The organism is Rhizobium sp. NZLR11 (assembly GCF_019685115.1).
Taxonomy (GTDB): Bacteria; Pseudomonadota; Alphaproteobacteria; order Rhizobiales; family Rhizobiaceae; genus Rhizobium.
In genome coordinates this window covers 165,044-219,375 of record NZ_JABDWD010000007.1, presented here as the reverse complement: position 1 = coordinate 219,375, position 54,332 = coordinate 165,044, and the positions used below count along the sequence as shown (strand labels likewise).

Annotated in this window: 61 protein-coding genes and 4 pseudogenes (1 of these 65 cut by a window edge); 28 read left to right on the top strand and 37 right to left on the bottom strand. The window is 59.9% G+C overall.

Features of this window, described 5'->3' with window-relative positions; all coding sequences use genetic code 11:
- Positions 1-796 precede the first annotated feature (796 nt).
- Positions 797-1,444 carry a S24 family peptidase gene (locus HJB83_RS14855; protein ID WP_017993243.1) on the bottom strand — a complete coding sequence of 216 codons (648 nt, stop codon included), beginning with the start codon at positions 1,442-1,444 and terminating at the stop codon, positions 797-799.
- 83 nt (positions 1,445-1,527) lie between these two features.
- On the opposite strand from HJB83_RS14855, the gene HJB83_RS14850 reads away from it, so the two are divergent.
- From HJB83_RS14850 to HJB83_RS14820, 7 genes are all read left to right on the top strand, one after another.
- Entirely contained in the window at positions 1,528-1,737 is a 210-nt protein-coding gene (locus HJB83_RS14850; protein ID WP_259671337.1) for a hypothetical protein, read from the top strand.
- 184 nt (positions 1,738-1,921) lie between these two features.
- A complete protein-coding gene (locus tag HJB83_RS14845; RefSeq protein ID WP_207583290.1) occupies positions 1,922-2,146 on the top strand; it encodes a sigma-70 family RNA polymerase sigma factor in 225 nt (74 codons plus the stop codon).
- Positions 2,147-2,192: 46 nt separating this feature from the next.
- Entirely contained in the window at positions 2,193-2,558 is a 366-nt protein-coding gene (locus HJB83_RS14840) for a hypothetical protein (RefSeq protein WP_207583291.1), read from the top strand.
- On the top strand, positions 2,524-2,922 hold the full coding sequence (locus HJB83_RS14835) for a hypothetical protein (RefSeq protein WP_207584270.1): 399 nt from the start codon (positions 2,524-2,526) through the stop codon (positions 2,920-2,922). Before HJB83_RS14840 ends, HJB83_RS14835 begins: the two co-directional genes overlap by 35 nt.
- The gene (locus tag HJB83_RS14830) at positions 2,919-3,230 is read left to right on the top strand and encodes a GcrA family cell cycle regulator (protein ID WP_207583292.1); all 312 of its coding nucleotides are present in this window, start codon (positions 2,919-2,921) and stop codon (positions 3,228-3,230) included. The genes HJB83_RS14835 and HJB83_RS14830 overlap by 4 nt, the downstream gene beginning before the upstream one ends.
- Positions 3,227-3,424: a response regulator transcription factor gene (locus HJB83_RS14825; protein ID WP_207583293.1), complete on the top strand. Its 198-nt coding sequence runs from the start codon at positions 3,227-3,229 to the stop codon at positions 3,422-3,424. Before HJB83_RS14830 ends, HJB83_RS14825 begins: the two co-directional genes overlap by 4 nt.
- Positions 3,425-3,438: 14 nt before the next feature.
- Complete coding sequence (locus tag HJB83_RS14820; protein WP_207583294.1) at positions 3,439-4,032, top strand: hypothetical protein; 594 nt, start codon at positions 3,439-3,441, stop codon at positions 4,030-4,032.
- Positions 4,033-4,436: 404 nt separating this feature from the next.
- On the opposite strand, the gene HJB83_RS34720 is transcribed toward HJB83_RS14820, so the two are convergent.
- The 5 genes from HJB83_RS34720 to HJB83_RS14795 form a co-directional block, all read right to left on the bottom strand.
- Positions 4,437-4,730 carry an HNH endonuclease gene (locus tag HJB83_RS34720; protein WP_207583295.1) on the bottom strand — a complete coding sequence of 98 codons (294 nt, stop codon included), beginning with the start codon at positions 4,728-4,730 and terminating at the stop codon, positions 4,437-4,439.
- 182 nt (positions 4,731-4,912) lie between these two features.
- Positions 4,913-5,896 (bottom strand): phosphotransferase enzyme family protein, encoded by a 984-nt coding sequence (locus HJB83_RS14810; protein ID WP_207583296.1) that lies wholly within the window; start codon positions 5,894-5,896, stop codon positions 4,913-4,915.
- 740 nt (positions 5,897-6,636) lie between these two features.
- Positions 6,637-7,209: a DUF308 domain-containing protein gene (locus tag HJB83_RS14805; protein ID WP_207583297.1), complete on the bottom strand. Its 573-nt coding sequence runs from the start codon at positions 7,207-7,209 to the stop codon at positions 6,637-6,639.
- Between the two features lie 75 nt (positions 7,210-7,284).
- Positions 7,285-7,914 carry a hypothetical protein gene (locus HJB83_RS14800; RefSeq protein ID WP_221132209.1) on the bottom strand — a complete coding sequence of 210 codons (630 nt, stop codon included), beginning with the start codon at positions 7,912-7,914 and terminating at the stop codon, positions 7,285-7,287.
- Between the two features lie 72 nt (positions 7,915-7,986).
- Positions 7,987-8,577, bottom strand: coding sequence for a TetR/AcrR family transcriptional regulator (locus HJB83_RS14795; RefSeq protein ID WP_221116960.1), 591 nt, complete (start codon positions 8,575-8,577; stop codon positions 7,987-7,989).
- Positions 8,578-8,648: 71 nt separating this feature from the next.
- Between HJB83_RS14795 and HJB83_RS14790 the strand changes: the two genes are divergently transcribed.
- Entirely contained in the window at positions 8,649-8,963 is a 315-nt protein-coding gene (locus HJB83_RS14790; RefSeq protein ID WP_221132208.1) for a hypothetical protein, read from the top strand.
- On the opposite strand, the gene HJB83_RS14785 is transcribed toward HJB83_RS14790, so the two are convergent.
- Positions 8,941-9,768: an oxidoreductase gene (locus HJB83_RS14785; protein ID WP_221132207.1), complete on the bottom strand. Its 828-nt coding sequence runs from the start codon at positions 9,766-9,768 to the stop codon at positions 8,941-8,943. The genes HJB83_RS14790 and HJB83_RS14785 overlap by 23 nt on opposite strands.
- Positions 9,769-9,830: 62 nt before the next feature.
- On the opposite strand from HJB83_RS14785, the gene HJB83_RS14780 reads away from it, so the two are divergent.
- Entirely contained in the window at positions 9,831-10,772 is a 942-nt protein-coding gene (locus HJB83_RS14780; protein WP_221132206.1) for an AraC family transcriptional regulator, read from the top strand.
- Positions 10,773-10,950: 178 nt separating this feature from the next.
- On the opposite strand, the gene HJB83_RS14775 is transcribed toward HJB83_RS14780, so the two are convergent.
- From HJB83_RS14775 to HJB83_RS14755, 5 genes are all read right to left on the bottom strand, one after another.
- Entirely contained in the window at positions 10,951-11,097 is a 147-nt protein-coding gene (locus HJB83_RS14775) for a hypothetical protein (protein ID WP_221116964.1), read from the bottom strand.
- Positions 11,098-11,125: 28 nt separating this feature from the next.
- Positions 11,126-12,037, bottom strand: a complete 912-nt coding sequence (locus HJB83_RS14770; protein WP_221116965.1) for a sigma-70 family RNA polymerase sigma factor — start codon at positions 12,035-12,037, stop codon at positions 11,126-11,128.
- Positions 12,034-12,777 carry an SDR family NAD(P)-dependent oxidoreductase gene (locus HJB83_RS14765; RefSeq protein WP_221116966.1) on the bottom strand — a complete coding sequence of 248 codons (744 nt, stop codon included), beginning with the start codon at positions 12,775-12,777 and terminating at the stop codon, positions 12,034-12,036. Before HJB83_RS14765 ends, HJB83_RS14770 begins: the two co-directional genes overlap by 4 nt.
- A gap of 189 nt (positions 12,778-12,966) precedes the next feature.
- On the bottom strand, positions 12,967-13,662 hold the full coding sequence (locus tag HJB83_RS14760) for a class I SAM-dependent methyltransferase (protein ID WP_221132205.1): 696 nt from the start codon (positions 13,660-13,662) through the stop codon (positions 12,967-12,969).
- Positions 13,663-14,107: 445 nt separating this feature from the next.
- Complete coding sequence (locus tag HJB83_RS14755) at positions 14,108-14,581, bottom strand: nucleoside deaminase (protein WP_221132204.1); 474 nt, start codon at positions 14,579-14,581, stop codon at positions 14,108-14,110.
- Positions 14,582-14,844: 263 nt separating this feature from the next.
- Between HJB83_RS14755 and HJB83_RS14750 the strand changes: the two genes are divergently transcribed.
- Both HJB83_RS14750 and HJB83_RS14745 read left to right on the top strand, forming a co-directional pair.
- Entirely contained in the window at positions 14,845-15,270 is a 426-nt protein-coding gene (locus tag HJB83_RS14750; RefSeq protein ID WP_221132203.1) for a DUF805 domain-containing protein, read from the top strand.
- 208 nt (positions 15,271-15,478) lie between these two features.
- Positions 15,479-16,327: a glycosyltransferase family 25 protein gene (locus HJB83_RS14745; RefSeq protein WP_221132202.1), complete on the top strand. Its 849-nt coding sequence runs from the start codon at positions 15,479-15,481 to the stop codon at positions 16,325-16,327.
- A 4-nt stretch (positions 16,328-16,331) separates the two neighbouring features.
- On the opposite strand, the gene HJB83_RS14740 is transcribed toward HJB83_RS14745, so the two are convergent.
- Both HJB83_RS14740 and HJB83_RS14735 read right to left on the bottom strand, forming a co-directional pair.
- Positions 16,332-17,729, bottom strand: a complete 1,398-nt coding sequence (locus HJB83_RS14740; RefSeq protein ID WP_221132201.1) for a HAMP domain-containing sensor histidine kinase — start codon at positions 17,727-17,729, stop codon at positions 16,332-16,334.
- Positions 17,730-17,732: 3 nt separating this feature from the next.
- Positions 17,733-18,410, bottom strand: coding sequence for a winged helix-turn-helix domain-containing protein (locus tag HJB83_RS14735; RefSeq protein WP_207583313.1), 678 nt, complete (start codon positions 18,408-18,410; stop codon positions 17,733-17,735).
- A gap of 240 nt (positions 18,411-18,650) precedes the next feature.
- On the opposite strand from HJB83_RS14735, the gene HJB83_RS14730 reads away from it, so the two are divergent.
- Positions 18,651-19,982 (top strand): alkyl/aryl-sulfatase, encoded by a 1,332-nt coding sequence (locus tag HJB83_RS14730; protein WP_221132200.1) that lies wholly within the window; start codon positions 18,651-18,653, stop codon positions 19,980-19,982.
- 787 nt (positions 19,983-20,769) lie between these two features.
- On the opposite strand, the gene HJB83_RS14725 is transcribed toward HJB83_RS14730, so the two are convergent.
- Positions 20,770-21,591: an MBL fold metallo-hydrolase gene (locus HJB83_RS14725; protein WP_221132198.1), complete on the bottom strand. Its 822-nt coding sequence runs from the start codon at positions 21,589-21,591 to the stop codon at positions 20,770-20,772.
- Between the two features lie 223 nt (positions 21,592-21,814).
- Positions 21,815-22,252, bottom strand: coding sequence for a GNAT family N-acetyltransferase (locus HJB83_RS14720; RefSeq protein ID WP_207583317.1), 438 nt, complete (start codon positions 22,250-22,252; stop codon positions 21,815-21,817).
- A 297-nt stretch (positions 22,253-22,549) separates the two neighbouring features.
- Between HJB83_RS14720 and HJB83_RS14715 the strand changes: the two genes are divergently transcribed.
- Positions 22,550-23,356 carry a sulfite exporter TauE/SafE family protein gene (locus HJB83_RS14715; protein ID WP_207583318.1) on the top strand — a complete coding sequence of 269 codons (807 nt, stop codon included), beginning with the start codon at positions 22,550-22,552 and terminating at the stop codon, positions 23,354-23,356.
- Positions 23,357-23,410: 54 nt separating this feature from the next.
- Here HJB83_RS14715 and HJB83_RS14710 read toward each other — a convergent pair.
- The 4 genes and pseudogenes from HJB83_RS14710 to HJB83_RS14695 form a co-directional block, all read right to left on the bottom strand.
- Positions 23,411-23,530, bottom strand: a pseudogene (locus HJB83_RS14710) (transposase domain-containing protein); the annotation flags it as partial.
- A 416-nt stretch (positions 23,531-23,946) separates the two neighbouring features.
- On the bottom strand, positions 23,947-24,477 hold the full coding sequence (locus HJB83_RS14705; protein ID WP_207583319.1) for a sugar O-acetyltransferase: 531 nt from the start codon (positions 24,475-24,477) through the stop codon (positions 23,947-23,949).
- A 156-nt stretch (positions 24,478-24,633) separates the two neighbouring features.
- Entirely contained in the window at positions 24,634-25,164 is a 531-nt protein-coding gene (locus HJB83_RS14700) for a DUF992 domain-containing protein (protein WP_221116975.1), read from the bottom strand.
- Positions 25,161-25,463, bottom strand: coding sequence for a hypothetical protein (locus tag HJB83_RS14695; protein ID WP_221116976.1), 303 nt, complete (start codon positions 25,461-25,463; stop codon positions 25,161-25,163). The genes HJB83_RS14700 and HJB83_RS14695 overlap by 4 nt, the downstream gene beginning before the upstream one ends.
- Between HJB83_RS14695 and HJB83_RS14690 the strand changes: the two genes are divergently transcribed.
- Both HJB83_RS14690 and HJB83_RS14685 read left to right on the top strand, forming a co-directional pair.
- Positions 25,462-25,752: a hypothetical protein gene (locus HJB83_RS14690; RefSeq protein WP_221132197.1), complete on the top strand. Its 291-nt coding sequence runs from the start codon at positions 25,462-25,464 to the stop codon at positions 25,750-25,752. The two genes, HJB83_RS14695 and HJB83_RS14690, sit on opposite strands and share 2 nt — an antisense overlap.
- Before the next feature lie 332 nt (positions 25,753-26,084).
- The gene (locus HJB83_RS14685) at positions 26,085-26,522 is read left to right on the top strand and encodes a VOC family protein (protein ID WP_207583322.1); all 438 of its coding nucleotides are present in this window, start codon (positions 26,085-26,087) and stop codon (positions 26,520-26,522) included.
- 106 nt (positions 26,523-26,628) lie between these two features.
- On the opposite strand, the gene HJB83_RS14680 is transcribed toward HJB83_RS14685, so the two are convergent.
- The 3 genes and pseudogenes from HJB83_RS14680 to HJB83_RS14670 form a co-directional block, all read right to left on the bottom strand.
- Entirely contained in the window at positions 26,629-26,829 is a 201-nt protein-coding gene (locus HJB83_RS14680; RefSeq protein ID WP_221116978.1) for a hypothetical protein, read from the bottom strand.
- Between the two features lie 217 nt (positions 26,830-27,046).
- A pseudogene (locus HJB83_RS14675) lies at positions 27,047-27,529 on the bottom strand (adenylate/guanylate cyclase domain-containing protein); the annotation flags it as partial.
- A 423-nt stretch (positions 27,530-27,952) separates the two neighbouring features.
- Positions 27,953-28,393, bottom strand: a pseudogene (locus HJB83_RS14670) (response regulator); the annotation flags it as partial.
- A gap of 200 nt (positions 28,394-28,593) precedes the next feature.
- Here HJB83_RS14670 and HJB83_RS14665 point away from each other — a divergent pair.
- From HJB83_RS14665 to HJB83_RS14645, 5 genes are all read left to right on the top strand, one after another.
- Positions 28,594-29,253, top strand: a complete 660-nt coding sequence (locus HJB83_RS14665) for a response regulator transcription factor (RefSeq protein ID WP_221132196.1) — start codon at positions 28,594-28,596, stop codon at positions 29,251-29,253.
- 1 nt (position 29,254) lies between these two features.
- Positions 29,255-30,559 (top strand): HAMP domain-containing sensor histidine kinase, encoded by a 1,305-nt coding sequence (locus tag HJB83_RS14660; protein ID WP_221132195.1) that lies wholly within the window; start codon positions 29,255-29,257, stop codon positions 30,557-30,559.
- A gap of 90 nt (positions 30,560-30,649) precedes the next feature.
- Positions 30,650-30,910, top strand: a complete 261-nt coding sequence (locus HJB83_RS14655; RefSeq protein ID WP_221132193.1) for a hypothetical protein — start codon at positions 30,650-30,652, stop codon at positions 30,908-30,910.
- Positions 30,911-30,940: 30 nt separating this feature from the next.
- Positions 30,941-31,705: a hypothetical protein gene (locus tag HJB83_RS14650; protein ID WP_221132191.1), complete on the top strand. Its 765-nt coding sequence runs from the start codon at positions 30,941-30,943 to the stop codon at positions 31,703-31,705.
- A 166-nt stretch (positions 31,706-31,871) separates the two neighbouring features.
- On the top strand, positions 31,872-32,324 hold the full coding sequence (locus tag HJB83_RS14645; RefSeq protein ID WP_221116982.1) for a hypothetical protein: 453 nt from the start codon (positions 31,872-31,874) through the stop codon (positions 32,322-32,324).
- Between the two features lie 106 nt (positions 32,325-32,430).
- Here the strand turns inward: HJB83_RS14645 and HJB83_RS14640 are convergent, their stop codons facing one another.
- Together HJB83_RS14640 and HJB83_RS14635 are read right to left on the bottom strand one after the other, a co-directional pair.
- On the bottom strand, positions 32,431-33,225 hold the full coding sequence (locus HJB83_RS14640; protein WP_221116983.1) for a transglutaminase domain-containing protein: 795 nt from the start codon (positions 33,223-33,225) through the stop codon (positions 32,431-32,433).
- Positions 33,226-33,565: 340 nt separating this feature from the next.
- A complete protein-coding gene (locus HJB83_RS14635; RefSeq protein WP_207583330.1) occupies positions 33,566-34,339 on the bottom strand; it encodes an NYN domain-containing protein in 774 nt (257 codons plus the stop codon).
- A gap of 343 nt (positions 34,340-34,682) precedes the next feature.
- Here HJB83_RS14635 and HJB83_RS14630 point away from each other — a divergent pair, with 343 nt between their 5' ends.
- The 3 genes from HJB83_RS14630 to HJB83_RS14620 all read left to right on the top strand — a co-directional run bounded on the left by HJB83_RS14630 (position 34,683) and on the right by HJB83_RS14620 (position 37,439).
- Positions 34,683-35,213 (top strand): dihydrofolate reductase family protein, encoded by a 531-nt coding sequence (locus HJB83_RS14630; RefSeq protein ID WP_207583331.1) that lies wholly within the window; start codon positions 34,683-34,685, stop codon positions 35,211-35,213.
- Positions 35,214-35,457: 244 nt separating this feature from the next.
- Positions 35,458-36,723: an NAD(P)/FAD-dependent oxidoreductase gene (locus HJB83_RS14625; RefSeq protein ID WP_221116984.1), complete on the top strand. Its 1,266-nt coding sequence runs from the start codon at positions 35,458-35,460 to the stop codon at positions 36,721-36,723.
- Between the two features lie 173 nt (positions 36,724-36,896).
- Positions 36,897-37,439, top strand: coding sequence for a hypothetical protein (locus HJB83_RS14620; protein WP_207583333.1), 543 nt, complete (start codon positions 36,897-36,899; stop codon positions 37,437-37,439).
- Positions 37,440-38,150: 711 nt separating this feature from the next.
- On the opposite strand, the gene HJB83_RS14615 is transcribed toward HJB83_RS14620, so the two are convergent.
- Positions 38,151-38,993 carry an acyl-CoA thioester hydrolase/BAAT C-terminal domain-containing protein gene (locus HJB83_RS14615; RefSeq protein ID WP_221116985.1) on the bottom strand — a complete coding sequence of 281 codons (843 nt, stop codon included), beginning with the start codon at positions 38,991-38,993 and terminating at the stop codon, positions 38,151-38,153.
- Between the two features lie 169 nt (positions 38,994-39,162).
- Positions 39,163-39,966 (bottom strand): helix-turn-helix domain-containing protein, encoded by an 804-nt coding sequence (locus HJB83_RS14610; protein WP_221116986.1) that lies wholly within the window; start codon positions 39,964-39,966, stop codon positions 39,163-39,165.
- Positions 39,967-40,040: 74 nt separating this feature from the next.
- On the opposite strand from HJB83_RS14610, the gene HJB83_RS14605 reads away from it, so the two are divergent.
- Entirely contained in the window at positions 40,041-40,982 is a 942-nt protein-coding gene (locus tag HJB83_RS14605) for an NmrA family NAD(P)-binding protein (protein ID WP_221116987.1), read from the top strand.
- A gap of 720 nt (positions 40,983-41,702) precedes the next feature.
- Here the strand turns inward: HJB83_RS14605 and HJB83_RS14600 are convergent.
- Positions 41,703-42,713 carry a DUF4105 domain-containing protein gene (locus HJB83_RS14600; protein ID WP_221159565.1) on the bottom strand — a complete coding sequence of 337 codons (1,011 nt, stop codon included), beginning with the start codon at positions 42,711-42,713 and terminating at the stop codon, positions 41,703-41,705.
- A gap of 207 nt (positions 42,714-42,920) precedes the next feature.
- Here HJB83_RS14600 and HJB83_RS14595 point away from each other — a divergent pair, with 207 nt between their 5' ends.
- Positions 42,921-43,262 (top strand): NIPSNAP family protein, encoded by a 342-nt coding sequence (locus HJB83_RS14595; RefSeq protein ID WP_207583338.1) that lies wholly within the window; start codon positions 42,921-42,923, stop codon positions 43,260-43,262.
- A gap of 417 nt (positions 43,263-43,679) precedes the next feature.
- Here the strand turns inward: HJB83_RS14595 and HJB83_RS34105 are convergent.
- Positions 43,680-43,810: pseudogene (locus HJB83_RS34105) on the bottom strand (ATP-binding/permease fusion ABC transporter); the annotation flags it as partial.
- Between HJB83_RS34105 and HJB83_RS34715 the strand changes: the two are divergent.
- On the top strand, positions 43,794-44,228 hold the full coding sequence (locus HJB83_RS34715) for a hypothetical protein (protein WP_405048991.1): 435 nt from the start codon (positions 43,794-43,796) through the stop codon (positions 44,226-44,228). The pseudogene HJB83_RS34105 and the gene HJB83_RS34715 overlap by 17 nt on opposite strands.
- Positions 44,229-44,267: 39 nt before the next feature.
- Here HJB83_RS34715 and HJB83_RS14585 read toward each other — a convergent pair whose 3' ends face one another.
- The 4 genes from HJB83_RS14585 to tnpA all read right to left on the bottom strand — a co-directional run bounded on the left by HJB83_RS14585 (position 44,268) and on the right by tnpA (position 47,051).
- The gene (locus HJB83_RS14585; protein WP_207583341.1) at positions 44,268-44,561 is read right to left on the bottom strand and encodes a hypothetical protein; all 294 of its coding nucleotides are present in this window, start codon (positions 44,559-44,561) and stop codon (positions 44,268-44,270) included.
- An 89-nt stretch (positions 44,562-44,650) separates the two neighbouring features.
- A complete protein-coding gene (gene tnpC / locus HJB83_RS14580) occupies positions 44,651-46,195 on the bottom strand; it encodes an IS66 family transposase (RefSeq protein WP_221117067.1) in 1,545 nt (514 codons plus the stop codon).
- Between the two features lie 71 nt (positions 46,196-46,266).
- On the bottom strand, positions 46,267-46,593 hold the full coding sequence (gene tnpB / locus HJB83_RS14575) for an IS66 family insertion sequence element accessory protein TnpB (RefSeq protein ID WP_259669655.1): 327 nt from the start codon (positions 46,591-46,593) through the stop codon (positions 46,267-46,269).
- Positions 46,594-46,619: 26 nt separating this feature from the next.
- Positions 46,620-47,051: an IS66-like element accessory protein TnpA gene (tnpA, locus tag HJB83_RS14570; protein ID WP_221117062.1), complete on the bottom strand. Its 432-nt coding sequence runs from the start codon at positions 47,049-47,051 to the stop codon at positions 46,620-46,622.
- Between the two features lie 397 nt (positions 47,052-47,448).
- On the opposite strand from tnpA, the gene HJB83_RS14565 reads away from it, so the two are divergent.
- A complete protein-coding gene (locus tag HJB83_RS14565; protein WP_221117061.1) occupies positions 47,449-47,973 on the top strand; it encodes a DUF2867 domain-containing protein in 525 nt (174 codons plus the stop codon).
- A gap of 213 nt (positions 47,974-48,186) precedes the next feature.
- On the opposite strand, the gene HJB83_RS14560 is transcribed toward HJB83_RS14565, so the two are convergent.
- Both HJB83_RS14560 and HJB83_RS14555 read right to left on the bottom strand, forming a co-directional pair.
- Positions 48,187-49,455, bottom strand: coding sequence for a multidrug effflux MFS transporter (locus HJB83_RS14560; protein WP_221132190.1), 1,269 nt, complete (start codon positions 49,453-49,455; stop codon positions 48,187-48,189).
- Between the two features lie 125 nt (positions 49,456-49,580).
- Positions 49,581-50,561, bottom strand: a complete 981-nt coding sequence (locus HJB83_RS14555) for an aldo/keto reductase (RefSeq protein ID WP_221132189.1) — start codon at positions 50,559-50,561, stop codon at positions 49,581-49,583.
- Between the two features lie 95 nt (positions 50,562-50,656).
- Here HJB83_RS14555 and HJB83_RS14550 point away from each other — a divergent pair, with 95 nt between their 5' ends.
- Positions 50,657-51,499 carry a LysR family transcriptional regulator gene (locus HJB83_RS14550; protein ID WP_405048992.1) on the top strand — a complete coding sequence of 281 codons (843 nt, stop codon included), beginning with the start codon at positions 50,657-50,659 and terminating at the stop codon, positions 51,497-51,499.
- 183 nt (positions 51,500-51,682) lie between these two features.
- Here HJB83_RS14550 and HJB83_RS14545 read toward each other — a convergent pair whose 3' ends face one another.
- Both HJB83_RS14545 and HJB83_RS14540 read right to left on the bottom strand, forming a co-directional pair.
- Positions 51,683-53,473 carry an ABC transporter ATP-binding protein gene (locus HJB83_RS14545; protein ID WP_221132187.1) on the bottom strand — a complete coding sequence of 597 codons (1,791 nt, stop codon included), beginning with the start codon at positions 53,471-53,473 and terminating at the stop codon, positions 51,683-51,685.
- A gap of 402 nt (positions 53,474-53,875) precedes the next feature.
- Positions 53,876-54,332, bottom strand: the 3' portion of a protein-coding gene (locus HJB83_RS14540; protein ID WP_207584272.1) for a DinB family protein. 41 nt of this gene lie beyond the right edge of the window; 457 of the gene's 498 nt are visible here — the last part of the coding sequence; the start codon falls outside the window, past its right edge; the stop codon is at positions 53,876-53,878.

Sequence of the window (54,332 nt, the reverse complement as noted above, 5' to 3'; positions counted from 1 at the left end):
GCCTCTGATCGGTTTGTGAGAAGAAGGTATATATCATACCCGATTGCGTCAATGGTATCAGGTATAAAAAATACCCTACAGATTGACGAGGTACGAATCATAGGCGTATGTCTGTCGCCAGTGATTGGGCGACCGGGTGCAACTCCCGAGCTGACGAAGCCCAGCGGCGCGGGAAGCGAAAGTCCTTAAGTGCGCTGTCAGAAAATCAGGACGAGGGCGAAGCGAATGGCCCCTCTGGCACGTGTCCCATCCCGGCTCCGGCCTTCAGGACTTGGCCAATGCTCTCCCGGCTTCATGGGCTTTGCTCATGGGGTAGGGGGAAGCTTTGGCCGGAACCCTCCCTCACCAGCCTTCAGGAGCTAAGACAGACAGAGATAGAAAACAAAGTTATCTTGGAGTCTGATGCTGCGAGAAAAACGGGAGGTGCAACGAGATCGAAAACGCCGACGCGGTGACCGCGGGCCTTGGGGTCACCGAATTTTGCGATCCGCGGGAGAGAGGCTGTCCTCGCAGCCATTCGTTCCATCCCGGCGGGCTGATGCGGACGGCGTCCGGAGCTTTTGCAGTTTTTGGTTTCAGAGGAGAGGATGTCTCTCACGATCCTGGTCGCCGGACTGGGAGGTCGGAGCGAGAGCCTACAGGCCGTACATCTCGCGCGCGGCGCTGAAGGCCAGGAGAAACACCGCTGATGTGACGATATAGAACCAAATTCGGCCGGCGCGCGAGGAAGGGCGGATCATCTTGGTTTCCTTGATGAATAGGGCTGATTTGCAGTATTGCTGCCGAGCATCGGTCCCTACATCTCGATGATCGACCGGCGGACGCGGCCGACGATGGTGACGGCGCCCTGGAATTCCGGCGGCGGCACGTCCTCATAAGACGCCGGCTGGAAGGGCGGGTCGTCGTTCGGGCGATAACGCTTGTAGGTAGCAGCACCGGTTTCGTCGGCGACGACATAGAGCGCGTTCGGCGCCAGGCGCTTGTCGCGAAGATTGACGAAGATGATCGAGCCCGGCGGCGAGATCTTATTCATCGAATTGCCTTCGACCTCGAGCGCGATCCATTCGCCATCGGGCAGATCGAGGGCGGCCACCGTCGGGAATTCCGAAAAGTCGGTGATCGGCGCCTGCTCGCTCAGCTGTCCGGCGCTGACCCAGGAGATCTTCGGCACGTCGGCGACGGAGACCGGCAGCTCATCCGGATCGAGCGCGTTGCCGGTTCCGAACTGCAGCCAGTTGAGATTGACCTTGAAGGCGCGGGCATATTTCTTCGCATCGGCAATGCCGAAGCCGTTGCGGCCGGACTCATGCGCCTTGTAGACATTCGCATTCCAGCCGAACCGATCGACGATCGCCTTCGGCCCGGCAAAGCCGGCGTTTTTCCTGGCCATGACCAGCCGCTTTGCGCGTTCTTCGCGTTCAAATTGTTCCTGATCTTTCAACATGATATGAAAAATACCCCAATTTAGGGTATATGTCATGCCCTATTGTGCTTGACATTCAGGGTATTAAATATACCCTAGCGCACATGACAAACAGCGAGACCATCAGCCCCTCCACCCTGGCGGCAATCGGCCTGATCCAGCGCGGAAGCCGCCGCTTCACCGGCTGCCCGATGTGCGGCAAGGCGCTGTCGATTGCCGAGGTGATCGAGCGCCACTGCGAAAATTGCGACCGGCAAACGAGCCCGAAAGAGATGCGGAAGATCACCGATCCCGATAGCCCCACCCCTCCCTGACGGCTGTCGGTGGCTGGCGTCGTCGCCTCCCTCGGCGACGCCGGCATCAATTCCCCGGGTAGTAGCCCGGCAGACGACCGGAGCCTTTGCTCCCCCAACAGAATTCGAAATCAAGCACCGGGGCAGCCCCCGCTTCGGCGGCAACGGTGCGCTGCGCTCGAAATGGACAACAAGGATCACTGGCATGAACGCGCTCGAGCTCTTCCGCACCGGCCGGGACTATATCGAAATCGCAGCCATCCTCGGCGTGTCGGTGCCTTCGGTCGAGACCGAGATCCACCGGCTTCGAAGCGCCGAGAAGGGCGACACCGCGGGGCTGGATCATGCCGGCGCTGAGATCCGCCGGTTTTCCCCGCGCCTCAAGCCGGGCACTTCAGTCAATTTTTTCGGCGGGCAACGGCGGATTTGAGGTCACGGCGGGGCCGTGGCTCGATCGGCGAGAGAAAGGAAACGGTATGGCGAAGGACGCAATGAGCAAGGACATCATGGACATCCTCAGCCCGGTGCTGGGGGAGGAGCTGGCGGCAGCCGTCATCGAGCATCGCAAGCGCACGCTGAGGAAGCCGCTGACGGCCTATGCCGCCCGGATGCAGGCCAGGGAATATCTGCTGACCGGCGATCCGGCCGGCGCCGCCGAGATGCAGATCTTCCGCGGCTGGCAGGCGATCAAATGCGACTGGTACCTCAAGGAGAAGGCGAGGGAAGCCGGGTCGATCAACAGCAGCACGAGAAGGACGACAGTCGATGCCGCAAGAGATTTCCTCTCCGGTGAAGATCATAGCGGGGATGCTTTCGGGCTTCCCGGCATCCGCCGGCACTGATCCCGATATGCAGATCCGCGCCTATCTCGTCGCCATCGACGGCATTTCGGCCGAGGCGGTCTGGCGCGCCGCCAGAGGCTTCATCTCCGGGAAGGTGAGGGATCATAACCGCGCCTTTGCCCCGAGCAGCGCCAGTTTTGCCGAGGAGTGCCGAAATCAGCAGGCGGCGATGGCAGCCCAAAGCCGCCCGCGCATCGAACGGGAAGCCGAGGCACCGAAGCCGAAGGTCGCCGCCTACAAGATGCAGCTGCTGCGCGATGCCGCCAATGGCAGCTGCAGCGCCAAGCGCGAGCTGGCGAAAATGTTTCCCGACAACCCGATCATCGCAAGAGCCGCGCGCGACGCGCAGGAGGCAGCAGGGTGAGAGACCTATTCTGGACGGAAGACAGGATCGTCAAGGCCGCGCAGCTTTGGCAGGAAGGGCGCTCGGCAAGAGCGATCGCCGAGCTGTTCGGCTCGAAGAAGAACACCGTCATCAACATGGCGCACCGCAACCGCGACAGGTTCCCCGCCAGGCAGGACGCCAGGCAGGACACAAGGCAGAAGCCGCCGGAGGCCGATGCCGCGCCGGCCGCGCCGATCCGCCATCCCGACCGCGTCCGGCGGGTGACGTTTTCCGGCGCCGAAGTGACGATGCCGCGCGTGCCGTTCATCGATGGGCCGGCGCCATGAGCAAGATCACCCCACGCGAGACCGAAATCATCGGCTGGATGGCGGCCGGAAAGACCGCCGCCGAGATCGGCACCATTCTCGGCATCTCCCACATCACGGTGAATACCCACATCGCCAACGCCAAGGCGAGACTCGGCATCTTCAAGGATACCGCCCTGGTCGCCGCCGCACTGCGCAACGGCATCATTCGATAGGAAGGACAATCAGCATGGGTGGCAAAGCAGCCAAGGCTAGGACACAACGGGCAAACAAGGGCGCCGGCCGGCCGCGCAAGGAGAATGTCGAGCGTTTTCCCTGCGGCAAGATCAAGCCTTTCGAGACCGAGAAGGACAATATCAGCGTCGCCATATCAGCCCGCCGCCGCATCCACGGCTTCGGCCGGACGGTCGATGACGAGACGGTCAAGAGCCCGTTTGCCGGTTATACCCTCGGCCGCATGTTCCTCGACGGCTTGATCAGCGCCGAGCAGCGCCAGGCCGGCGACGACTATGCCGAGGCCATGGCCCGCTACCACAAGACCACCGGCATCCCGGCCCCGAGCCCGCGCGCCCAATCGCTCTTCACTGTCAAAGGCCACGAAGGCGAAGTGACCGAAAGCCTCGCCGACCGCGCCCGCAAAGCCAGCAACCGCATGATGGCCCTGCAGGGCATCCTGCTGCGCTGCCAGGACGGCCCGCAGGTGAGGAGCACGGTCTATAACGTCACGGTGATGGACTACGAACACCTGCGCCAGATGCCGCCGCAGCAGCTGCTGTGGCTGCGGCGAGGGTTGATCGCGTTGCGCGGGGCGAGGGGTGGGTGATGGAGGGGGTGAGGCTTGTGGTTGAGCGTCGGATTGGCGGCATGACGATGACTGCGGACCGAAGCAAAATTGGCCCCTTCCTCCGTCCGCCGTCGCTGAGTTTGCCAGAGAGTTTACCCCACCTCCGTCCTCCTCGGGCTTGACGCGAGGATCCACGCCGGCCTCCATCAGCTGCGGCCATGGATCCCAGGCTCAAGGCCTGGGATGACGGAGGTTGGGGGCGCGTTTTCGACAAACGCCGTGGCGATCAAGCGCAACATTTGCGAGTGAGGTCAATCTTCCTCGCTCGGCCAGAACGGCCGCTTTAGCTCTTTGTGTTTATGCATGTCGTTATCCCGGAACCGCTGCACACTTCCGGGCGACATGCATTAGCACCAAACATGATGACGGGGCGGGCGACACTGCTATGAGAACCCGTGCCATTTGCCTATAGCGCGCCTCCTCTGGACGAACTTGCGGTATTTCTCGGGTGCTAGCACGTGCCTCTGCCTGTGGCGGATTTGGTTGCAAAACCAGCAGGCAGCCACCACGTTCCCAACGTTATCTTTGCCGCCGCATGATTGCGGCACCAAGTGCTCAGCTGTGCACCGGCGGATTGAAGCTGCAGTGCTATTGATCATCTTGCAATCACAATACCAGCAGCAACCGGCCTGACGGACGGACGCTTCGTTTCTCAATTTCTGTAACTGTTTTGACACGTAAACTCCTGAGATCTTTTCGTTGATCCAGAAGTTGCTTAGCTCGAAGAGCCCACCCGCACTCGGCCGCTGATAGCGTGCAACGGACTGAGTTATACCCTCAACCCTGATGTGTGCGCTCTTAATTTAGTTGAAGCCGAGGAACTTGGCAATATCGTTGCTGACCAGGCCGAGAACCTCTTTCAGAACAGACGATCGACAAATTGCTCTGTCTCCCAGGTCTTCAGAAAATCCGCTTCCCGCGCGATCCAGCCGACGGTCTCGCTTCCCCATTCCTGTGCCCGGCTGGCATATTCGCCCATCAGCCAGAAGTGGCGGACGATCACGAAGCGAAGGGCTGCCTCAAAATCGTCCGGCGTGATCGGCCGGACGGCGCGATAGCCGTCGATGAAGGCGTTCCACATGGCGGTCGAGCTCCGGCCGAAGGAGACTTGCGCCCACAAAAAGACTGAGAGGTCGTAGGCGAGGTACCCCGGGCCGCCGTCGTCGAAGTCGAAAAATACCGCTTCGCCAGCGTCGTTGATCCGCGAGTTGAAGCCGTGACAATCGCCATGACAATAGGTCCAGGTCAGATCTCCGAAGGCTTCGATCGCCTTTGCGGTCCGCGCCGCGATCTGTTCGAGATCGCTACGGACGTCGGCGTCTTCGACAATGCCGCTGTCGCGTATTCGCGCGAGCGGCCGAAACAGCAGGTGTTCGAGGTCAAGCCGATAGAGTGCTCCGTCCGGAGAAAATGTCTCGGCTGCATTGTGCATCAGAGCAAGGGTTTTGCCGTTGGCGGCGGCATCGCCGGCATCCGCCGCCTGCGGCTTGCGGCCCTCGATCTCCCGGAAGAGCACCCCCTCGCGCGCACCCTCCGGCGCATATCCCTGCAGGGACAGGGCGCCATCGCGTGTCGGGATCGGTGCTGCGACCGGAACGGCCGATTGCGTGAGATGTGTGAGGAAAGCCGTTTCGGTTCTGACGTCGGCCGGACCCCGCGCCCGCTGATGGGAAAGTCGGAAGACATAACGCTCGCCGTTGCTCCCAACGACAAGATAAACATCGTTCAGGCCGCGTTGCAGCATTCGGCAAGAGACCGGCCCGGCAAGCGAATAGTGCTGATCGATGAACTGTTTGACAGCCTCAACCCGCGGGGTCGAATACAGCGGATCAAAGTCGAGCATCGGCGCTGCTCCCGCGTTTTGCAGACAACTGAGAGGGGATGCTCGGGTGCGTGAGGTCGCGTGAGGGCTGCGGGATCTCGCTGCGTTTTGACGCTTCTGTCGCCGGTTTGCCCATTCCGTTCCACTTTCGAATCGAACTTTTCCGCTGATCGCTCTGGAACAACCAGATAGCATAAGACGCGAAAGCCTGTCGCTGACCGCGAGCTTGGCAAGGCAACTGGCAATTGTGGCTGCTGCCGGCCCAAGGCGGTCCGGTTGGCGCGGCGTGGCTCGACCCGTCCTTCGAACTCCCGAAAAATGGGGAGAGGGGACGTGCAGGGTAGAGCGGGCGGGGAACGGAGAGGGGCAAGGCTTATGATTACGGACTGGCGGCGTAAGCGCGGACGCCTTTGCATGACCCAAGCAAAATCCGCCGCTTCCTCTGTCCGCCATTCGCTGTGTTTTCCCGAGAGCCCACCCCACCCTCCGTCCTCCTCGGGCTCGACCCGAGGATCCACGCTGGCCTCCATCGGCTGCGGCATGGATCCCAGGCTCAAGGCCTGGGATGACGGAGGTTGGGGGCCTGTTTTCGACAAACGCGTTGCCGATCTGGCCGAACAACTGCGCTGAATTCTGCCGCAGCGATTGTTGTGGCGGGGGAGGTGATTGATGGCGTTGGGTCCACGTCCTGTTGACGCCGTGGCTCCGCGCCTGGTCTTTGTTTTAACCGCCGGCGCGAACCGGACAGCCGAGGCGTCCTGCTATCTCCGCCGCATCTGCGTCACAGCCAGCCATACCGCCGAGACCAGGAAATAGAAGGCGCCGAGGCCGGCGTAGCCGGCGATGTTGGCGATGGATGGTGGTTCCGGCATTTGCGCCTGGGCGATGAAGAAGGCGCCGGCCACCGCCGACTGGCCGCCGCTGAGGATCATCGACCATTGGCCGCCGTTGGTCTTCCAGCGGCGAACGGCTGTTCCGAGCTGCAGCAGACCGGAAAAGATCGCCCACAGGCCGAAGACGGCGAGGACTGAGTTCATGCTCATGGTCAGCGCGGCGATCACGGCGGCCGTTGTCACTGCGCTGACGGCGACGTTGATCGCCTGGCTGCGGTTATTTGCCAGGCCGCCATGTCGAGCAGCATCGACGAAATTGGCGGCGGCATCCCAGGCCGGGTAGAGGATCAGCAGCGCTGCCGCCACCGAGAAGGACTGGCGGCCGGCAGTCAGGGCGGCTGCGACCCAGAGGAGAGAAAACGCTGCGCGGGTGAAATAATACCGCGTCAGCCATTGTTCCCTGTCGCCAGCGGCGACGGTGGTTTGATCGTAGGTCATCATGAGTTCTTTCCTGAGTTTGGGATTGTTGGTCGCCAATCGACCCGGGGCGGCCGGGCCGACCGGCGACGGCGTGGCTCACATCGGCGGAACCACGCCATTCCTGCCGACAAGCACCTGATGGGCGATGGTGCCGGCGGCGGCCTTCTCGGCGGGCACGAAGACGACGGCGCCGGCAACAAGATCATCCTTGGTTGCCGGAGCGATGGTGACGACCGGCGTGCCGTCCGGAATGGAAATCTTCTTTTCCTTGCCGTGATAAGAGACGGTGACCGTCCGGCCGTCGACGCCCTTGACGGCGTCGGCGACGGTGGCATTGGTCATGCTGCTGTCCGGCTTGAGATCCCAGCCGTAGCTGCCTTCACCGGCGCCTTTCATGGCCGGCGGGAAGATCAGCACTTCGAGCGCGCCGTCACCGCCGCCCTCTTTCGGCAGGGAGGCGATGCCGACGAAGTCGCCCGGCTTGATGTCGCTGACCTCGGCCTTGGCGACGCCCGCAAGTTTAAAGTCGTCGGCGAGGGTGACATCGACGCTCGCCCCTTCGCGCGTCTTCACCGTGAGGGTCGAGCCGCTGTAATTGACGATGCTGCCTCTGACGTGAATCTGCTCGGCCTTCTGGTCCTCAGCGAAGACAGGCATGGCCGATAGAGCCACCGACGAGATCGCCGAGAGGCTGAGCATAAGGGCGGGGAGAAAGTTCGTTTTCATCTCGTTCTTCCTACTAGTTGGTAGTTTTGTAGGCCGGAATTGTCACTCCGGGCGGCCATTCCGCCCGGAACCTTATCGAGCGACGGTCGGAGACAGCCGCTGCAGGGTCGGGGCCAGAATGGTGGGAAACACCTCCGGCGTCCCGTAAGCCCGTGCGGAAAGCATGGCGCCATGGACGGATGCCATGAACACTTCGGCCTCGACGCGGGGTTCGCTGGACAGGCTCAAAGCCCCGGTCTTGGCGCCGCGTTCCATGACCGAAGTCAGCCAGGCGGAGAGAAAGCGGAAAAACCCCTTGACCTCCTCGGCGACCTCTGGCGGCAACGCCGGCAGTTCGCTGGCCAGCAGCGCGCAGACGCAAAACGGCCGGCTGGCATCGTCGATGCACTTGGCCCAATGGCCCGCATAGGTTTTGAGGAGCTCGAGCGGGTCCTGCACGTTCCGCTCCAGAGCCGCTACGCCCATCTCGGCATCGTCCCGATATCGCCGGATAAGCGTGCGGACCAGATCGGTCTTGCTGGGAAAATGGTGATGGATGCTGGCCTTGCGGATGCCGACGACCGTGGCAATATCGGCATAGCTGAAGCCGTTATAGCCGCCGGTGGTAATCAGCGCCCGCGCCGAGGCAAGGATCTCATCGGATGTCGTGAGAAGATTGATCATGGGTTGCTTCTACCTTCTAGTAGGTAGGCCGTCAAGCGGAAAACGACAGTTGTGGTTCCCTCCGGTTCGCGATGCCGGAGATCTCGCCGCCCTATGTCCGGACCGAGTTGACCGGCGCTGCCCAGGCGGCCGACCCGCGCGCCATGCCGCTGAGCGCTTATATCGCGGAAGTCATGGCGATGCTCGAACACGGCAACCACCCTCGCGGCGAGCTGGTGCTTGGAAGCGACCAGGCGCGCCGCTGGGCCGAACGCGATTGCACCAATGACAGCATTTTTGCCGCCATGAACCCTCTCTGGAGAGGCCATCGGCGTCGGGTGCGCTCCGAGTGCGCGCCGAGTGCGCTTGCCGCGTTCCTTCCTGTCACCCATCGGTCGAGAGGGTGACAGGCTTCCACGCCTCGATCTCTTGGCTAAGGCGGGCGATCCTGCCCGTCACATGCTTCAGCGCATCGCTGCCGAGCAGAAGCTGCGGCGGTGGCATGTCGGATTCCACCAGCGCCAGGACGGCGGCGGCCAGCTTGGCGGGATCGCCGAGCTGCTTGCCGCTGACCGCCTGGCGCGCCTGGCGGATCGGATCGAACAGCGCATCGTAATCGGCAATCGACCGCTCCGTGCGCACCATCGATCGCCCGGCCCAGTCGGTTCGGAACGAGCCGGGGCAGAGCGTCGTCACATGCACGTTGAACGACGCCATTTCCGCGCGCATCACCTCCGATATGCCTTGAAGCGCAAACTTGCTGCCGCAGTAATAGCCGATGCCGGGCATGGTGATCATCCCGCCCATCGAGGTGACGTTGACGATGAACCCGTTGCGTCGCGCGCGAAACCTCGGAAGAAACGCCTTGGCTACCGCGACGGCGCCGAAGACATTCACCTCGAACTGACGCCGCATCTCTTCGATCGGCGACTCCTCGAGCACGCCCTCATGGCCGTAGCCGGCATTGTTGATCAGCACGTCCACCGGGCCATGCTCGTCCTCCGCCTGGCCGACCACGTCAGCGACACGGTCGAACTCGGTGACATCGCAGAGGACCGGCCGTAGGGCAGGCAGTGCCTTGGCGAGCGCTGCGCGTGAGGCGTCCGAGCGAACGGTGCCAATCACCGTATGGCCGGCCTCGACCGCCGCCGTCGCAATGGCCAGCCCGAAGCCGGAATTGGCGCCGGTGATGAAGAAGGTCTTTTTCGACATGATCTGCAAACACTCCTTGATTGGGGGTGTTTGACAAATAATATGAGGCGATCAGTGCATCGATGGCGGATTGTCTGAATACGTTGCCAAATCCTATCAACGATCGAAACCCATCCAGGCGGCTGGAGATGGTCGAGCTGGCCGCAACGCTCGCGCCCCGCCACGGCTATAATCCGACGGCGCTTGGCTCCGTGCGCATATTGCGGACAGAAGCGGTGCTCGACGACGTGCCCGTGCTCTATAAGCCAGGCGCGGTGTTCGTCCTGCAGGGCAGCAAGCAGGGCATCCTCGAAGGGGAAGTCTTCACTTACGATGAAGACCACTATCTGGCGGTTTCGCTGCCCGTTCCCTTCCGGATGAAGTCGACCGCCAGTGCCGAGCGGCCATTGCTGGCCGTCTATGTCGAGTTCGATATGCAGATGGCGGCCGAGATCGCCCTGCAGATGGAAAAACACGCCGAACTTAGAAGCGACGAACCGAGAAGTCTGGTGTCGAGCCGGATGGCCGGCGATGTCGAGGATGTCCTGCTGCGCCTCTTAATGGCGCTTCGCGGCACCGCCGACATTGCCGTGCTCGGCGCCGGCCTGCTGCGTGAACTGCACTACCGGGTGCTGGTCGGGCCGCAAGGCGGCGCGATGATCGCGGCCCTTCAGCAGAAAGGCAGATCCGGAAAAATCATCCGGAGCCTGGCCTGGTTGCGGGAAAACTTTGGCCGCGAGATTGCGGTTTCCGATCTGGCCAGGGAGGTGGGCATGAGCATTCCTTCCTACCATGTCCACTTCAAGGATCTGACCGGCAGCAGCCCGATGCAATATGTGAAAGCGATCCGGCTGCACGAAGCACGGTTGATGATCGCCCGCCAGACGAGCACGATCGCCGAGGTCGCAGCCTCGGTCGGCTACGCCAGCCCGGCGCAATTCAGCCGCGACTTCAAACGCCATTTCGGCCGCACCGCATCGGAAGAGACAAAGTGGGTCCAACGCCACCTGGGCGAGGTGGGGTGAGGAATGCGGGGATGGGGCAGGAGTGGGCCGCACAGAGTATCGAAGTGCATGGCTGTGTTATGACGCACCTCCGCACGGCCCATCATACTTACGATCGGCGGAGCCTGTTGTTCCCGAGGTGAGGGAAAATTTTGTTGCGCCGACTATCCCGCTGCGTCGGGCTTCGGAGTTTGGCTGCTCAGCTCCAGCGTTCAAAGAACTTCGTCCTGATGCCGAGGTAAAGCGGTGCGGGCAATAGGCCAATCCCGACATAACGGTGGATGTAGACTGCTGCGATAAGGACGAGGGCGATGCCGCTGCCGCAAATGACGCCGATAGCGGACATCGAGAAAGCGCGTCTTAATCAAGGTCGGTCACCGCGATGCCGCCAACATTACGTCCGCCGCATCATCAATGACATAGGTCGCATAGCGATGGTCGCGGATCAGGCTTATCTTTTGCTCCCGCCATTCGAGCAGCATGAAATAGCGAGGACCATCAGACGGTTCGGCTGATACCAGCAATATTTCCCGGCCTTCCAGCCAGGCCGGTTCGAGCCTGACCGGCGGATATTCGGCATAATAGGTGAAAAATCGACCGACGTCGGCGGCACCCGAGATTTCCGGCCGTCGCGCCTGACGAAGCCGAACATCCTCGGCCAGCAGGCTGCGCAAAGCGTCCCAGTCCCGGGCGTTGAAGAGCGCTGCAAAGTTCAGGACCTCGGGACTAGGCGATGGCGCAACCTCGGACCGCACGTCGGAAATGGCTCGCAATCTCGCCCGACCGCGCGACAGATGGGCCTTGACTGCATCGACGCTCAGGTCCAGCAGCGCTGCGATGTCCGCGAGCGACTCTCCCAACACATCCTTGAGGATCACCGCGCTGCGTTGCGGCACCGGCAAGTCTGCAAAATGGCCCAGGGCGACCCGCACCGTGTCCTGCCGGATCAGCGCGTCCTCCGGGCCGACGGCGCTGATATCGGCCAGATCAAAGGCCATCTCAAGGGGCTCGGATCGGCGCGTACTGCGCTGGCGCAGGGCATCTATGGCTCCGTTGTGGACAATGCGAAAGAGCCAGGGTCGCAGCGGGGCGCCCGGCGGGATCGAGCCAGCCGTCGCAAATACCCTGGCAAACGCGTCCTGAATCACATCCTCGCCGTCGATCACCGACCCTACCAGACGAGCAGCATAGCGATGCAGCTCGGGGCGAAGCGCGTCCGCTTCGCTGGCAAGCGCCGCGAGCAGAATTTTCCTCGCTTCGGCTTCGAGAGCAGCGTTTTCCGTCATTCGATGACCGTCACACCCGTATCGCCGCGCACGGCATAGACCATAGCCTCGGCGAGAGCCGTCTTGCCGATCAGGTCGGCAACCGTATCACCGAAAGCCCGCGGCGTCATGTCCGGCCAGGTGGCGGCCTGTTCGGCAAATGTCCGACCCGCCGCCGCGGCGTAAGCCCCGATGCCGGTATCACCCACGCCGGTTCCGGCGAACATCTGCCGGGGAACGATGACCCGGAAGCGCAGACCCAGGCCGAGTTGCGCCGACAGGCCCTCGGCATATTTTGCAATGAACCACTGCGCGCGCTTGGCTCCCGCATAACCGCCCGATAGCGGCGACCCCTGCACGGCCGCTCCGCTGGAGACCAGGACGACAAGCCCGCCCGGCGTCATCGGCAGGGTCAGGGCAGCCTGTACCCAGTGGAGCGCGGCCTTGACGTCCACATTCCAGTTGGTCGTGAATGCCTCCCAGCCAATCCGGTCGATCCGTTCCATGAGCGGTTCCGCACCGGCATTCATGATGACGAGATCAGGTCGCGTCTGCTCCATGATCCGCCATGCGGCATCGACATCGGTTGCATCAGCCGATATGGCGGTGACGGTCGGTTGCTCGGCTGGCCCCTGCGCGGCCGCGGCGTTGCGGGCGACCACGGTGACTTCGGCCGCGCGAGCCACGAATGCCTCGGCAAGCCCCCTCCCCAAGCCGCGGCTCCCGCCGACGACCACAATTCGCTTTCCTTCCAGATCCATGTCTCAGTCCTCATTCGGGTCGGATTCGACCGCTCGACGACGGTCGCTACAACGACGTTCCAACGAGGTGAAAAGAGTCATGGTCATCTGCGATTTTCGCAGGCCAGTGTCTAAAAGTCTGACTCGACCGAAATTCGACGGTGGTGGCAACTGCTACCGTATAGCGAAAAATTCTCGTCATCCACATCGTCATGTTTTCACCACCGAGAAGAAGAGGAACCGCGGCGTGGTCGTCAGGTTTTGATAGGCCCGCGGAAACAGCGTGCGGGCGCGAGGATCGGGCTGCGGCTCGCTGACGATGTCGATCTGAAATCCAGCCGTTTTGAGTGCGTCGAACATGGCGTGCAGCGGCCGATGCCAGAAGCGCATGGCGATCTGCTTTTCGCCGCGCTGCCAGGTCTCGTCAAAACTGTAGGTCTCGAAATAATTGTCGCGGCCGCTCGACGGGTGATCCATGAAGGGATGGTGTGTCGAGAAAACCAGGCGGCCGCCTTGCGGCAGCAGCCGGTTGAATTCCATGAGCGGCCCCGACCAGTCCGGCAGATAATGCAGCACCAGCGAGGCGAGGATCAGATCGAAGGCTTGATCCTCGAACGGCAAAGCTTCGCTGAGATCAGCCGATAGCAGGCGCGCGCGCCCTTCCAGGCGGCGTTGCGCGATCTGCAGCATGCCGGCACTGGCATCGATCCCGGTCACCACAGCCCCACGCTCGACAAGCGCTGCCGCATGCGCCCCGCCGCCGCATCCCGCATCGAGCACGGAAAGCCCGGCGACCTCGCCGACCAGGGCAAGAATGGCCGGCCGCTCGTAATAGGCATTCCAGGCGTTGGCCTCATTATCCGCGTCGTATGCCGCCGCGAAGGCATCATAATCATTCTCGGCCAAGATTTTCCCCTTCTTCAATGACCGCTTCGGCTCATTGCCCCCATGTCCTGACACGCCGCCGTGTTTGCCCCAGGGCTCACCCCACCCTCCGTCCTCCTCGGGCTTGACCCGAGGATCCACGGCGGGCTCCGTCGGCGGCGGGCATGGATCCCAGGCTCAAGGCCTGGGATGACGGAGATTGGGGATGTGTTTTCGCCAAACTCCCGGCCTGCGCAACGGATGGCGCGTCGGCGTTCTATGTGAACCGCAGTCTTTACGTTGCCTCTGTTGCCCGCCAGGCCCGGTGCGTCGCTGTATTTGCCCCAGCGCTCACCCCACCCTCCGTCCTCCTCGGGCTTGACCCGAGGATCCACGGCGGGCTCCGTCGGCAGCGGGGATGGATCCCAGGCTCAAGGCCTGGGATGACGGAGGTTGGGGAGACGTTTCGCCAAACTTCCAGCTGAGGCTAAACCTTGCCCAGATGCTTCGGCCAGAATTCCTGATGCACTTCGGCGGCTTCGTCTTCGAGGTTCGTCGGGCCAACCACAGTGACGATGCGTGCGCCGGTTTGCAGGATCGTCCGGCTCGGCACGTTCAACCCGATGCCGGCGATCTCGCCAAGCCGCGTTTCGGAGCACGCAAACACCATACGCCCGATGCCCGACCAGTAAATCGCCCCGGAGCACATCGCGCACGGCTCCGTGCTGGTGTAGAGCGTGCAGTCGGCGAGAAAAGCAGTGTCGTAGTGCTGCGCCGCCAGTTTCACCAGGTTCATCTCGGCGTGGTTCGTCATATCATGGCCTGTGAAGACACTGTTTTCGGCACGCAGGATGACCTCGCCGTCCTTCACCAGCACCGAGCCGAATGGTTCGTCGCCCCGGTTCATCGCAGATTTCGAGAGCGCAATCGCCTCGCGTAGAAACGGCTCGTGGTTTTCCATCAGAGTCTCCCCAAAAGCTAGAGCCGGACGATCTTGTCTTGAATCGGAGGGATTTCCAAGGGCTGCAAATCCGATTGAGGATCGGCGATCCGGATCGCGGCACCCGCCTTCTGGTCGCCCAGCAAGGTCTGCCGGCTGGGGACCGCCGCCGGATGTCTCGTGCAGCCTGGCTAGTCTTTCAATTTCCGTTTGACGCTGCTCCAATGCAACCGTCTAACTATAAGCGCGAGAGTGGTTTTCTCGATCAGTTGCAAGGGGGTACAATGCTCAAAACATTCTCGTTACAGGGTAGGCTTGGTCGTCTTCGCTATTTCCTGTTCACCGTGGCAGTCATCGCTATCGCCGCGATCACGATATTCGCGCTCACGCGCCTGCAGACGCAGATCGGACCTCGGCAGGCGTATTCAATACAGGGGTTAATCGCTCTGACCTATGTGCTGGCTATCATCGCCAGCATGTGCCTGATGGTGAGGCGACTGCATGACTTCGATCAGAGCGGCTGGTGGACCCCTTCAGTCTTCGTGCTTTACTTGGTCCAAGGCTATTACGAGGCAGTTGGCTCCCTCACGGCGGTCATTCTCACGGGTATCTTGGTGCTGGCGGCCTTTCTTGCAATCATCCTCACTCCTGGCTCGAGGAACCCCAACAGGTTTGGCGAAGTGCCCGGCTCGGCCGGAGCGCCCGTTTAGGTTTGCTCGGCGGATAATGGCCGCCGCGGGCAAGGTCTGCCGGCTGGGGACCGCCGCCGGATGTCTCGGGCGTGCAGGGCACCCGCACTTCCGCTGCCCCACACTCCAACCCTTGCCACCTTACAAAAATGTATAGCCCCCGCGAGGTCTCCGTGAGGTTTGGAGCGCAGCTTGGCGCCATCATTGCCAAGTCGAGGTCAGCTCTCTCATGAACATGCGCGCCACACCTGCCGCCCTGATGCCGGCGATCCATCCGGTCAGCCTGCGGGTCGACACCTATCTGATCAATCTCGACCGCGCGCCGTTGCGCCGGTTTCGGATGGAGCGCCTGCTTGTGGGCATCGGCCTTGCCTTCGAGCGGGTGGCGGCGGTGGACGGAGCGGGGCTCAGCCTGCCGCATCCGGATTTTGACGAAGCCTCCTATCTGAGCCGGCATGGCCGCCGGCCGAACCCTTTCGAGATCGGCTGTTTTTTTAGCCACGTCGAATGCGCCAGGCGCTTCCTCTCCGGCAATGCCGAATTCGCGCTCATCCTGGAAGACGACCTCGATGTCGACGACGATCTTGCCGAGGTGCTCGAGGCCGCCCTGCAGCACCAGACGCGCTGGGACATCCTGCGTCTTTCCACCGTCAACACCGGGCGCAAGCACAGGGTGGAGCCGCTGACGGCGTCGCGCTCGCTCGCTATCGCGCTGACCCGCGAGAAGGGCTCCGGCGCCTATCTGATCAACCGCAGGGCGGCCGGCTGGATTGCCGGCGCAATGCTGCCGATGCGGCTGCCCTATGATCTCGCCTTCGACCTGGAATTCGACGAGGGCTTAAGCGCCTGCTTCGTCGATCCGCTGCCGGTCAGCCAGAGGGCGGATGCCAGCTCGCAGATCCAGTCAGGGCTTTCGGCCTACCGGCTTGGCCGCCGCCGGCCGTGGAGCGTTCTGCCCTATCGCACTGCTGCCGAAATACGCCGCTTTGCAGCCCGCTTCAGCCGCCTCGCGGTGTCGAGGGTGAGCGGTCGGGACCGCTCACCCGGGATGAAAGGTCAGGATCGCTCGCCGGGATGAGCGGTCAGGATCGTTCTCCCGAGAGTAGGGGGAAGGCGATCGAGACGATGAGGCCGGGTTGACTGTCTCCCATGGTGATCTCGGCCGCATGCAGCTCGGCGATCGCCTTGACGAGGCTGAGCCCGAGCCCGCTTCCGGGCGTCGTCCGGCTCTTGTCCAGCCGATAGAGCCGTCGGAAGACCTTGTCCCTTTCGCCGGCGGGAATGCCGGGGCCGGTATCGGCGACCGAGAGGATGGCGCGATCGTGCTCACGGCGCAGCGAAACCGTGATCACCGTTCCAGCCGGGCAGTGGTTGATCGCATTCTCCACCAGGTTGGCGATCATCTGGGTCAGCAGATCGCGGTCGCCGCGGATGATGGCGGGAGCGCGCGCCGTTATCCGCAGCGACTTCTGCGCATCTTCGGCGACATCGACATAGACCTCGGAAATCACCGCAAGCACGGCATCGAGATCGGTCGGCTGGAAACGCTCCTTGCGGGCGCCGGCCTCGATCTGGGAAATGCGCAGCAGCGCCTCGAAGGTGGCGTTGATCCGGTCGCTCTCGTTTCTCGCTTCGTCGAGAAGGGCCGACACATCCGCCTGCCGGTCATTGCCCGCCACCGCGGCATCGAGCGTCAGCCGCAGCCGGTTCAGCGGCGTTTTCAGATCATGGGCGATATCGGTGCTCACCTGCCGCATGCTCTCGACCAAGGTCTGCAGCCGCACCAGCGCCGCGTTGATCTGGATCGCCACCGTATCCAGATCGTCGCCGTTGCCGCTGATCGGAATGCGGGCGTCGAGCGCGCCGTGGGACACGTCGTTCATGGTGTTGGCCACCCTGTCCAGCCGCGCCTGGGCGCGAACGGCGAGAAAGGCGCCGCCGCCGATCGCCGTCGCCACGACGATCGCCGCGGCCCATTCGAAACTTTCAAGCACGATCCTCAGCATCTCGTCGACATCGTTGAAGTTGTCGCCGACCACCAGGCTGTAGGGGCCGATCGTCGACACCTGCATCCGGTAGCGTTCATGCCCCTTCAGCCCGACATCGCCCGAGCTGACGGTATAGACGCCGTTCGGGATGGGCGGTGCGGCGAAATTGCCGGCGAGCTTCTTGCCGGCATGGTCGGTCAGCGAATAAAGCCCGTCGGAGGTCGACTGGAAGCTCGCATAATTGTTCAGCGTGTTGACGAGATCCCCGGTGTCACCGGGCTCGTAGGTCGAAACGATCAGCGAATTCATCTCGGTGAGCGACTGTTCGAGATCGCGGGAGAGGCCAAGGTCCAGCATGTGATAGATGATCGCGCCGCTCAAAAAGAAGGTGACGACGAAGAGCAAGCCGAAGGTGACGGCAAGCCGGAACGGCGTGCTCCGGCGCAGGCTGGAGAACGATGCCAAAAATCCTGTGGGGTTGGGAGCCATCATGTTCTAACGCGGCGCATGCAGGCTGTATCCGGTGTTGCGGACCGTGTGCAGAAGCTGGGCCTGGAACGGTCTGTCGACCTTGGCCCTCAAGCGGCTGATATGGGTCTCGACGACGCTGGTCTTCGGATCGAAGTGGAAATCCCAGACCCGCTCCAAAAGCATCGTCTTGGTGATGACCCGGCCTTCGCCGCGCATCAGCACTTCGAGCAGGACGAACTCACGCGGCTGCAGCTCGATCACTTGGCCGGCGCGGCGGGCTTCGCGGCGGATCAGATCGAGCTCGAGATCGGCAACCTTCAGCACCGTCTTCTGCTCCTGCACCGGCGGCCGGCGGCCAAGCGCATTGACGCGCGCCATCAGCTCGGAGAAGGCGAAAGGCTTGGTGAGATAATCGTCGCCGCCCGCCTCCAGCCCTTCGACCCGGTCGTCGACGCCGCCGATCGACGTCAGGAACAGCGCCGATGTGCCGATCTTGGCAGCCCGGAGCGAGCGAACGATCGCCAGCCCATCGAGCCCCGGCAGCATGCGATCGACGACGATGACGTCATAGGCCTCGCGCTGCGCCTGAAACAGCCCATCGCGGCCGTCGCCGACCACGTCACAGACATGGCCTGCCTCGGAAAGGCCCTTGGCGATATAGTCGGACGTCTTGGTATCGTCCTCGATAAGCAGGATTCGCATCGGCCCGATCGTTCCCGGCATGCCTGGAGCGGGCAATTTAGCCGAGGCGGCGGCTTGGCCACAACTTACGGATTGGTAAGGTGCGGGGGCCCTGCTCAGTCTGGGCCTTCTGCCGTGGAATTATCCCGCAGGGTATATGTTTCCAAAGGCTCTATAGGTTCAATTGCGGCCATGAAGTTCTCGACCTCAGGCCCCCGATTAGTAAGATGCCTTCGCGACGACAGACGGAAACGGGATGCCATGACCATTAAACCTACACTGCAAACCGGTTCTCAGGACGAGTTCATTGGCAGGGAGAAGCTGATTGCCCATTCGGAGGAATTTCGGCCACGCGTCGTCCACGTCACCGACGGGGTATATGCCGCCATCGGCTACTCGGCCAGCAACGTCACCTTGATTGCCGGCCGGGGAGGTTCGATTATCGTTGATACCGCCGCCAATCCTGTTGATGCGACGGCCATCGTAGAGGCGTTTGGTTCTCACCTCGTTCGTCCCGTTCAGGCGATCATCTATACCCATAATCACCCCGACCATACGGGCGGTGCGACTGTGTTCGCGGGCAATGAGAGCCCAGGAATTTATAGCCACGAGCTTTTGCGTTCTGCGACACCCAGCATGGGTCGCGGTCAGCGCGATGGAGGCGATGCCTTCGGCATGCATCTTCCGGCCGAGGACTTCATCAACGCGGGCACGCAGTTGGAATACGGCAGGACGATGCCTCATACCCGCCAAGGCTTTTTGCCGCCGACCAATACGTTCGATGGTGATGAGAAACCCATCACTATCGCAGGTATCGCACTTCAACCGATTTTGACCCCCGGGGAAGCGGACGACAACATTTCGGTATGGCTCCCGGAGCAAAAGGTACTCATCGCCGGCGATGTCTTGCTGAAGACTTTTCCGAATATCGCTCCGTTGCGCGGCCTGCCGACGCGCCCGGTAGACAAGTGGATCGAGAGCTTGGACAAGCTGCTCTCGCTCGAACCGGATTTTATTGTACCCGGCCACATGGGTGTGATCGAGAATGCGGCCGATGCTCGCAACGCACTGACGGCTTATCGGGATGCCATCAAGTTCGTGTACGAAAAGACGATTGAAGGCATTGCCAAGGGTATGACCCCTGACGAGCTGGTGCAGCAAATCAAGTTGCCTGAAGAACTAGCGCAGCATCCCTACCTGCAGGAATTTTATGGGACCGTGCCGTGGTCGATCCGTGGCATTTATTGCCAGAATGCAGGCTGGTTCGATGGTAACCCAACCAATATTTGGCCCCTTGCTGCGAAAGAGCGAGCGGGAAAACTCGTAGCGATGTCGGGCGGCTCCGCCAAAATGCTGGAAAGTGCTGAAGCGGCGCTCGCAGCCGGTGAATTTCAGTGGGCTGCAGAGCAAGCGGACTATCTGCTCGACCTCGAGCCCGGCAACCGCGCGGCGATGACAGTCAAGATGAAAGCGCTGCGCGAGCTAGGGGAGCGCCAAATGAACGCCACTGCTCGAAACTATTATCTATCGGTCGCCAATAACTTGAAGGCTCGCTATCTGGACGACGGTGATGGTCTCCGTAGTCCAGCCTGAAGAAACGGATGCATAATCGTGTAGATATAACGCGCTACTGCGCGAAGTTGCCGTCCGTCATGGTGGCAGCCTTGGGGCGGCTTGCTCAATGAGCGAGAGAGATGGCGCTTAAACCCAAGCTCGTAAAATCCGCGCAACTACGCGCCATTCAACGTCGGTTAGATCATAGCGGCTCATCCTGGAATCTGAATCAGGTTCCGCTACTACAGGAAAGTCTCAGCTCCAAACGAACGCAAAATTAGACCGTCAGGCTAGGGATGAAAGACCACTCCTCGGCCATGAACTCAAGCGTTTCGTCGCGAAAATAATAGAGGAAATGTCGGGAGTTAGCGGTGTCTGCCCGGATTGTCTCCCAAGGCACGGCATCGCGGATCGTGTCGTGGCCAACTAACTCATAGAACTCGCCCCAACGCGGGGCTATGCCACTGTAGCGACTATGGCCATCTACCTTATACCATTCATGATCGTTGGTGTCGTCCCAGCGCCACCGGCTGCAACCAATGAAGCTTAGAGTGCCCCATGTCTCATCAAACTTCGGACCGGCCTTCGAAAATAGGTTCAAAGCCCTGAGAATACCCGACGGTTTTCTGTCTTGCCGGGCCTATACGAGCGGAAACAGACGTTGACCGAGGGGCCTGCAACTGAAACCTGAGGCTCTGGCGCATTTGGCTCGGCGACCCAACCTTGGCCGAGCTGTTGTTCTACAAACTTAAGCATGGACTACGACTAGTCGATTTGCATGACGGGTTCCACCCAGGGCGGTCATCAAGACTTATGGGTTCACGGCCTAGTCCTGTTGTGGGTCGGCCTCGATCGCCCGGATGTATCTCGCGATTGATCGCTCCACGACATGCGATCCTTCGCGTTTGATCGTCCTGCCTGAAAATCCTCCATAGATCGCCTCGAACCGGAAGGGACGCACCGCTTCTCCTATGCCTTTCACCGCGCGCGCATTTAACGGTATGAGGTTCGGATAACTGCGCATGAAGCTGACATATCTGCGATCGAGGGTTACCTGCATTGTGTCACCAGCAAACAGCGCACCCCGTCCGTCTTCCAGCCAGGGGCAATAGAGCACCGAACTGCCGGCGAAATGGCCGCCGCAGCGGACCAGGGTCGCCTGGTTCAATTCGAAGATTTCGCCCGTCCATGGGCTGAGTGCCGGCCCTGATCTCCGCACCCATTGGCGATCATCGGCGTGGACATAGACAGGCACGTCGCCAAGGGCTTCACTCCACGCCATCATCGACGAATAGAAATGCGGGTGCGAAATCGCGATGGCCGCAAGGCCGCCCATGGCAGCAATTTTCGTGATGCTGGTCTCGTCCAGCAGGCTGAGGCAGTCCCACAGAATATTGCCGTCGGGGCCTTCGATGAGGAAGGCTCGCTGGCCGATCCCGAACTCTGGTGACATCTGAAGAGAGTGAAGGCCCTTGGCTTCCTCGGTCCAGAGTATTTTATGGGTCGAGCCGATGACCGCCATGTTCGTCCATGCCTGACCTGATGGCGGCACGAACTGTCGATCATCTTCGCAAACGGGACAGGCAGAGGGTGGCTCCGTGCTTTCGCCGAACTGAGTGCCGCAGGCGGTGCAGATATGACATGTCATGGTCAGGTTCCTCGCAAGCTTGGTACGTGTTCAGGGCCAGCATCCCGGTCGTATTCGACGATTTGGCCGGGATCACGTCGGTAGAGCCACAGCCCACCCGCGTCCCGGAACAGCTTCGACAGGACATGCAATCCGATCATCCCGCGCGAGCGCCCAGGCATGAATATCGGCATCGCTGTCGATTTCACCTCGCTGACGCCCGCCGGCATCCGGCACGGCTCTGTCAGCGTTCGTAGCGGATGAAAGAGGTGCGTCGCGCCAGCGTATCGTAGAGCGCACGACCATCGGCGTTGAACTCCTGCGTCATCCAATAGACGGTGGCCGCGCCGGACGCATCGGCGTAGTCGTAGACCGCCTTGATCAGGGCCCGCCCGGCGCCACTGCCGCGCGCCTCAGGCGAAACGAACAAATCCTCGAGATAGCAGACGTCGTTGGCTGCCCAGGTCGATGGATGGAACAGATAATGGGCAAACCCGATCAGAGCGCCGTCGCGCTCGGCCACCAGCCCATGCGGCTGGCATCCGGGATCGACCAGGCGCGAAAAGGCGAGCGACGTGAGTTCCTCCGGCAGGCGGTGGCGGTAGAAGCGCAGATAGCCTTGCCAGAGCGGCAGCCATTGTGCCTCGTCCGGCGAAGCGATGGGGCGGATCACGGTCGTCATGGGGTGTGGCTTTCAAGGTTATCTGGCACTGAATTCATCCAGTGCCATTTTTGCGATGAAAATCACAACAATTCTCGCCGCAAAAGTCAGGATACTTACATATGTACAGAGACGGATGACGTGAAGAGCGCACTCGGCGACATAGGCAGGTTGACCGAGAAACTCATGTTCTGGGCGCCGCATGGTTCGCAGGTTTGCCATGCGCCACTCGCGGTGACACGCGCCATGCTACCCTTGTCGATGCGCGGCTTCCGGGTCATAGGTCATGGCCCGTGATTTCCTTGAGAACATAACGCCATGGCCGATCCCGCCTTGAAGGACCTTTCCAGCAATCGGCCAGCGGCGTTTATCTGCGGAGCGGCTATCGGCACCCTTGGTGGCCTGATCGGACTTGGAGGAGCAGAATTCCGTCTGCCCCTTCTGATCGCTCCGTTCGGCTTTGCAGCGTTGGAGGCGGTGATCCTCAACAAGGCCATGAGCCTGGTCGTCGTAGCATTCGCTCTGCCATTTCGGGCGGCGACGGTTCCTTTCGACCAGATTGCGGCGCATTGGCCAATCATCGTCAACCTCCTGGCCGGAAGTCTCGCGGGTGCCTGGCTCGGCGCGGGCTGGGCGACGCGACTGAAGTCCGAGACGCTCTACAAGGTGATCGCCATCTTGCTGCTCATGATCGCGGGCGTGCTGGTGTTAGGTCACGACATCTCAGCCGGGTCGGCCCTTGTGACGGGGACTGCGCAGATCATAGCAGGCGTGGTCGCGGGGCTCGTGATTGGTATCGTGGCATCCCTGCTCGGGGTCGCGGGCGGCGAGCTTCTGATTCCAACCCTCATTCTTCTCTTCGGCGCAGACATCAAGCTCGCAGGTAGCCTTTCCCTGGCTGTCAGCCTGCCGACGATGGTCGTCGGCTTTACCCGCTACAGCCGTGACCAAAGCTTTGCCGTCATCAGAAGCAACCGTATGTTCCTGCTCGTCATGGCCCTTGGATCGATCCTTGGCGCGTTTATCGGCGGACAGCTCCTCGGCATCGTCCCGAGTGTCGTGCTGCTGCCTGCCCTTGCTGTGATCCTGGTGATTTCCGCAATCAAGGTATGGCGGCACGCATGACCGCGGGCGTCCTGCCGCAACCTCATGACCTTCAGCGGTCCTGCGACAGGAATCTGGCAGCAGTTGATCGATCCGGCTCTGTCTGTGGCCGTTGACGATGGCGGTGAGCGTGGCGGTCCGATAGGCCAGCGGATCAACGCCGTTGAGTTTGCAGGTTTCGACGAGCGAGGCGATGGTCGTTCAGTTCTCTCTCAACCGTCGCCAAACTGATAAGGGGGGTTGACGGTATCGTGCAAAAATCAAGAATTCTGCCCCATGCGGTTGGCCTGGAATGGCAGGGCTTTTCAGAGTGGACCGTGTGAGACGAAGCACGGGGCGCGTTCGCCCCGCCGTGTTTTATCGTTCGAAATTCGAGGTTTCTGCTGCTCTACTGACGGCGGCGTCGTCCCGCGTACCTGCTGTTTGCGGTCTAAACCCATGCTCATGATGATGCCACCTATTCAAGGGGCCATCAACTACGGGCGTGAAGACAAGTAAAGGGTCAATGTTCGAGGCCTATTCACACTCAAACCACGAGGGACTGATTGCGGCCAGCTGCATTGAGAAGGAAGCCCGGTTTGGGCCAATGTCGGACATGGCGAGAGGCTCGACTACAGATGCTTGATCACTCGGGCTGGCACCCCGGCTACCATAGAGTTCGCCGGGACGCTTCGACTAACCACTGCACCGGCTGCAATTACGGCATTCTCACCAATGGTGACGCCTTGGAGGATGGTAGCCGCAGCGCCGATCCAGACATTCTTGCCAATGATGACAGGTGCCGCAGTGATACCGTTTCGACGCTTCGAAGGAGACACAGGGTGTCCCGCGGAAACAATGGTTACCTTCGGCCCTATCATTACGTCATCGCCGATAGCGATGCCGCCCATATCCATGAAGTGGCAACCCTGGTTGATGAAGACGTTGGCTCCCACGCTTATGTTCAAGCCGCAGTCGGTCGAGAAAGGAGGGATCACCATGAACCGATCGCCCACTGGCTTTCCTACTAGCTCTTCAAAGGCGGAGCGCAGGCCGGGAAGATCGTCGAAGCCGATCGCGCTAAGTCTTGCCGATAGGCGGACCGCCCGTTGCACATTTTCAAAGCGGGCGCGACCTTCGGCGGAGCGGGCCGAACTTGTCATATGCTGGTATCCCGGCGATTCGGCGCAATTATAGATGATGTCATTGGAAAATGAGAGAAAAGGGCTTTAGCCCATGTCCGCTATGGGCTAAAGGAGGCAAGCACCCTTGGCCGCTTCACGCAACTCCTAGATTCGCGTTTTAGGCAATTCCTAGCGCTACCGCGCAGCCTTAAGCTGGAGACGGGAGACGCCTGCAGCCACATTCAGGCCGGTTCCGGCTTCACCGCTGAGTGGTTGCAATGCGTAGTTTTTCGCATTTCCTCCCACCAGCGCGTTGGCACCGAGGCCGACGCCGACGGACGCACTGGCTGACGCGCCGACATAGGTACCCGCAAGGGCGCCGTCGCCTACGCGCGTAGGGGCAGTATTGACGACGACCCAGCTAAGGTACGATTTGCCGGTTACGCCGATATCAAGGCCGAGCTTTCCGATCGTACCGGTGTAGTGCTCAACCTTGCCGGTCTTCTGCTTGAAGCTGCAGTCGATCGCCTTGCTCGAACCGAGGACCATGCCGACGCCACCTGCGACTTCGCAAGACAGGGTTCCAAGACGGGTCTTCGGTGTATTTACGACCTGCTGAGCGGCATGCTTCGGTTGCTTGGGCTGGCTGGCAGCCTCTGCTGCCGGGACGAACGAGGGAACGACGCCGAGGGTAGCTGCGGCTGCGGTCATCATGAGCTTGTTCATGGGATTTTCCTTTCATGAATACCGCGGTAAACGCATTCCAACAAACTTCGTTCAAGCGCCGACTGGGGCTTTTCCTTCGAGAAGTCGACAACCCTGCCGGATTCGAAGCGGCGGCCGCCGACGTAGATCCGGGCGGCGGACTGGTATGCGGCGGCTTCGCTGCCCGGCGGACGGACGACGGCGATCGATAGCTGTAACCGCTCCGCCCGGTACGGAACCGTCGTCAGCAAGCTCATCGAGGAGGCGGCACAGACCGCGGTTTCGAACAGCGGCGACTGGGAGAGCACCGGGAGCATCATGACGAGGCTCGTGAAGCCCGGAGGCGATTATCATCATCTCCGCGTCCTCGTCGTCGACGAGGACGGCGTCTGCAAGATTTCGGGCCGCACGATCCAGTGTGTGCTCGGCAAGATGAATGCGTTCGTCCGTGACTTCTTGCTGTTCGGGGCGGACTACGCCGAACGAAGGCACATGCGCGCTCTGCGTCAGGTCGCCGCACGACCGAGCGTCTCGAAGCGCTGCGCGCCGACCCGTTTCCCACGCTCTCGCTGGAATTCGATGATGGAGAACTTTGTCAACAGGACCTAGTCCGGCATAACTTGACGCTGTGGACTTGAATTGAACACAATCAGCGGCTACATACGGCCCATCGGCATCGCTGGTGAGTGCTCCACAGGAGCGTTCGCGACGCCGAAGTCGTTAATCTGCCCTTGACCACGGATGTACTGGCACTGGTGTGAAGAGCGATGTTGAGAAGGTCGGTGCGTTTCGCCCGGCCTTTTTTATTGTTCGGAATTGCAGAGTGCGCGCCCGATCGATCCTTCCAGACATTTTCCCTAAAGATTCTGATAGCGATGTCGGGAGCGATGGCCCATGCACGTCCTGGAAGGAAATCGAACGACAAGTGGGAGAGTACAAGCATGGCGCTCAAGCGGATGGACAACGTAGGGATCGTCGTCGAAGACCTCGACGTGGCGATTGATTTCTTTCGCGAACTGGGCCTCGAACTCGAAGGGCGGGCCACGATTGAGGGAGAGTGGGCCGGGCGCGTCACCGGACTGGGAGATCAGCATGTCGAGATCGCAATGATGCGCACGCCGGACGGACACAGCCGGCTAGAACTCTCCCGCTTCCTGCGGCCGACTGTCGTCGCCGATCACCGCGATGCCCCGGTTAACGCGCTTGGCTACCTCCGTGCCATGTTCACCGTCGACGACGTCGACGAGACGCTTGGACGACTGCGTGCGCGGGGCGCGGAGCTAGTGGGCGAAGTCGTTCAGTATCAGGAGTCCTATCGGCTTTGCTACATCCGCGGGCCTGAGGGGCTTCTTGTCGGACTCGCGCAGGAGCTCAACTGAGCAGCAAGAGCGGTTCAGCTTTTCACGGAAGCGCAGAACCGCTCTAAATTTTTGTTTTTACGCAATTCCGGACGGAAAACCGCTTCGCACTTTTTCTGGAATTGCTCTAGCCATCCTTCGCCCGTCTCCACTTCACGAGATATCCAAACCCCGGCACGATCAGAATGCCACCGATCACCCATTCGATCAGGGTCAATGGACGCTCGTCCGGATCGTGTCCTGTGAGATAGAGAAAAAGAAAAAAGGCAACGAAGCCCGCAGCTATCAGAGCCAGTGCGATCAGCAGGTCCTTGCGCGAACTTTGCATGGAAATCCTCTTCGAGAGTTTAGATTTTCGGGGGAGCAAGCTAGTGGACTTAACCGGCCGTGGCGGTTCTTCGAGAAGCTGGAATGATGGGCACCTTTCCGTTGCTACACAATTCCGCATATTTCAACACTCGCAATCGAAGATCATCGCTTAAGACTCGTGCCATCATCTACCTCTCCAAAGTGAATCTTGAATCGGCTTCGACCTGCGCCGTCATTCATCGATCGCAGGATCTGCTCTCGTCGCTGATTTCCCCGACAAGCTCCCATATGTCGACCTTCTCGGCGCGTCCCTTGACCGGGGCCAGGCCGAAGGGGCGAAAGTCGAAGCGGTCGGCGACGGCGGCGCGGGTGGCGGCGCTTGTCAGGATCGATGTGTTCAGATCCTTGTTCATGCCTTCCAGCCGTGATGCCACATTGATCGTATCGCCCATCGCCGTGTACTGCTGACGCGAAATCGCCCCGAAGCTGCCGACGACGGCCGGGCCGGTGTGCAATCCGAATCGCGTCAGGAGCTCGGGGCGGCCATTGCTGAGATTGGCTTCGTTCAAGCCGTCGACCGCCGCTTTCATCGCCAGTGCGCATCGCCAACCATGTTCGGCATGGCTGATATCGTCGACCGGGGCATTCCACATGACGAAAATGGAATCGCCGAGATATTGCACGACGGCCCCGCCATTGCGCTCGGCAATGCTTGATAACTCATGCATGGCGGAACGAATGGCGATGTCGGATGCTAAGATAGCGGCTGGTCTGCCGGTGGATTATTTCGATTACGGAAAAGGGCGACACGAAGTCTCATTATGGTGGGTGCGCTATTCACAGTAGACTCAGAATAAGCGGTCAACAGCCATCAACCTCTGCATAGATGTCAACACCTGAAACTCATGGCAGCGCTGGCCGAAGTGGGCCGTGTCGCGCTCGTTGCAGTCAGTCAGCCACACTTCTCGCGGATGACGCCGCGCGGTGATCCGCGCGGGCTGAAGACTTTATCGATGAGTGTTATCTCTTAAATCCCCGACCCATCGAGCTGCTGGGCGTCGTCGCCTTCCCAGGGGGAGGGCATCGAGATGCGAGCGAGATTGGCCGAGGGCATCGGCATCCAACACTTCAATTCCGGCTCGGCGGCCGGCGCGGCGGGCTTCGCGGCGGATCAGATCGAGCTCGAGATCGGCAACCTTCAGCACCGTCCTCTGCTCCTGCACCGGCGGCCGGCGGCCAAGCGCATTGAAGCGCGCCAGAAGCTCGGAGAAGGCAAAGGGTTTGGTGAGATAATCGTCGCCGCCCGCCTCCAGCCCCTCGACCCGATCGTCGACGCCGCCGATCGACGTCAGGAACAGCGCCGATGTGCCGACCTTGGCCGCCCGCAGCGAGCGGACGATCGCCAGCCCGTCGAGCCCCGGCAGCATGCGATCGACGACGACGACGTCATAGGCTTCGCGCTGCGCCTGAAACAGCCCATCGCGGCCGTCGCCGAGCACGTCGCAGACATGGCCTGCCTCGGAAAGGCCCTTGGCGATATAATCGGACGTCTTCCGATCGTCCTCGATAAGCAGGATCCGCATCAGCCCCGATCATTCCCGGCATGCCCTAAAGCACTCTAGCTGAGGAGGCGCTTTGGCGACAACTTACGGATTTGTAAGGTGGGGGCGGGGACGTCCTCGGCAGACGGCGCTGCTGGAAAAATCGATCCGTATGGTTTTATGCCTGTCGTCTGCCCCAGTCAGCAGAAGACAAGTTTCACCAGACCGCTTACGTTTGATATATGAGATTGTTGCTTGTCGAAGATGACCGGATGATTGCCGAAGCCCTGCTGAAAGGGTTGGGGCGGCATGCCATATCCGTGGATTGGGTGACGGACGGAAAGGCTGCGCTGGAAGCCGTCGGCTTTGTGGAATACGGCGTTGTCCTGCTGGATCTCGGGCTGCCCCGGATCGATGGCATGCAGGTGCTGGAATCGATCCGCAAGGCAGGGAAAGGCGTTCCCATCCTCATCCTCACCGCACGCGACGATCTGCCAAGCCGTGTGAAGGGCCTTGACCTCGGCGCCGACGACTATGTGCTGAAACCTTTCGAGCTCGATGAGCTGCTGGCCCGTATCCGGGCGGTGATGCGCCGCAAGGCCGGGCATGCCCAGTCGCTGATTCAGGCGGGAGAGGTGACGCTGGATCTCGCAACGCATGCTGTAACGTTCAGGGAGGCAACGGAAACCCTGTCTGCGCGGGAATTCGCACTTCTGCGGACACTGGCAGAGCGACCGGGTTTGATCCTCTCGCGCGGTCAGCTTGAAGAGCGTATCTACGGCTGGGGCGAGGAAATCGAAAGCAATGCGATAGACGTTCTGATCCATTATATCCGCAAGCGCTTCCATAAGGATGTTATCCGCAATGTGCGCGGCGCCGGCTGGATGATCCCGAAGGCCTGACATGTCGCTCCGCCGCTCGTTCATTCTCGTCTTTTCCGCGCTTTTAACGGCTCTTGCGGCCTTTGCCGCAGCCTTTTCCTATTACAGCGCACGTCTTGAGGCGTGGAGCATCCTGGACTTCCAGCTCCAGCAGATCGCTCATGTGGTCGGCGATGGCAGCGGTCTTGAACCTCTGGCGAGCGCGGGAGCCTCCAGCGATGAGATTGTGGCTGTCAGGATCACTTTCGCGGATGCGCGAGCGACCCGAACGAACGATCCGCGTGTGGTTTTCCCACCACCCGCCTCTGGCGGATTCTCCACCTTTCTGGCGAATGGCGAGGAGTGGCGGCTTTTTACCGATAAGGGCGATCCAGCCCGTACCGTCATGGTCGCCCAGCGCACGGCCGAGCGCGATGAGCTTGCGGCGGACGCCGCCTGGAACACCGCATGGCCGTTCCTGCTGGCCATACCCCTGTCATGGCTTGCCGCCTATTGGCTGGTGGGTGCGATCATGGAGCGTCTCCATATCCTGGCCGGCCGGGTGGAAAGCCGCGTCGTGGAGGACATTGACCCTCTTTCGGTCAAGGACGCCCCTGTGGAGGTGCGTCCGCTGGTGCTGGCGATCAACCGCGCGTTTGACCGCGTCCGCGCCACGCTGGAGCAACAGCGTGCCTTTCTTGCAGATGCGGCCCATGAGCTCAGGACACCGATCACGGCACTTTCCCTCCAGATCGATAATCTCAGGCAGGCAGGGCAGCCGGAGGAGCGCGACGCGGCCGTCGCCGACCTGGAGGCCGGCGTGCGCAGGGCGACACAGGTGTCTACCCAGCTTCTCAGGTTGGCTCGCAGCGAGAGCGGCGAGGGGGCCGGCCGCGAGGCGGCCACAGTCCATCTTGGCGAAGCGCTTCAAGAGTGCCTGAGCCGGTTCCTGGCAGCGGCCGACGCAAAAGCGATCGATCTCGGCATGGTGCAATCGGTTCCCTGCGTGGTCAGGAGCGACCCCGTGGAACTGGCCGCCATCCTCGATATCGTCGTTGACAATGCGCTGCGATACACGCCGGACCACGGGCAAGTGGATCTTGCCGTGCTGACACGCAACGATCACGCGGTTCTCTCCGTGACCGACAACGGGCCGGGGATTGCAGCCGAACTGCGCGAGCGCGTGTTCGACCGCTTCTACCGTATCGATCCGTCTAAAACAGATGGAAGCGGCCTCGGCCTTGCGATCGCCCGCAATCTGGCCGGCCGCAACGGTGGCACCATCCGGCTGATGGACAATCCTGCAGGACGCGGCCTGCGGGTCGTTCTCGAATGGCCTCTCGCCTGATCCGGCGGCTCTAAGTTTCTCCCAAGCCTTGCGCCCCATGCTTTGAGCGTACCCCGACAGGTGCACGACAAACCAATGGAGACAAACACCATGAACCGTTCCGCCAAACTGATCTTCACCGCCCTCACGCTCGGCTCCGCAGCCTTCGTCGCGCAGGCCAATGCAGCCTCGCGCCCGTGCGAGGACGTATTGAAGGAATACCGCGCGGCCAAGGGGACCGCCAAGGTGTCGGCCGATGTGATGAAGAAGGCCGACGAGCTGGAAACCAAGGCGGTCGAGCGCTGCAATGCCGATGACGACAAGCGTGCCGACCAGTTCCTGCTGGACGCCATGAAGCTTCTTGGCAAGTAAGCCGCGCCCGTGACCTCAGGAGATACCAAGATGAGCACATCATTCAGTCAATCTGCCAGCCGCGTCCCCGAGGTCACGGTCGACTTCTGGCTGATCAAGCTGCTGGCGGTCACCATGGGGGAGACCGCAGCAGACTTTCTCAACGTCAACCTCGGCTATGGCCTTACCGCCACGTCGATTTTCATGGCCTGCGTGTTTCTCTGCGCACTCGCAATCCAGTTCTACCAGGGCAAGTATGTTCCGTGGTCGTACTGGCTGACGGTCGTCCTGATCAGCGTCGTGGGTACCCTTGTCACCGATAACCTCGTTGACAATTTCGGGGTCTCGCTGATGACCACCACGGTGGGCTTCAGCATTGCGCTCGCCGTCACCTTCGCCATTTGGTACGGGGTGGACCGCACGCTCTCCATCCACTCGATCCTGACGCCACGGCGCGAGAGCTTCTATTGGCTCGCCATCCTGTTCACCTTTGCCCTCGGCACATCGGTCGGCGACCAGGTCGCGGAACGCTTCGAGCTGGGCTACCTGAACACGGGCCTTCTGTTTGGCGGCATCATCGTGGTGATCGCGGTGGCCTATTACAAGTTCAAGCTGGATGCCACCACCGCCTTCTGGCTGGCCTACATCCTGACCCGCCCGCTCGGCGCATCCTTCGGCGCCCTCCTGTCCCAGCCGATGGAATATGGCGGCCTCGGCCTCGGCACCGTCACCACCAGTCTTGGCTTCCTCCTTGCCATCATAGCGACGGTCGTCTACGCCACAGCCCGCTACATGCGCGCGCCGATGCTTCCTTGAGATCCCAACAGAATAGCGCCCGCCGCAGAGAAGATGGCGATGGTTCGGGGGCGGGATGGGCCGCTTTCGGCGCAACCGGACGCCACGAGTTCCCACCGTTCCTTGAAAGAAGCGACGAGTTACGCTCTTCTGGTCTCGGCACGTTTACATGACCGGGAGGGCACGATTGGCGAACATTCCAGATAGTATGAAATCAGAACTCGCAGCCTGGAATGATGGTCGAGGGATCAGCCTCCGGGACTGGACCGCCAACAGCGGAAATTTCTCGCTCGCAGTAGGCTATTCAGAGATATTCTGGCCCCGCTTCGTCGCGTTTGAAAAATACGTTCTCGTTGACGGTTTCAATTTGGAGGGCTTGCGATCCTTTGAACGAAATCCTGAGGCAACGCGCCAGTCTATCGAATGGGTGATGAATCATTTTCACATCGCTGACATTCAGCACTCGGCATGCACGGATGTAGCCGGCGACAAGCTGGCGATCCTGGGCGAACGCCTGCGCGAAATCTACATCGCAAAGCTTGGGTGGCAATTTCCTGATCGTACATTCGTCGTAGAGCTTGTTCAGCCGGAGAGATCAGGTGAATTCGAAGATTATCAGATAAGCTTTTTCCAAGCATGATTTCCGTTATTGAAGTTCGCTTGACCGAGGACCCAACCACAAGCAGCGGGAATGAATCCCACTAAACCGCGCGAAAAGACTTTAAGCCTAGCCGGCTTCAGGCATCTCATGACAGCCAGTCCGGCAAGACCTCGATCAAATCCTGCGCGGGATCATGGGCGAGTTTGTCCAGCAGCGGCAGGTCTTGCGGACGTATCAGCCTTTGAGAGGAATCTGCTTCGCGCCACCGATCCCAATCGGAGGTTTCTCGGCCATTCAGCACGTAATGATCTCTGATGACATTGATCTTCACAAACCACAGGCCATTCACCTCACCGTGGCCAAATGCCTGAGGATCGACCGTCTCTCGACGGCATTTCAGCCAGGCCTCTCCTGCGGGCATGAAAAAGTCACGCGGTACGTCGGCTGGGTCGAACTTGATCTGTTTTTTCTCTTTCAGCATCCGGTCGATTTGCGCGTCGCTCAAATGCCAGCGTCTGGTTGCCGCGCTCCAATATTCACAAACCCAATGATCCTCCCATCCTGCCGAGAAGTAGGAGGCGAAGCCACAGCGCACGCGTGCGGGAACACTTTTGCTGCGAAGGATCGAAGACAATGCGAGTGCAAAATCGCGACACGTGCCGGTGGATCGTCTCTCTGCGGGACGCCGGCAGTGGAGCGGCTGAGGATCTCTGGCGAACACATCGTCGAAGCGTTGCGCGATCGGCAATGTTTTTCTCGCCGATGCGTCCAACCTTGTTTGGTCGAGACCGTATTCTGCTGCCCAATCGGCGTGAACGAGCACGCCTTGAATAATTTCATTCAATCGCCCGACCCCGTTCGGCAAATCCGCCATCAAAGGCCTGTGATGGATTGGATCGGACATCTGACTATGGTTGGTCCAGCGTTTCTTTTCCTCCATGTCGCTATGGTTGCCTTTCCCGTTGCGAGATCAAACCGGCAATGATTTTACCGCCGTCTGCAACATCGCAGGATAGGGAGTTTTGCGACAGCCACAATGACAGGTTTAGGCGATTCTGGATCTGGGCGAAAAGAGCGAGCGGGAACAATTTCAGCCGCGGCCGGGTTACTGTTCGGTGAGCCGTGCAGAGATGCTGAAGTAGCTTGGGAGGCAGCACTTCAATGCTTTGCCTCTGCACGGCTCAGCACCCTTACTTTCGCCAGATAACTTTGTTCCCTGGTCCGCGACGCGTTGCCCGATCGGCTGGCGGGGCAATCCCGGTCTCACGTCTATTGCTGGCTTACGCCTTCTTAAGGCGAACTAGGATTGTTTTCGGGTTATTCGGTGCGTGCTCTACATCGACGATACCTGACGACCTCACGAGATCCTTCAACTTGGGGAAGCCGTACTTGCGTGGTTTGAAGTCAGGCGCTTGCTTCACCAGATGCCCTCCCACTTCAGCTAGATTTGCTCGACCGTCTTGATCAGAAGTTGCGGTGATCGCTTTGGTCAACATGTCTCGTGTCGCTTTATCCAATCCAGCCTTTTTAGACGGCGCCTTCGTAGCCGTAGGTTTGGCCTGGACTGTGGTTTTTTGGGCGGGGGCCGCTGCTTCGTCGACTTCTGCAGCCTGAGCATTGAGGACGTCGAAATAGACGAATTTATTACAGGCCGTGATGAAGGAACGAGGCGTCTTCCTCCCACCGAACCCATAGACAGTGACGCATTGTTCCCGGATTCTCGCCGCCAGTCGCGCAAAATCGCTGTCACTGGAGATGATACAGAAGCCCGAGAAACGACCAGTATACAACAAGTCCATGGCGTCGATGATCATTGCGCCGTCGGTCGCGTTTTTTCCGGTCGTATAGGCGAATTGCTGAATAGGCTGGATTGAATATTCGAGCAGGCATTCCTTCCAGCCCTTTAGGTTCGGACCCGTCCAGTCGCCGTAGATGCGTTTGACGCTGGCCGTTCCGCAGTTGGCGATCTCCGCCATGAGACCGACGACGATCTTCGGCGAAGCGTTGTCGCCATCAATCAGCACCGCTAAGGTTCCGGAATTTTTTGCTGCCATTTACCTCTCCCCGCGTTGCTCGCAAAGTATACATTGTCCTGATTATTGCAACTACGATCCTGGATGACAGTACATCTATAGATCGCTAGAATGAAAAGTTCGCAGAAGCAGTCAACGCGAAGAATGTCAATCCTGATTGCTAAGATAAAGTGGGGCGCCAGCACTACGATGATCATCGGCCTTCGTCGCGCCGCGCATCAACGTGGCGTGCGGACGTTAGTGCTCGTCAGGTTCTTGCGGCGCTTGCTCCACAATACCGGTAAATCGTGCAATTTATGCCTAGCTCACTTACCCCTATCAGTGGCGTAAGCTATCCTGAAGAACCCGGGATGGAGAATATGACATGGCGAAGCTCGTCTTCGGAATGAACCTGTCGCTGGATGGCTACGTCGACCACCAGGAATTTGCGCCCGACGCCACCCTCTTTCGCCATTGGATCGAGCAGGTGCGCGGCCTGAGCGGTAGCCTCTACGGACGCCGCATGTACGAGGTCATGCGCTACTGGGACGATGACGATCCTGAATGGACCCCGGATTTACGCGACTTCGCGATGGCGTGGCGGAGCCAGCCGAAATGGGTGGTGTCGCGCTCGTTGCAGTCGGTCGGCCCCAATGCCACCCTTGTCGCGGAGGATGTCGAGGCGGCGATCCGCGGGCTGAAGGCCGGGCTTGCCGGGGAGATCCAAGTCGCCGGGCCGGACCTTGCGGGAAGCCTGACCGACCTCGGCCTTATCGATGAATATCGGCTCTACTTCCACCCCGTCGTGCTCGGCCGCGGCAAGCCGTTCTTCACCGGCCCCCGGCCGCCGCTCCGCCTTGTCGCCAGCGATCGGATCGGCGAGGAGGCGATCAGATTGACCTATGTTCCTGCCTGATCGGGCAATTTGCCGGATCGATCGCGTCGACGCGGCAGCCACGATGACTGATCCTCGTGCTTCTGCGCCGTGACTGCAGTCGGCGCGACGCGGTCATTTGGCTACCAGATGGGAAATGGCTGAGGTCTGCGATGCCATGCGTGGCATCAGCACGAGGCACGGCCGGGGCCAGTCGGACGGAGATCGGCGACGCTGGACTCATTGTCGTGAACAAGGCTTAATGCCGCGCGGGGATGGCTGGGGGATGCCGCTCGTGAGATCATCGTGGCAGAAGAATGGGAGTGCCGATGTTCTTGATGTCGTCGTCATCGGCGCCGGCTGGGCGGGCCTCGGTGTCAGCTATTGGCTGGCACGGCGGGGCCTGCGTCATAGCGTCCTGGAGCGGGGTCGCATAGGCGAGACCTGGCGCACGCAGCGCTGGGAGTCCTTTCGGATGAATACGCCCAACGTGCAGACCGTCATGCCTGGCGACCGCTATGAGGGTCCGGATCCCTATGGTGTTTTCACGCGCGATCAGTTCGTCGCTCTCCTTGAAGACTTCGCCGGCCGCAACGGGCTGCCGATCGAAGCGGATACCGCGGTGAGCGAACTCGCGCGGGAGGATGGCGTCTATCGGCTGACCACCTCGCAGGGCACGCTTCGGGCGCGGAAGGTGATCGTCGCAAGCGGCAACCTGAATTGTCCCGTGCGCCCGATCCCGCCAGATGCATTGCCGCCTGACCTTTGCCAGATCGACGCTTCCGGCTATCGCAGCGCTGCCGATCTGCCCGGCGGAGCAGTGCTGGTGGTCGGAAGCGGCCAATCGGGCGCCCAGATCGTGGAGGAGCTGGCGGAAGCGGGCCGGACGGTCTTCCTTGCGACCAGTCGCGTCGGGCGGCTTCCACGCCGCTATCGGGGTCGCGACATCATGATCTGGCTCCTCGAAAGCGGGCTTCTCGACGTGCGGCGAGAGGAGGTCATTCGGCTTGCGGGACGCATCCCGCCGCGTGGTGTGCTCGGATCGGAACACACGATCAGCCTTCAAGGGCTTGGCGCACAGGGTATCGTGCTTCTCGGGCGATTGACCGGGGTTGCGGGTGGCGGCCGCCTCTCTTTCGCCGACGATCTCGAAACGAATGTTCGTTTTGCGGATGAAGCCTCTGACAATGCCAAACGCCATATTGACGACTATGTCGGCCGCACCGGGATCGACGCACCGGTTTCGCAGCCCGACCCGGCGGAGACGGTCGCGTGGCGTCGGCCGGACCCGGCTATCAATTCGCTCGATCTCTCCCTATCCGGCATCACCAGCCTGGTGTGGTGCACGGGCTTCAAGGGCGATTTCAGCTTTATGAGACTTCCCGGTGCGCTGGATGCTGCCGGGCAGCCCGTTCACGCCGATGGGGTGGGCGTCTTGCCGGGCCTCTACTTTGCCGGACTGGATTTCGCCTCCACACGCAAGTCAGGCATCATATTGGCAATCACCGAAGAAGCGCCCCGCCTCGTCGAACACCTCATAGGGCATTCGTGACCGGCGCGGTGCCAACGATGATCAATTTATTCTGAGCCGCATCGCTGCAAATGCCTGATGGCACTTTTGGTTTTCCATGGATGTCCGCTCTCGGCCCATTGCTGACTTAATGTCCGATGTGATCAAATCGGCATCCAACCAATAACGCCGATGACCGTTTGGAGATAAACTTAATGACGGGCAGACCATCGACTTCGAAGATCGTCCTGGCCACAGCCTTCCTTATCGCTCTGTTCTTGTCCAGCGGAGCAATCATAGACTTGGGCTATGGGTGGTTGACAGCACCTTTTGATAATGCAGCCAGCTTCTCTGCCAAGGCTCTTTCGGCCGAAGAAGAGATACGCTGCAAAAGTGTAACACATGAGGCCCTCATCGCCGGTGCCGCAGACCGTTATGTCCAAGCCGGAATCGCTCATGAAATCGGTCATCAGCGGACGGCGAGCAATCCGTGGCGCTATACGTCCGTGTCCAATTTCCTGGCGATCAATCCCGACTGTTGCGAAGTCTTGGTGACCGTTCCCGGCGATTATTCGCCTGAGACGCAGAGCCTCGGAGCCCCGCATTCCGATCCCCCTCGACTGTATGCAGTGAGGATCGCTTTCAAGGAATGGAGGAGCGATGAGGACACTTTCACGAGGCGTGAAGTCGTTCTCGTGAATTGCTTCGGAAAGGCCGGCGGGGGCGTAAGCTTCGATTTGAGACGAGGTGTCCTTTGACCGCTTTTGGCGGCCGAAGGCTATTGTCGGCCCTGAGCGGACGTCACGCCAGTGTCATGCATCTTTCATAGACGTAAAAATGATCCCCGCGCGAAAGACCTACCGCGATGGCCGAAGCCCGTGATGTATTCAAGGAAATTTCCGGTACATTCTACCGCTCTGTTGTGACGGATAGAGTTCACCAAGTGTTGGACCCGCCGGGACCGAACAGTGCAGGGCGCTATCATCGTCCTGGCGAGCGGACCCTTTACACGAGCGCCGCATTGGAGTGGTCCATACGCGCTATAGCTGGCTACATGCGCGAGAACGGATATCCGCGCGTTGTCGTTCCGCTGAGGGTCGTCGACGCGATGGTACTCGACCAGCATGATGAAGAGGCTTGTAAACGCCTCGGGATAGATCGCGAGTAATCTAACGAATCTTGGCGAACAGCATTGTCGGAAGGACGCGAACCGGCGTCGTGGCGGGCTGTCAATATTGCGCGAGCAGCAGGCGCAGACGGCATCATCGACAGGTCTCGCATGATACCCGGTGGGTGGCATCTCAACCTATTCCGCTGGAATGAGACCGATGGGCCGCTTGTTGAAGTGTGTGGTGATCCGGTGGAAATCGTCCTGTCAACAGACGGACCGAAGTGGGACCTATAGACAGCCACATCGGTGATTACAGTGTATCATCCAGATGTCGCCTACTGGCGCGATACCGACAAACCTATAGCATCGCGGCTATAGCTCGCCATGCCTTCTGCCCAAGCCTTGCATCGGCTTCGTCAGTTCCGCCGTATGCGTGGAGGGTTGATCGTGGCGTCGTCTCGCCGGGAAATAGAATGCGATGCCCAGCATCTTGATCAAAGATCAGCGTTGCCGATCTGCCATGCGCATGCCTGGACTGAACTATCTCCCGAGCAAAATCGTCCGATGGCCAGAGCGCATCGCTACCGCCAGCGACAAGGATCAAATCAGCGGCTGAATTTTCGACTGGAATTCGTGCTCGTCTATTCGCTTGAAGATCGTTTGTGAGGCATCTTTCAAAAAATGACCGATAGGAAACGAGTCCATCCCGGTATTCCTTCTGCCAGTTGATATCGGCGGGAACGAAGTCTAGTGGGGCTCTACCAAACGACCAAGATGAACGCTCAGGCCAAGCTATTCTGTCAACGCCCGCGCCAATGTTGCCCCAAACCACAGAACTAGGACTAATTGCTATGACTGCGTTGATACGCTGATCAATGGTCGAAGCAAGCAGGGCTGCTTCAGCGCCCTTCGAGGTTCCAACCATAACTATTCGTTCACATCCTCTGGACACCAGAAGGTCCGTTCCGTCGATGAAAGTCTCAAGGGGTATTTCGCAGATTCCTGGCGATTGATTAGCTCCTCCAAACCATTGCAACGCCAGTGTGCGAGCCCCGACTTCTGCCAACAATCCCGCCCTTGCCGTATCGACTCTGCCGCTGGAGCCGCCGAGAACGATCACTCCAGTTTTTCCGGAATTAACGCCTTGAAGGAAAGCGCCTCTAACCTTGCCGTCCAGTTGCTCGATGTCGTAGGCGATCACTTTCAGCCCCAGTTTAATAATCGATCTGGCGGATCACGATCCTGGATGGATCACACGTCAACTTCCGCTTGTGGCCTTGCCAACGCCTTTGGTCTGCTGTCGGCCCGAAGCGGTCATGGCACGTGCCGCAAAGGCCGGCCAGCGTTGCCGAAATTGGCCATTCGGCAAATCAGCTCGCGAAGTAGCGCGTTGGCGTTGTGCCCAATGCCTTCTTGAACATGACGATAAAGGCGGTAGCAGATTCGTATCCCAAGTCGCTCGACACCCTCTGGACCGTCGCGCCGCTGGCCAGTTCGCGCAATGCGATGACCAGGTGCAGTTGCCGCCGCCATCGGCCGAAGGTCAGCCCCGTTTCCTGGACCATCAGCCGCTTCAGGGATCGCTCACTCATGGCAACGTGTGCCGCCCAATCGACCAGGGTGCGACGGTCGCTCGGCTCCGCCATCAGGGCAGCGGTGATCGCGTTGATTTTGGGATGGCTGGAAGCGGGCAACTCCAGGCCCTGTATCGGCATCTGCGTGAGTTCGTCCAACAAGACCCGCACCAGACGGCCAACATGATCGTCCGGAGCAGAGTTGACCGATACATCCGCCAGTCGGAGGATCATCTCGCGGAGCATCGGCGACACAGACAAAGTGCAGCACTCCTGCGGCAGCGTCGCCGCGTCGGGTTGAACGAACAGATAGGACAGGCGTGCGTTGGACGTGACCAGGTTGCTATGCGGTATGCCGCCGGGTATCCAGACTCCGCAGTCCGGTGGGACAATCCAGAGGCCATTCTCCGTCCTGCATGTGACTGCCCCGTGCAAGGCCAAAATGAGCTGCCCTTGCTTGTGCTGGTGCTGGGGCACCTCAGCTTCATAGTCACTGAAGTCGAGGCGGACAGCGACAGCCAGGCGATCCGACCAGTCTGGATCGAAGTCGTCGTAGCAGGAACGCAGCAGTTTTGCGGATTGGCCCAATTTGGAGATCATTTGGCATTATCTCCAAATTCTTGCGGACTGCCATAGTCTATTATCGGGCGGTCAACAATCGAATGGAGACTGTCATGCGAATTTCTGTCGTCGGCGCAACGGGACGAATTGGCGCTAAGCTGACCCGGACCCTGCTGAGCGCCGGGCATCAGGTCAGAGCGTTGTCGAGAGGTGGCCCAGGGTTGGACGGGTTGGTCGCGCTTGGAGCAGAGCCATTCCTGGGAAGCTTTGACACAGGAGAGGGAGACCTTGACCAATTTTTCCACGATGCAGATGCTGCGTTCCTGATGGTGAAGACCGATTGGAACAACATCGAGGGACACTACCCCGCTGTTGCCCAGCGCTTTGTCGATGCGCTTGAAAAATCCTCCGTCAAACTGGCCGTAAGCCTGACGGCCATGGGTTCGGACGTGAAGGGGAAGACGGGTCATTTCGAGTGCTTCCACGATCTGGACGAAAAGCTCAACGAACTCGGCAATATCAATTTGGTCCACCTGCGCGCCGCCTGGTTCATGGACGACGTGGCAATGTGGACGAGGCCGGTTGCCAAATACGGTCGAATTGCCTGGTTCTGTAAACCTGATTTGAAGATGCCCTGGGTGGCCACCGATGACATTGCATGGCTGGCAGCGAAGGAACTGACCAATCCGACGGGCAGACACCGCGTCTATCTCGAAGTTGGCTCGGAAGATGTCTCGATGAACGAACTGGCCGTGCTCATTGGCAAGAAGATCGGCAGTCCGGTGGAGTATCGATACATCGAGACGACCCGCAAAGACGTGGAAGCTGAATTTCTGGCGCGGTTCGGGACGCCGGAGAAATGGCAGGACGACACCCTGACTGCTAACGCTTTGAACAATGGCATCGTAAAGTTCCATGGGGAGCACGAGGATCGCCCAAAATTGCCCACAACGATGGAGGTGTTCATTGGCGAGGTTTGGAAGCCGCGTTACCTGGAGGCAGTCAAAGCGGGAGACGAACGAGAGACGTTTCCCATGTGGACTGCCAGGGACTAGCTGGATGTCACGCTTGTTTTTTGCCCCCCAGCAATCTCCAGTCTTTGTTGGACGCTGCCGCAAATTATTAAGTTGCGGCAGCTATATGACCGCAATTGGCGCGTTCCTGCCAAAACCGGAGGCCGGCTATCGGCCCCGTGCGGTCATACCTTCCTCAGCAAGTCTGTGAGGCAGTCAGGGGATACGGTGTCGCTGGTTTCTCCAAGCTCTTGCTCAGACCACCAGCGATGATCGGCCATCACGTCTCGCTCATTCTCGGTCCAACCGGCGTCGGAGACGGAAGGCCGGAATGCTGCATATGTCAGGATTTCTGCGACATGCCGCCCATGTACTGATCAAGATGGCTCTTCCACAGCGCTGGTTTGAACATCAAAGCGTGGCCCATGGGCGCAGCAATGAACTCTCCCTGTCCGCCAGCCGATAAAAACCTTTCGAAATTACCTCGGCAGTGCTCGATCCGATAGTACTGGTCATGGATTCCGTGCAGCCAAAGCGTCGGAATTCCGGAAGTTGCGCCACGTTCAAATAGGCTCGGATTTACACTTTCATGTTTGCGGCAACCCTTGCCCAGCCACCCACCATAACCGGTTCGCGCAGGTTCAGCCTCTCAGTGAGAAGCAAAGGAAATCGGCTTTTCGATTGGGTCACAGGGTCAGTCTTCCTGCGACTTCTTATAAGCCTCGACTATCTCTTCGAGCGAGACCCCATCGATAGAAGACGTTACAACGCGCCCTGTGGCGACGGAACGCCGACGCGAATGGCCTGCGAAAAAGACGGCGAAAGACCGTCCTCGTGCGCTCTTGCCGCGATGTGTGCGGCCGACCGCAGTTGCGACAAGGGAACAGAGATGTCCAGCGCGCGCCGGTCAAAGGCGTATTCCGGCAGGTATCCGTTGACGATGAGGCGCCAGTCCATCGGCACGGCGTCGCCTGTCACACGCATCATCTTGACGATGGTCGTCGTGCAATTGGTCGTCAGCGAATTGTAGAAGGCGGGCCTGGCTGCGAGCGCGTTTGCGTCGGAGACGTACTCGCGCAGAAGAAGCCTCGCAGCCGCCGGCGTCGCCCTCAGGCGGTAGATCTGGACGTCCTCACCGCGAAAATTGGAGCGGAGGCCGATCACATCCCTTTCGTCTGCCGCGATGATGACCAGAGGACTTCTTTTGAAGAGGTCCGCCAGCGGTGAGAACGAACCTCCGGAAAGGCGACGCACTTCGATAGACCACGCCAGATAACGGCCGTCGTCGAAGCCGAAGCTCATTATGACATGCGCGATGGTCGGACCTGACCAGTACGACATGAACATGTCGACGCTCTTCAGCTTGTTCAGGTCGTAACTGCGCGTCGTCCATCGTTCCGTGAAGTCGGTGGCACTGCGCCACTCGAAATCGCGGACATTTGTCAGCGTCAACAGATCACCGTCGAATTCGCCGGTGACCTGACGAGCAACATCCGGAGCCCACGCGCCATTTGCCTGCGGCTCGATCGTGCTCCACCAGAAGAGGACAATGACGAACGCGGCCGCAAACGCGAGGACTGCACGAATGCGTCTCCTGCCAAAGAGCGCCACGATGACGGAGGCGCCAAAAAGCCCGAACAAGATGGCGCTGGCTTGCCTGCCGACCTCAGGCAACGGCAAGCGGTACCAAAGCGCGAGCGACGACCAGGCAACGGCAACGGCGACGACTGACAGGAGCACTGCAATGACGATCGCACGGACCGGTCGAACCATTTTGCTTTTCCAAACGAGTTTGAAGCGTTCGTCCTGATCGTTGGACCCTATCGGTTTCCGGACTTGAAGCCTAGAACCTATCCGAAGCGACGGGCTCCGGATTCTCTATTTTGGTATGGCTTGAATTCCGCTGGCAAGCGGCCCCTCGCTTTTTCCGGCGCTGAACGATATGCACGATCTTGCCTGATCCAACATGAAGAGCATCCGATGATCCACGAATTGCGCATCTATACATGTCTGCCGGGGAGGCTGCCGGCACTGCAGCAGCGTTTCGAGACCGCGACGCTGGCGATCTGGGAACGCCTCGGCATCCGCTCACTCGGCTTCTGGACGACGATGATCGGTTCTTCCAGCAACGATCTGACCTACCTGCTCGAATGGCGGTCGCTGGCGGAGCGCGAGCAGAAATGGGCCGAGTTCATGGCCGATCGCGAGTGGCAGGAAGCGAAGGCGAAGAGCGAGGCGGATGGGCAGATCGTCGCCAACATCGTCAGTTCGCTGCTGCAGCCGACACGCTTCTACCGCGGCTTCTCCAAACCGTCGGAATAACGGCCAGAAACTCCGCACGCAATTGATTGAGAAGTGTTTTCGGATGTGTTTCGGCGTGGAAGTTTTGTACGCCGGTTGACAGAGGAGGCTTCCGGCGATCGACGCACGAGATGGCTGCGCAGTTGCTTCGACCGCCGACGTCGATCCAAGCTACACCGCTTTGGCGCAGATCAATCAAATGTCCGCTTTTCGGCCTATTGGCCCTAGAATCGGACGGTCTCCTTCCGGCCCCAAATCCGTCACCCATCGAGCGGGAGCCGACGTCCGCAAATGGCGCAATCTGCACGAGGCGGACTTCCGCCGGGGCCGCCGCCATCTCGACCATCAAGCGGAAACATGACAATTGCAGAACAGCGCAGCCATCGTTCGTTGATCCCGCAAAAAGGAAACGCCAGAGCAAAACCCTGGCGTTTCGGTTCAGGCCACCAGACCCTTGGTCAGCTCCGACGCCTGCCGCTCGAACAGTTGGCGGTAGATGCCGTCGCTGCGGCGGATCAGCGCCTGGTGGTCGCCTCTTCGAGGATCTTGCCCTTGTCGAAGACCAGCAGAGATAGGGAGTTTTGCGACAGCTACAGTGACTGGTTGGCGCTTCTGCGTCATGACGGCCATCGGTCGAACTTGTGTGAAAACTCCAGCGTAACCAAGCAAGTGCGTCATTGGTTTCAGCGTGACGGGATCGGTTCAGAGCCTGCGAGCTTCCAGACGCCGCTTATCGCGCCCGACATAGTCGGAGCCCAGCTTTGTCAGACGGAATTGTCGTTTCTGAAATTCCCCGCGGATCAGGATGAAGCCTTGCTCTTCGGCTTCGCTCAATGTCTTAAGGCTTGTGCCTTTAGGGGGAGACTGCCAATCCACGCCATCGGCGCTGTGCAGCAATACCATTATCTTGATAATCGTGTTTCTCCATGGCTGATGCAGACAGCCGCACTGCGTCGCTTCGCCAATCCGCTGGCTCCGCTTTCTTGATTTGCCACCATCCGGTAAAAAGTAAGCGGTGTTCCCGGGTCACGGTTTGACGCTGGCTTGGGTCTGACCGATACCAGCCGATTCATCGGCCCGTAACGCTTTCTTGATCTCGATAGCAGCATCAACGAAACTGTCGAACTCTTCTGCATCGAAAGGGTAATATTGATAGTTGCCCGATGCTTTAGAGGCTAACACCACATAGACGCCGCCGCTTCCGCTATCGCGTTTAATACGCAAGGACATAATGCAACTGCCGTTCATAATTTGAACGTCTGATTGTCGGATTATCTTTCCAGTCAGCACTCTCTTCAATGATTTAAACAGTCCCGCCATCAACCCTTAGAACTCCAACAGCAACATAGTCAGACCTAGCTCGTTTCTCATTGGTATCATCGTGTACAGCGGAACGAAAGCTTAGCGGTTTATCGCGGTGCTTTCATTTTACGGCTCAGGTTGTGCTCGGACAGATAGGCCCATGGTAGAAGAGTGTCGATCTGACTGTTCGGGTGGCCGTTGACGATCTTGGTGAGCACATCGATGAGATAGCCGAGCGGTTCGACATCGTTGAGCTTGGCCGTCTCTATGAGTAATGCGATGGTCGCCCAGTGCTCGGCCCCAGCGTCGGAACCCGCGAAGAGGGCATTTTTCCGATTGAGAGCAATTGGCCTGATAGATCGCTCGACTGCGTTGGAGTCGATTTCGATGCGGCCGTCATCGATGAACCTGGTCAGCCCATCCCAGCGCGACAAGGTGTATCGGATTGCTTCGGCCAGTTTTGTCTTCTGGCTGATGAGGCCGAGCTGTTCGGTGAGCCAGGAAGCAAGACTGTCGGTGATCGGGCGGCTCTTCTCCTGTCGGACGGCGCGGCGTTCGTCTTGGGCGCGGCCACGGATGTCGTCTTCAGTCCTGTAGAGTTCGGCAATACGCCGTAGCGCCTCGGTGGCAATGGGTGCGGGACCGGCAGCGGCCAGTTCATAGAAGCGACGTCGAACGTGAGACCAGCAGAATGCCAGGGACACGGCATTTTTGGCCGCAAGCGGTCGATAACCACTGTAACCATCGACCTGCAGGACTCCGACGAAGCCTTCGAGATGAGTCATCGGGCGCTCGGCCTTGCGATCCGGTGCATAGATATAAACGACACCCGGCGGATCACTTCCCTGCCACGGCCGGTCATCACGCGCATAGGCCCAGAGTTGGCCGGTCTTGGTCTTGCCACGCCCCGGATCGAGCACCGGTGCTGTCGTCTCGTCCGCGAAGAGCTTGGATGATGTCTTCAACACGTCGAGCAGCCGTTGATGGACCGGACGAAGGTGCCAAGCGGCACGGCCAACCCAGTCGGCAAGCGTCGAGCGGTCGAGGTCGATCCCTTGCCGCTTGTAGATTTGCGCCTGACGATAGAGCGGTAAGTGGTCGGCATATTTGGAGACTAGAACCTGGGCAACAGTTGCTTCGGTCGGAATGCCGCGTTCGATTAATCGGGCGGGAGCCGGAGCCTGGACGACGACATCCTCGCAGGCCCGGCAGCCGTACTTCGGACGGCGAACAACCAGTACCCGGAACTGGGCCGGAACAATGTCCAGCTTTTCGCTGATGTCTTCTCCGATCCGATGCAAATCATGATGGCAACCTGGGCAGGCATGATCATCGATATCAACGACCATCTCGATCCTTGGCAGGTGAGCTGGAAGCGAGCCTCGGTTCGTTCGCCGTTTGGCGACCCGCGTCTGGCGCAGATCGGTTGAGGCCTGTTCTTTCTCCTCCAGTCCGTCCGCCTCGACCTGTTCGGCCTCTTCCAAGCCCAGGAGAAGCTGATCCTCGGGAAGCGTTTCGGCGCGGCGACCAAAACGATGACGCTGCAGTTCCTTGATAATCTGCCGTAAGCGAGCATTCTCCGCCTCGCGCGAAAGCACCATAGCTTTCAGCGCGTTCAGGTCATCCGGAAGCTCGTCCGCTCTGATCGTCATGGGCAAAGAACAGCATATTCAGCCCCGCAAGACGAGATGTCTGGTGCGGCTGATTCAATTCGTCGCGGCTGCTATCCGGCCTGAACAGGCGTGCGCGTTTCGCTCGGCGCATGCACGCGTTTCCAATCCAGCCCTTCGAATAGAGCCGAGAACTGGGCGGATGTCAGATGCATCACGCCATCCTGCATCCGGGGCCACTGGAACTCGCCATCCTCAAGCCGCTTTGCCACCAGGCACACGCCGCTCCCATCCCAGAAGATCAACTTGATGCGGTCGGTTCGCTTGGCCCGGAACACGTAGATTGTTCCGGAGAACGGATCGGCTCCCATCTCAGCCTTCACCAGCGCGGCCAACCCCTCTGCACCTTTGCGGAAGTCGACAGGCTTCATGGCGATCATGACTTTAACCGCGCCTGACGGACAAATCACGATGATGCCTTCAGGGCTTGAATGACGGCTGCAATCGTCGCGGCATCCGTGCCAGGTGCGATCTTCAGTATCGCTCCATCAATCTCCAACTCAATAGCAAAAAGATGCGGAGTGTTCCTCGCTATCGTCTTGCGCCGGGTCGAAGGCCTTTCCGCTGCGATATCGATCACTGCTGGCACAAACATTGCTGATGAGGCTTGCTCTGGCTGCTTTCGCAACTGCCGCCGCCAAGTGAACAACTGACCGGGCGATAAACCATGCCGTCGAGCAACAGCACTCACCGACACCTCGCCGCCATAGCTCTCAGCGACAATCTGGTGCTTCTCCTCATCGCTCCACTCGCGACGGCGGCCAGCGCCGGTGAAAACCTCAAACCGCTGCACCACATCATCAGCCCTGGTGCTATGCGTAAGTCCTGTAATCGTCATATGTCGAAGCCCCGTTCGAGCACAACATCAACGATCAACCGGCAGTCCGGAAGGTGGGGGTAAAACAGCGCTTACGGTAAAAACTCATTGATCTAAAATGATTATTTTGGCCAATCGGCGTTTCGCAAAAAGCTATTTTATAAAACTCCAATGGGCTTGGTCAATTCAATCGCTGTCGGCGCGCGTTTGACGACTTTGCAGCGTTATCCACACTATCCCTGGGTGTAGCGTCCTGCCGATGGCATCGACGTCCGCTCTCGGCCCGGAGCGGACTTCCTTCTCAATGCAGCTAGCCGCAATCAGTCCCTCCTGGTTTGAGCCTGAATCGGCCTCGAACATTGACCTTTGCTTGTCTTCACGCCCGTAGTTGATGGCCCCTTGAATAGGTGGCATTATCATGAACATGGGTTTAGACCGCAAACCGCAGGTACGCAGCACGACGCCGCCGTCGGAAAGTGTCATTGCGAGCTGGTACGAGAACGCCAGTTTACTCGATAGCTACAGCATTGACTTGAGCGCATCGGAACAGTCGAGCATGCGCGAGCTGGCGACGCGGACACTCGTCAATCCACCCTCGTGGCAAAAGGCGTTGATCGCGCTGCGTGACGCCATGGTTACGCCCTTTCGCATCAAAACCTCCGATACGGTCAGGACGTCCCGGGATAGCCATGAACGGGTGGACTTCTTCCCGGTGCACTGGGAGGCCAAGGACGAAATTGTGCTCGGTACGGATGACCGACACCTGGACTTCCGGCTATCTCTGCTCCGACGGCATTCTCCAATAGGCACGTTGCTCATCGCGACAACCGTTGTGCATACCCACAATGCCTTGGGCTTCACCTATCTCAACGCGATCAGGCCTTTTCATCACCTCGTGGTCAGGGCCAACCTGGCACGCTGTGCACAAACACAACTGCAGTAGCGCTGCAGAAACCTCGAATTTCGAACGATAAAACACGGCGGGGCGAACGCGCCCCGTGCTTCGTCTCACACGGTCCACTCTGAAAAGCCCTGCCATTCCAGGCCAACCGCATGGGGCAGAATTCTTGATTTTTGCACGATACCGTCAACCCCCCTTATCAGTTTGGTGACGGTTGGGAGAGCCGCAACACCGGTTTCCAGCACCCAAGGCTGCTTAGCTGCCATTCTTGCTGGTTGAAGGTCCTACTTCATGATCGCCAGTGCTGCTCATCCAAAGGACGGACAATAGGCAGCCCAACCCTGCCACGGCGAACATGCATCCCATGGGAGCGGGCGTTCCGTTGGCGAAGAGGCCAACAGCCGCTGAGCCGCCTATACCGCTACCGTATTGGATGGCACCGAGGAGTGCCGAAACCGTTCCCGCGCGATGCGGGAAATCCGCCAATGCGCCGGAGATCGAATTGGCAACGATGAAGCCGTTCATCCCGATAAAAAGCCAGGTTGATATCGCCAATCCCCATACGCCGCCAAGACCAGTGAAGGTAACCACGGCCACGACAAGTCCGGTAATCGCTGCACCGATAGCACCGATCAACAGCATTCGGTCGCTACCCAGCCGAGTGACCAGTCGGGCATTGATCTGGTTTGAGATCATGAGCCCCACGATTCCCACTGCGAACAGCAATGCGTAGCTCTCGGGCGACAAGCCATAGAAGTCGATAAACGCAAAAGCCGAACTGGCTATATAGGCAAAGGTGCCGCTGAAGAAGAACCCGGCCGTGCCCGCGTAGCCGACAAGCTTTCGGTTTCGGAGGAGTGAGCCATAAGCAGCTAAGGCTTTGGTCAGGGGTTCATGGTTCCTGTTGTCTGATGCCAGAGATTCCGGCAGCGTAAATAGGCCCGCCAAGGTCGCCATACCGATCACGACGAGCACCCAGAAGATGACTTGCCACGAGCCGAACACAAGGATTTGGGCTCCAAGGCTTGGTCCCGCCAATGGTGCAATAGCCATAACCGTTATCAGGGTCGACAGAACGCGTGCCGCGCGATCTCTGCCGTAGAGATCACGGACAATGGCTCTGGATAGCACTACGCTCGCACATGCCCCAAGCGCCTGAATGATCCGCCAACCAATCAATTGCCATCCGTCCGTGGCGAGGGCACACCCTGCCGAACCGATAATGAAAATGACGATCCCAATCGCTATCGGCATACGGCGCCCGAAGCGGTCGCTGATCGGCCCCCAGAAGAGTTGGCCCAGGCTGAAGCCGATAAGATAGCCCGACACCGTCCATTCCAGAGTGCTCTGACTGGCACCGAGCGACGCGCTCATATTGGGAATGGCGGGCAGATAGAGGTCCGTCGAGATCGCCGCAAAGGCCATCAGCGTGCTGAGGATCGCCAGTCGTTGAAATTCCCGCAGACGCGAAGGTGTCGATACACTGCTCCCGATCCGCTCTGCTACCGTGCGCTGCTCGTCCATGTAATCTCGTCCCAAATCGCCGCAGTTTCGCTTATGCCAACGGCAGCCTGCCCGTGGGTGCACCGCGGTTCGTGCAATTGGCAGATGACCAGGCGGCTCGCGGCGATTGGCCGCGAGCCCATTGATCAGCGGTTGATCATGCTCTGCTGCTGGAAATTGTAGCGTTCACCCTGGATCTTCACCGCAGCAAGAACCTTTGCCAGATCCTGTCTGTCCTCCTCGGTCAGCTCGACGTCCGCGCCGCCGACGTTCTCCGCGAGACGATGCAGCTTGGTGGTGCCGGGGATCGGAACGATCCAAGGTTTTTGCGCCAGCAACCATGCAAGGGCCACCTGAGCCGGCGTTGCACTCTTGCGCTCGGCGATGCGCCCCACCAGTTCCACGAGCTTCAAGTTAGACTGGCGAGCTTCTTCGGTGAACCGAGGCAGCGTGCTGCGAATATCGCCGTCACCGAAGCTGGTGCCGGTGTCGATCTTGCCGGTGAGGAACCCCTTGCCGAGTGGGCTGAAGGGGACGAAGCCAATCCCCAGTTCGTTAAGGGTCGGCAGGATCTCGTTCTCTGGTTCGCGCGTCCACATGGAGTATTCGCTCTGCAGGGCAGTGACGGGGTGAACGGCATTGGCACGGCGGATGGTATCGACCCCTGCCTCGGACAGACCGAAGTGCTTCACCTTGCCTTCTGCCACCAGGTCCTTGACGGCGCCGGCGACGTCCTCGATAGGGACATTGGGATCGACGCGATGCTGATAGAACAGGTCGATCACGTCGGTCTTGAGCCGCTTGAGCGACTGCTCTGCGACGAAGCGAATACGTTCGGGACGGCTGTCCATTCCGGCTCGCGCGCTGCCATCCTTCATGCCGAACTTAGTGGCGAGCACTACGTCCTTGCGGAATGGAGCGGCGGCGTCGCCCAGCAGTTCTTCGTTTGCCGCACCATAGGTCTCGGCGGTATCAAAAAAAGTCACACCGCGATCATGCGCGGCGCGGATCAGCGCAATGGCGTCATCGCGATCCGTCGCCGGGCCATAACCAAACGAAAGGCCCATGCATCCCAGGCCGATGGACGAGACGTTCAGTTCTTCGCGACCCAAAACTCTCTTCTTCATCTAAAATTCCTTTCCTCATCTAACGAGACGAAACTAACGGATTTCCCACTGAACGATAATCCGCTAATATGCGCATGATTTCAGAAACGGAGCTCATGAATGGCGCAGGACAACATCCAGGACCTCGTGGCATTTCTCGCCGTCGCGAGGAAGCGAGGCTGGGGCTCAGGCTGCTCACCAGAACGACCCGAAGCGTTGCGCCGACCGAGGCCGGCGAGCGCTTGCTTCGCACGGTTGGTCCTTACGTAGACGGCATAAAGCACGAGCTCGATGCGCTCAGCGAACTTAGAGACAAACCTTCGGGCAAGGTCCGATTGACCTCTGACGAAAACGCAGCGGAATCCATCCTATGGCCGACCATTCATCGCCTGTTGCCCGAATATCCTGACATTGAGGTCGAGGTCGTAGTCGACTACGGCCTCAGCGACATCGTGGCCGAGCAGTATGATGCTGGCGTACGGTCCGGGGGATACATCGCCAAGGACATGATTGCAGTGCGCATCGGACCGGACATGCGCATGGTGGTGGTCGCCTCACCGACCTATCTGGAAAGCCGGGAGCTTCCGCTCGATCCCAAGGATCTCACCTCCCATGACTGTATCAACCACAGGCTTCCGACCTACGGCGGCGTCTATCCGTGGGAGTTCCGCAAAGATGGCAGAGAGGTCAATGTCCGCGTCAAAGGGCAGCTCGTGTTCAACACGGCTCACATGATCCTTCATGCGGTGCTTGCTGGCCACGGCCTGGCCTATATGCCGGAGCAAATGGTGGTGCAGCACATCCAGAATGGGCAGTTGGTCCTGCTGCTCGACGACTGGAGCCCCACCTATTCCGGATATCACATCTATTATCCAAGTAAACGGCAGGTCACACCGGCTTTCCAAGCGGTGATCAAAGCGCTCCGCTATCCACAGAGACACTCATTCGCAGTCGATTGATGAATTTCCTCATCACGGCTAGAAGAGCTGCCGATCTAATCGTTTCCTCGACTGCTTCCTAAATATGAAGGTCTGAGCGGACACCCCCATAGACCCACTTTCCTGACTGCCTGCAGAACAGCGCAGCCATTGTTCGCTGAACACGAGAAAGGAAACGCCAGAGCAAAACCCTGGCGTTTCGGTTCAGGCCACAAGACCCTTGGTCAGCTCCAGCGCCTGCCGCTCGAACAGTCGGCGATAGATGCCGTCGCTGCGCCGGATCAGCGCCTGATGATCGCCCTCTTCGACGATCTTGCCCTTGTCGAAGACCAGCAGCCGGTCGAGCGCCCGCACCGTCGATAGCCGATGGGCGATGACAAGTGTGGTGCGGCCGTCCATCAGGCGTTCCATCGCCTGCTGGATCTGCACTTCGCTCTCGCTGTCGAGGCTGGAGGTCGCCTCGTCGAGGATCAGGATCGGCGCATCGGCCAGGAAGGCGCGGGCGATGGCGACGCGTTGCCGCTCACCGCCCGAGAGTTTGACGCCGCGTTCTCCCACCATCGTCTCATAGCCCTTCGGTAGGCTCAGAATGAAGTCGTGGGCGCTCGCCTGTTTCGCCGCCTGCTCGATTTCCCGCCGCGAGGCGTTCGGCCTGGAATAGGCGATGTTTTCGGCCAGCGTGCGGTGAAACAGGATCGGCTCCTGCTGGACGATGGCGATCTGGCCGCGCAGGCTTGCTTGCTCGACCCTGGCGATATTCTGCCCGTCGATGCGGATTGCGCCCGAGTTCACGTCGTAAAGGCGCTGGATGAGCTTGACGAAGGTCGTCTTGCCCGAGCCCGAATGCCCCACCAGCCCGACACGCTCGCCCGGCTCGATGACGACCGAGAAATCCTCATAAAGCGGGCTGGGATGCGCGCCGTATTGGAAGGTGATGTGATCGAAGACGATCTCGCCCTTGCCAATCCTGATCGGTGTGGCGTCCGGCCTGTCTTCGATGCCGAGCGGCATCTTGTCGAGCAGCACCAGCTCTTCCATGTCGTTGACGGCCCGTTGCAGATTGCGGATGTCCTGACCGACATTGCGCAAATAGCCCTGCAGGACGAAGAACATCGCCAGCACGAAGGTCACGTCTCCAGGCGTCGCCAGCCCCTGCTGCCACATGACGAGGCCCGTTCCCAGAATGCCGGCCTGCATGGAGACCATCATGAAGCCCTGGATCGTGCCGCTCAATGTGCCGCGCTTCCATGTCCGCCGCGTGCGCTTGTCCCACCTGCCGAGCACATGGCCGAGCCGGATCTCTTCGCGGTTTTCGGCGCCGAATGCCTTGACCACCGAATTGCAGCTGATCGCATCGGCCAGCGCGCCGCCGAGCTTGGTATCCCAGGCATTGGCAAGCCTTGCCGCCGGCGACACGAAGCCCATCGAAAGCGCCACGGTGACGCCGATATAGATCAGCGATCCCAGGCCGACGATCAGCCCCATGATCGGCCAGTAACTGCCGAGCACGATGCTGGCGCCGACCAGCATGACGATCGACGGCAATAGCGCCACCAGCAGCAGGTCGTTGAGCGAATCCAGCGCCCACATGCCGCGGGTGATCTTGCGCACCGTCGAACCGGCAAAGCTGTTGGCGTGCCAGTCGGTGGAGAAGCGCTGCACCTTGTGGAAACCACCATTGGTGACATCCGCCATGGTGCGCAGCGTCAGCCGGATGATGCCGTTGAAGATGAAATAACGCAGCGCCACGCTGCTGAAGCCCAAAGCCACGACAATGACGAAGGCGCTGAGCGCGCCGTCGGCCGCATTCGTGCCGGCGATGGCATCGACGATCTGGCCGGAGAAGACCGGCACCATGACTTCGGCCAGCGTGCTCGATATCACCAGCACGATGATCAGCCCCACCAAAGCAGGCCGGTGGGTCCAATGATGAAAGATAAAGCCGAGCACGTTGCGATAGGCATCGGCGCGGAAATCGAGCTTCTTGCGAGTCATTTGAACCAACCCGGCCGCATATCGGCAACCGGTCCTCAAAATCGAGAGTGAATTGGCACAGCCCAAGCGGGAGACGAAATGATCCCGTCAGATCAATCGGGCTATGAAGGGAGTGAAAACCGCATGTCGGGCGCGCCTGAGGCGGGCCGCGAATGGAAATGACCTAGTGTCGGGACATTCCACACGGGAGGATTTTGGTGAATACTGCTGTCATGCAACGCCTCCCTTATGTTCGATCTGACGCGGTAAGCCTCTTGTAGCGAAGGCGATCGCCGTTGCCAACCGGGAATTTACAACCTGACAGAAAGTGATGCGGAAACGACACAATCTGGAACGTGCAGGTTTAGGCAGTGGCGCTTGCCGAGTGCTGGGGGCAGGTTCGTCGAGCCCGAGGCGGACAGGCTATGGCAGACGCGAAAGGTCGGTCGGCTCCGGTTTTGCACCCGCTGCCGTCAACATCGCGTGCACCTGGCCGCGGTGGTGGGTCTGGTGGTTGAACAGTTCGACGGCACAGTGCGCCTTTGGCCTCTCGACCCGCGTTGCACCATCGCCGGGATACCAGACGAGCATGCCGTCAAGCTCTGCGTCGCGCAATCCTGCGGCCCACGCTTCGATTTCCGCATTGCGTTGCAGACGCAGTGTCTTGAACTCATCCCAATCCGATGGGCTTGTCAGCGAGTGCTTGATGGTTTCCTCGGGGCGCCCATTGCCCTTCAATCGCTCCAGTATCAGGGCGTCGGCCCAATAAAGATGGTTCAGCGTCGCGGCGATCGATTGGAAGAACGCCCCTCGATCCTTCCAGCGCTCCGCAGGCGTAAGCCCATCGGCGGCAGTCACCAGAGAGCTGTTCTGCCAGCTG

Bases quoted from the DNA above. Each gene is read 5' to 3' on its own strand.
- HJB83_RS14605 (WP_221116987.1), top strand. From the start codon at position 40,041: ATGCGAATTTCTGTCGTCGGCGCAACGGGACGAATTGGCGCTAAGCTG.
- HJB83_RS14750 (WP_221132203.1), top strand. From the start codon at position 14,845: ATGCTCAAAACATTCTCGTTACAGGGTAGGCTTGGTCGTCTTCGCTAT.
- HJB83_RS14780 (WP_221132206.1), top strand. From the start codon at position 9,831: ATGGCGGATTGTCTGAATACGTTGCCAAATCCTATCAACGATCGAAAC.
- HJB83_RS14785 (WP_221132207.1), bottom strand. From the start codon at position 9,768: ATGTCGAAAAAGACCTTCTTCATCACCGGCGCCAATTCCGGCTTCGGG.
- HJB83_RS14630 (WP_207583331.1), top strand. From the start codon at position 34,683: ATGGCGAAGCTCGTCTTCGGAATGAACCTGTCGCTGGATGGCTACGTC.
- HJB83_RS14810 (WP_207583296.1), bottom strand. From the start codon at position 5,896: ATGCTCGACTTTGATCCGCTGTATTCGACCCCGCGGGTTGAGGCTGTC.
- HJB83_RS14840 (WP_207583291.1), top strand. From the start codon at position 2,193: ATGGCGAAGGACGCAATGAGCAAGGACATCATGGACATCCTCAGCCCG.
- HJB83_RS14595 (WP_207583338.1), top strand. From the start codon at position 42,921: ATGATCCACGAATTGCGCATCTATACATGTCTGCCGGGGAGGCTGCCG.
- tnpA (WP_221117062.1), bottom strand. From the start codon at position 47,051: ATGACGATTACAGGACTTACGCATAGCACCAGGGCTGATGATGTGGTG.
- HJB83_RS14770 (WP_221116965.1), bottom strand. From the start codon at position 12,037: ATGACGGAAAACGCTGCTCTCGAAGCCGAAGCGAGGAAAATTCTGCTC.
- HJB83_RS14715 (WP_207583318.1), top strand. From the start codon at position 22,550: ATGGCCGATCCCGCCTTGAAGGACCTTTCCAGCAATCGGCCAGCGGCG.
- HJB83_RS14800 (WP_221132209.1), bottom strand. From the start codon at position 7,914: ATGAAAACGAACTTTCTCCCCGCCCTTATGCTCAGCCTCTCGGCGATC.
- HJB83_RS14725 (WP_221132198.1), bottom strand. From the start codon at position 21,591: ATGACATGTCATATCTGCACCGCCTGCGGCACTCAGTTCGGCGAAAGC.
- HJB83_RS14845 (WP_207583290.1), top strand. From the start codon at position 1,922: ATGAACGCGCTCGAGCTCTTCCGCACCGGCCGGGACTATATCGAAATC.
- HJB83_RS14690 (WP_221132197.1), top strand. From the start codon at position 25,462: ATGACGAGGCTCGTGAAGCCCGGAGGCGATTATCATCATCTCCGCGTC.
- tnpB (WP_259669655.1), bottom strand. From the start codon at position 46,593: ATGATCGCCATGAAGCCTGTCGACTTCCGCAAAGGTGCAGAGGGGTTG.
- HJB83_RS14835 (WP_207584270.1), top strand. From the start codon at position 2,524: ATGCTTTCGGGCTTCCCGGCATCCGCCGGCACTGATCCCGATATGCAG.
- HJB83_RS14730 (WP_221132200.1), top strand. From the start codon at position 18,651: ATGACCATTAAACCTACACTGCAAACCGGTTCTCAGGACGAGTTCATT.
- HJB83_RS14805 (WP_207583297.1), bottom strand. From the start codon at position 7,209: ATGATGACCTACGATCAAACCACCGTCGCCGCTGGCGACAGGGAACAA.
- HJB83_RS14755 (WP_221132204.1), bottom strand. From the start codon at position 14,581: ATGGAAAACCACGAGCCGTTTCTACGCGAGGCGATTGCGCTCTCGAAA.
- HJB83_RS14665 (WP_221132196.1), top strand. From the start codon at position 28,594: ATGAGATTGTTGCTTGTCGAAGATGACCGGATGATTGCCGAAGCCCTG.
- HJB83_RS14720 (WP_207583317.1), bottom strand. From the start codon at position 22,252: ATGACGACCGTGATCCGCCCCATCGCTTCGCCGGACGAGGCACAATGG.
- HJB83_RS14565 (WP_221117061.1), top strand. From the start codon at position 47,449: ATGAACATGGGTTTAGACCGCAAACCGCAGGTACGCAGCACGACGCCG.
- HJB83_RS14635 (WP_207583330.1), bottom strand. From the start codon at position 34,339: ATGGCAGCAAAAAATTCCGGAACCTTAGCGGTGCTGATTGATGGCGAC.
- HJB83_RS14550 (WP_405048992.1), top strand. From the start codon at position 50,657: ATGAATGGCGCAGGACAACATCCAGGACCTCGTGGCATTTCTCGCCGT.
- HJB83_RS14795 (WP_221116960.1), bottom strand. From the start codon at position 8,577: ATGATCAATCTTCTCACGACATCCGATGAGATCCTTGCCTCGGCGCGG.
- HJB83_RS14655 (WP_221132193.1), top strand. From the start codon at position 30,650: ATGAACCGTTCCGCCAAACTGATCTTCACCGCCCTCACGCTCGGCTCC.
- HJB83_RS14745 (WP_221132202.1), top strand. From the start codon at position 15,479: ATGAACATGCGCGCCACACCTGCCGCCCTGATGCCGGCGATCCATCCG.
- HJB83_RS14775 (WP_221116964.1), bottom strand. From the start codon at position 11,097: ATGTCCGCTATCGGCGTCATTTGCGGCAGCGGCATCGCCCTCGTCCTT.
- HJB83_RS14790 (WP_221132208.1), top strand. From the start codon at position 8,649: ATGCCGGAGATCTCGCCGCCCTATGTCCGGACCGAGTTGACCGGCGCT.
- HJB83_RS14825 (WP_207583293.1), top strand. From the start codon at position 3,227: ATGAGCAAGATCACCCCACGCGAGACCGAAATCATCGGCTGGATGGCG.
- HJB83_RS14700 (WP_221116975.1), bottom strand. From the start codon at position 25,164: ATGAACAAGCTCATGATGACCGCAGCCGCAGCTACCCTCGGCGTCGTT.
- tnpC (WP_221117067.1), bottom strand. From the start codon at position 46,195: ATGACGATCAGAGCGGACGAGCTTCCGGATGACCTGAACGCGCTGAAA.
- HJB83_RS14765 (WP_221116966.1), bottom strand. From the start codon at position 12,777: ATGGATCTGGAAGGAAAGCGAATTGTGGTCGTCGGCGGGAGCCGCGGC.
- HJB83_RS14640 (WP_221116983.1), bottom strand. From the start codon at position 33,225: ATGGAGGAAAAGAAACGCTGGACCAACCATAGTCAGATGTCCGATCCA.
- HJB83_RS14695 (WP_221116976.1), bottom strand. From the start codon at position 25,463: ATGATGCTCCCGGTGCTCTCCCAGTCGCCGCTGTTCGAAACCGCGGTC.
- HJB83_RS14650 (WP_221132191.1), top strand. From the start codon at position 30,941: ATGAGCACATCATTCAGTCAATCTGCCAGCCGCGTCCCCGAGGTCACG.
- HJB83_RS14685 (WP_207583322.1), top strand. From the start codon at position 26,085: ATGGCGCTCAAGCGGATGGACAACGTAGGGATCGTCGTCGAAGACCTC.
- HJB83_RS14855 (WP_017993243.1), bottom strand. From the start codon at position 1,444: ATGTTGAAAGATCAGGAACAATTTGAACGCGAAGAACGCGCAAAGCGG.
- HJB83_RS14600 (WP_221159565.1), bottom strand. From the start codon at position 42,713: ATGGTTCGACCGGTCCGTGCGATCGTCATTGCAGTGCTCCTGTCAGTC.
- HJB83_RS14620 (WP_207583333.1), top strand. From the start codon at position 36,897: ATGACGGGCAGACCATCGACTTCGAAGATCGTCCTGGCCACAGCCTTC.
- HJB83_RS14820 (WP_207583294.1), top strand. From the start codon at position 3,439: ATGGGTGGCAAAGCAGCCAAGGCTAGGACACAACGGGCAAACAAGGGC.
- HJB83_RS14545 (WP_221132187.1), bottom strand. From the start codon at position 53,473: ATGACTCGCAAGAAGCTCGATTTCCGCGCCGATGCCTATCGCAACGTG.
- HJB83_RS14555 (WP_221132189.1), bottom strand. From the start codon at position 50,561: ATGAAGAAGAGAGTTTTGGGTCGCGAAGAACTGAACGTCTCGTCCATC.
- HJB83_RS14625 (WP_221116984.1), top strand. From the start codon at position 35,458: ATGCCGCTCGTGAGATCATCGTGGCAGAAGAATGGGAGTGCCGATGTT.
- HJB83_RS14680 (WP_221116978.1), bottom strand. From the start codon at position 26,829: ATGCAAAGTTCGCGCAAGGACCTGCTGATCGCACTGGCTCTGATAGCT.
- HJB83_RS14660 (WP_221132195.1), top strand. From the start codon at position 29,255: ATGTCGCTCCGCCGCTCGTTCATTCTCGTCTTTTCCGCGCTTTTAACG.
- HJB83_RS14705 (WP_207583319.1), bottom strand. From the start codon at position 24,477: ATGACAAGTTCGGCCCGCTCCGCCGAAGGTCGCGCCCGCTTTGAAAAT.
- HJB83_RS14740 (WP_221132201.1), bottom strand. From the start codon at position 17,729: ATGATGGCTCCCAACCCCACAGGATTTTTGGCATCGTTCTCCAGCCTG.
- HJB83_RS14850 (WP_259671337.1), top strand. From the start codon at position 1,528: ATGACAAACAGCGAGACCATCAGCCCCTCCACCCTGGCGGCAATCGGC.
- HJB83_RS14585 (WP_207583341.1), bottom strand. From the start codon at position 44,561: ATGGCGGGACTGTTTAAATCATTGAAGAGAGTGCTGACTGGAAAGATA.
- HJB83_RS14735 (WP_207583313.1), bottom strand. From the start codon at position 18,410: ATGCGAATCCTGCTTATCGAGGACGATACCAAGACGTCCGACTATATC.
- HJB83_RS14560 (WP_221132190.1), bottom strand. From the start codon at position 49,455: ATGGACGAGCAGCGCACGGTAGCAGAGCGGATCGGGAGCAGTGTATCG.
- HJB83_RS14610 (WP_221116986.1), bottom strand. From the start codon at position 39,966: ATGATCTCCAAATTGGGCCAATCCGCAAAACTGCTGCGTTCCTGCTAC.